Origin of the sequence: Parasphingopyxis sp., assembly GCF_052168275.1 — a bacterium.
Lineage (GTDB): Bacteria > Pseudomonadota > Alphaproteobacteria > Sphingomonadales > Sphingomonadaceae > Parasphingopyxis.
On record NZ_JBQLZM010000143.1, the window covers coordinates 1 to 44,820 of the forward strand.

Here is a 44,820-nt window from a genome sequence, read left to right on the forward strand (position 1 = left end):
GGCGACGACCAGCTCGGCGGGCTCGCCGCGGACTTCGGCGATCTGCCGGGCGGCCAGATGCTCGGCGCGGTTCGAGATCAGGCCGTTGGCGGCGATATAGGCGAGCACGATGGCGCAGGCGGCGATCGCCGGCCGCCGCCAGTTGGCCCGCCCCCGCCGTTCCCGGCGCAGCGACAGCCACAGGGCGGTCCCGAGCGCCGCCCAGACCCAGACATCGATGATGAACAGCGTGTCGCCATAGACCCATCGGCCGGAAAAGGGCTCGAGCAGGCGGATGCCGTAATTGTTCAGATAATCGAGCGCCGGATGGCTGAGCGTTCCGATATAGGCGAGCGCCAGCAGCCAGCCCTTATGGATCGGCAGGCGTTTCTCCGGCCGCTTGCCGCGCCGCGCCTGCCACCGGTCGAAGGCGATCATGATACCGGTGAGCAGGATCGGCAGAATCAGCATCGCCAGCGGCCCGTGCGTAATCCCGCGCCGGATCGCCAGATGCTGATGGCCGCCGAGCAGCGTCGCGACGGCGTCGATGTCGGGAATGTTGGCGGCGATGACGAGCGTCGCCATGCCGAGGCCGGTCTTCTTCTTGAGGCCCATCTGGCCGAGGACCGCCCCGGCCAGGCTATGGGTCAGATTGTCCATCGGGGACTAAAGGTCCGGCCCGTCCTCACCCACCGACCAGGTCTGGCCGTGCTCGATCAGCGCCTGGAGATCGGCCTTCTTGCCTTCCGATACCCGCTTCTTCTGCTCGGTCAGCACCTGGTTGAAGGTCGGGCGCGGATCGTCATAGACGACGCCCAGCGCCATCGGATATTCGCCGAACGGCATCTCGACGAGCATATAGGCGAGCGTGTGGTTGGTCTGGTCGTGGCGCAGCACGCCGGCGGCCTGCCAGTCGCCGTCGACGACATCGACGACGATCGGTTTCAGATGCTCGGGATGCTCGCGGTCGATCGCCAGGCCCTTGGTGCCGTTGGCGAACAGCAGCGGCTCGCCATGTTCGAGCCAGATCTGCGTCTCGGCGGCGGTCTTCTTGTTCGTGAAGTCCTCGAACACGTCTTCGTTGTAGACGATGCAGTTCTGGAAGATTTCGACGAACGCCGTGCCCTTGTGCGCATAGGCGGCCTTGAAGGCGTCGGTCAGCTTCTTGTTGACGTCGATCCCGCGGGCGACGAAGCGCGCGCCCGAGCCGAGCGCGAAGGCGCAGGGATTGACCGGCCGGTCGACCGAGCCGAACGGCGTCGACGGGCTCGTCGTGCCGGTGCGCGAGGTCGGCGAGTACTGCCCCTTGGTCAGGCCGTAAATCTCGTTGTTGAAGAGCAGCACCTGGCAGTCGACATTGCGGCGCAGCAGGTGGAGCATGTGATTGCCGCCGATCGACAGGCCGTCGCCGTCGCCGGTCACCAGCCAGACGTCGAGCTCGGGATTGGCGAGCTTGACGCCGGTCGCGATCGTCGGCGCGCGGCCGTGGATCGTGTGGAAGCCGTAGGTTTCCATATAATAGGGAAAGCGCGACGAGCAGCCGATGCCGGAGACGAACACGGTGTTGGCCGGATCGGCGCCGAGTTCGGGCATGGTCCGCTGCACGGCCTTGAGGATCGCATAGTCGCCGCAACCCGGGCACCAGCGCACTTCCTGATCGGTTTCCCAATCCTTGAGCGTCGTCTCGACGGGGGTCATGTCGTTCATTCTGCTATCCTTCGGTCCGGGCGCAGAGATAAGGGCACGCCCTGTTCAAACTGCCGTCACCCTGAACTTGTTTCAGGGTCCACCGTTCCATCAGCACCGTCTTCGCAGCAGGAAGAGTGGATGCTGAAACAAGTTCAGCATGACGATCTTGGCTTGAGCCGGCTTTGATTGCCCGAACATCCATCGCTGTCCTCAACTGCTCCACAGGAAATAGACGATCGCCAGAACGACGACCAGCATGACCACCAGCGGGGCTACGCTTTTGGGTTTCTCATCCACCGAGATGCTCCTCGATCGCCGCCTCGATCTCGGCGATGCGGAACGGCTGGCCCGACACCTTGTTCAGCGGCCGGGCGTCGACCAGATACTGGTCGCGCAGCACGGTCTTGAGCTGGCCCTTGTTCATTTCGGGGACCAGGATCTTGTCGTAGCTCTTGAGCAGCGCGCCCAGATTGCGGGGCAGCGGCCAGATATGGCGCAGATGGATCTGGGCGACGCTGCGTGCCCTGGAGCGGGCGCGGGCCACGGCCTGGTGGATCGGGCCGTAGGTCGATCCCCATCCGACCACGGCGAGCGTCTCGCCCGCCTCGCCGAGATCGACCTCCTGCTCCGGCACGTCGTCCGCGACGTTCAGGATCTTCTGCGCGCGCAGGTCGGTCATCTCCTGATGGTTCTCGGGCGAATAGTCGATATTGCCGCTGTGCGATCCCTTCTCGATCCCGCCGATCCGGTGCATCAGGCCCGGCGTGCCGGGTTTCACCCAGGGCCGGGCGAGCTTTTCGTCGCGGCTGTACGGGTTGAAATGCTCGCCCTCGCCCGGCGCATCGTCGTGGAAGGAAACCGGGAACGGCTCGAACGTATCGACATCCGGCATCTTCCACGGTTCCGCCGCATTGGCGATATAGCCGTCGGTCAGCAGCATCACCGGCGTCATGAAACGGGTGGCGATGCGGCACGCCTCGATCGCGCACTCGAACGCGTCGGACGGCGAGCGCACGGCGATCACCGGCATCGGCGCATCGCCGTTGCGGCCGTAGACCGCCTGGTAGAGATCGGACTGTTCGGTCTTGGTCGGGAGGCCGGTGGAGGGCCCGCCGCGCTGCGAATTGACGATGACGAGCGGCAGCTCGGTCATGATCGCGAGCCCCATCGCCTCGCCCTTCAGCGCGATGCCGGGGCCGGACGATGACGTCACGCCGAGCGACCCGGCATAGCTGGCGCCGATCGCGGCGCCGATCGCGGCGATCTCGTCCTCCGCCTGGAAGGTCGTCACGCCGAACTGCTTGAGCCGCGAAAGATGGTGGAGGATCGCCGAAGCCGGGGTGATCGGATAGCCGCCGAAGAACATCGGCAGCCCGGCGAGCTTCGCCCCCGCGAGCAGGCCGAGCGAAATCGCCTCGGCGCCGGTGATCGTGCGGTAGAGGCCCGGTTCGGCCGGCGCCGCATCGACATGGCGCGGCTGGAAGGCGTAGCCGAGCTCGGCGGTCTCGCCATAGGCGTGCCCGGCATTGAGCGCGGCGATATTGGCCTCGGCGATTTCGGGCTTTTTCGCGAATTTCGCGTTCAGCCAGTCGACGATCGGCTGGCGCTTGCGGTCGAACATCCAGAGCGCCAGGCCCAGCGTCCACATATTCTTGCAGCGCAGCGCTTCCTTGTTGCTGAGGCCGAACGGCTTCACCGCTTCCAGGGTCATTTCCGACATGTCGAGCGAGAGCAGCTGCCATTTGGCCAGCGACCCGTCCTCGAGCGGGTTTTCGTCGTAACCGGCCTTGGAGAGGTTGCGGTCGCCGAACGCGCCGCTGTCGGCGATGATCAGCCCGCCTTCGCGCAAATCGCCGACATTGGTCTTGAGCGCCGCCGGGTTCATCGCGACGAGCACGTCGGGCGCGTCGCCTGCCGTGCGGATCGCATGGCTGCCGAAATGGATCTGGAAGGCGGACACGCCGAACAGGGTGCCCTGCGGCGCCCGGATTTCCGCGGGAAAGTCGGGGAAGGTCGCGAGATCGTTGCCCGCCAGCGCCGTCGACAGGGTGAACTGCCCGCCGGTCAGCTGCATCCCGTCGCCGCTGTCGCCCGCGAAGCGGACGACGACCGAGGCCGCGTCCTCGGGAGCGTTGTGTTTGATCGGTTTCGCCGCGCTGGCCATCAGTTTACTCGCATTGTTCCTCGTCGGTCTTCCTATGCACAGCCGGGACGCGGAACAAAATAGAAAAAATCGATAGCGATTCAGCGATACTTCGCCGCTTCTCCGGCCGTTTCACCGGGCCGCCTCGTCGGCCAGCGCGAGGATCGTCCGCACATGCCGCGCCGCGACCTCGCCATGATCGTCGCCATAGCCGCCGCCCAGCACGCTGGCGAGCGGAACGCCGCGCCGTCGCGCTTCGGCCATCACATGGCGGTCGCGCGCCTCGAGGCCGGCATCGCTCAGACCCAGTCTGCCGAGCCGGTCGTCGCGATGCGGATCGACGCCCGCCTGGTACAGGATGATCTCGGGCCCGAACTGATCGAGAACCGCCGGCAGCGATTTTTCCAGCGCCGCCAGATAGCCATCGTCTCCCAGCCCATCCGGCAGGCCGATATCGAGCGAGGAGCGCGCCTTGCGGGCCGGGAAATTCTTCTCCGCATGGACCGACAGGGTGAAGATGTCGGGCCGTCCGGCCAGCAGCACGGCCGTCCCGTCGCCCTGGTGCACGTCGCAATCGAGGACGAGCACGCGGCGCGCGCGGCCTTCCGCGACCAGGCGGTTGGCCGCGACCGCCAGATCGTTGAGCACGCAATAGCCGGCCCCGGTATCGGGCAGGGCATGGTGGCTGCCGCCCGCGCCGTTCGCCGCATAGCCATGTTCGAGCGCGAGGCAGGCGGCGAGCCATGTCCCGCCCTGGGCGAGCAGCGAGCGTTCGCGGATGGCGGGCGTCACCGCGAAGCCGATCCGCCGTTCCTTCGCCTGCGGCACCGCCGCGGCCATCACCTCGTCGACATAATCGGCGTCGTGCACGGCCTCGATCCATCGGCGCGGCATCGGCTCGGGCGCATGGACGGCGGCGGCCCGCCCGCTGTCGGCGAGCGCGTCCCGGACCAGCCCGTATTTGTTGAACCGGAAGGCGCTGCCCTTCGGCGCGGGCGCGACATAGCCGGGATGATGGACGAAATGCAGCATCGGAAATGCATATAGGCGCTTCGTCGCCGACGGACTATGACCGGCGCTCCATGCACCGGCCCCTCGCCTCCCACGACCCGCGCGCCATCTGGTCGATCGCCATTCCCGCCATGGCGACCAATGTCGCGACGGCGCTGATCGGGATCGCCGATATCTGGATCATCGGCCAGCTCGGCGATGCCGGGGCGCAGGGCGCGGTGGAGCTCGGCGCGCGGCTGCTGATGAGCCTGCTCGTCGTGTTCAACTTCCTCAAGACCGCGACGACGGGGCTCACCGCCCAGGCCGCCGGGCAGCGCAACGAGCAGGAGAAGATGGCCGCGCTGCTGCGGGCATCGGTCATCGCGCTGGCGATCGGCCTGATCCTGCTCGCGACCAAGCCGCTGACCGTGCCGCTCGGCCTCGACCTGCTCGAGGCGGGCGACGAGGTGCGGGCGGACGCGGCGCTCTATATCGACATCCGCTTCTGGGCGGCGCCGGCCTGGCTGCTCAACGCGGCGCTGGTCGGCTGGCTGATCGGGCTGCGGCGCGTGCGGACCGTCCTCGTCGTCGAGGTGGCGGTGAACCTGATCCATGTCGGGCTCGGCGTGCTGTTCGTGCTGGTCTGGGACATGGGCGTTGCGGGGATCGCCTATGCGACGCTGATCTCGGAAACCGGCAAGCTCGCCATGCTGCTCGTCGCCCTGCTGCCCAGCGCCCGGTTTTCGGCCTTCGCCGCGGCGGCGCGCCGGCCCGACCTGTGGGAGGCCGGTCGGATGGGCGCGCTGTTCCGCGTCAACCGCGACCTGTTCCTGCGCACCCTGCTGCTGACCGCGGCGATCCTGCTCGTGACCCGCCAGGGCGCGATCCAGGGCACGACGATCCTCGCCGCCAACGCCATCCTCTTCCAGATGTTCATGCTGACCGCGCTGCTGCTCGACGGGTTCGAGAATGCCGCGCAGGTGCTCTGCGGCGAGACGATCGGCGCGCGGGACCGGGACGGGTTCGACAAGACGGTGCGGCGGATCATGCTGCGCGGCATCGGAACCGCGCTGATCGTCACCGCCTTTTTCGCCGTCGCGTCCGGCCCGTTGGTGGCCAGCTTCTCGACCGATCCGGCGGTCGTCGGGACCGTGCTGCGCTACGATATCTGGCTGCTCGCCCTGCCGCTCGCCGGCGTCGCCTCCTTCGTCATGGACGGGGTGTTCGTCGGCGCGACCTGGACGCGGGCGATGCTCGGCACGATGGCCGCCGCCTTCATCGCCTATGGCGCGATGCTCTGGCTGACGACGCCGCTCGGCAATCACGGCCTCTGGCTGAGCTTCACCGTGTTCCTGCTGATCCGCGCGGCCGGCCAGTTCCTGCTGACCCCGCGACTTGCCGCCCGCACGTTTGCGCCTATAACGGCCGAAAAATAGACGACATCCGGAGATACCCGATGGCCCCAACGACACCCTATGTCCGCCCCGACGTGCAGATGATGCTCGACCTGCTGAAGGCGCAGGAAGGCCCGAAGACGCACGAAACCGATCCCGCGACCGCCCGCGCGCTGATGGACATGGTCTTCACCATGGCCGAACGCCCGGCCGGCGAACTGGCGGTCAAGCGCGATTTCACGCTGCCCGGCCCGGCCGGCGACATCCCCGCCCGGCTCTACGACCCGCGCGAGAGCCGCGAGCCCGGCCCGGTCGTGGTCTTCTACCATGGCGGCGGGTTCGTGATCGGCAATCTCGAAACCCATGACGGGCTGTGCGCCGAAACCGCGCGGACGCTGGACCTGCCGGTGGTGTCGGTCGACTATCGCCTCGCGCCCGAAGCGCCCTTCCCCGCCGCGCCCGACGACTGTGTCGCCGCCGCGCGCTGGATTGCGACGAGCCCGGACGAGTTGGGCCTCGACGTCACCGGGCTGATCCCGGCCGGCGACAGCGCGGGCGGCAATCTTGCCGCGGTGACCTCGCTCGCACTGCGCGACGAACCGGCGGACGTTCCCGTCATCGCGCAATGGCTGATCTATCCGGCGACCGACATGAGCGCCGGCGGCGGCTCGATGGACGATTTCGCCGAAGGCTTCCTGCTCGAAGCGGCGACGATGGAATGGTTCGGCAATCATTATGCCGGCGACGAGACGGACTGGCGGCTCAATCCGGTGCTCAAGGAGACGGCGGGACTGCCGCCGACCGTACTGGTGACCGCGGGTCTCGATCCCCTGCGCGACCAGGGCCGCGAATATGCGGGCAAGCTGATCGCCGGCGGCGTCCACACCGTCTATCGCGAGGCGAGCGGCAATATCCACGGTTTCGCGAACCTCAGGAAGATCATCCCCTCGGCGCATGACGATGTCGTCGCCTGTCTCGACGCGCTCAAGCTGATTCTCGCCGAAGTCGGGGCCGAGGCCACGCCGGAACAGGCCGCCGCCGCCGAATGAGCAAGGGCGAAGGCCTGCCGTACCGGCCCTGCGCCGGAGTGATGCTGCTGAACAGGGACAGGCGGGTTTTCGTCGGCCAGCGGACCGATCATCGCGAGCATGAATGGAGCGGCGCGTGGCAGATGCCGCAGGGCGGGATTGACCCCGGAGAGGCGCCGGAAGAGGCCGCCTTTCGCGAACTCGAGGAGGAAACCGGCATCGCGAGCGCCAAGGCGACGCTCGTCGCGCAGGCCTCGCGGGAACTGATCTACGACCTGCCCGAGGAACTGATCGGCAAGGTCTGGAAGGGCAAATATCGCGGCCAGCGGCAAAGCTGGTTCCTGATGCGCTTCGAGGGCGCGGATTCCGACGTCAATATCGAGACCGCGCACCAGGAATTCCGCGCCTGGAAATGGGCCGAACCCGCCGAACTGCCGGGCCTGATCGTGCCGTTCAAAAGGCAGCTTTACAAAGAGCTTCTGGCCGAATTTTCAGACTATTTGTGAGATCGCCTGCGGCTCTGGATTGCTTCGTCGCTCCGCTCCTCGCAATGACGATGCAAACTGGACCGGTTACTCGCCCTTCACCTTGCGCCGATAGGCGTGGAGCAGCGGCTCGGTATAGCCGCTGGGCTGCGCGGCGCCTTCGAACACCAGCGCGCGGGCGGCCTGGAAGGCGATGCTGTCCGGGTTCCCGGTCATCGCCACATAGGCCGGGTCGCCGACATTCTGCGCGTCGACCTTGGCCGCCATGCGGGAGAGCGCTGCATCGACCTCCTCGGTGCTGCACACGCCATGGTGGAGCCAGTTGGCCATGTGCTGCGAGCTGATCCGCAGGGTCGCGCGGTCCTCCATCAGGCCGACATCGTGGATATCGGGCACCTTGGAGCAGCCGACGCCCTGGTCGATCCAGCGCACGACATAACCGAGAATGCCCTGCGCATTGTTGTCGAGCTCCTCGCGGATTTCGTCCGGCGACCAGTTGGTGCCGTCAGCCAGCGGAATGGTGAGGAGTTTTTCCAGCGGCGGGATCGGCTCGTCGGCCAGCTCCTTCTGCCGTTCGAACACGTCGACGCGATGATAGTGGAGCGCATGCAGGGTCGCGCCGGTCGGGCTCGGCACCCAGGCGGTGTTCGCGCCGCTCTGCGGATGGCCGATCTTGGCCTCCATCATGTCCGCCATCAGGTCGGGCGCGGGCCACATGCCCTTGCCGATCTGCGCCTTGCCGGAAAAGCCGGCGGCGAGCCCGATGCGGACGTTGCGCGCCTCATAGGCCTGAAGCCAGTCCGCCTCCTTGATCGCCGCCTTGCGCATCATCGCGCCGGCCCGCATCGAGGTGTGGATCTCGTCCCCGGTGCGGTCGAGGAACCCCGTGTTGATGAAGACGATCCGGTCCTTCACGGCATGGATACAGGCGGCGAGATTGGCGGACGTCCGGCGCTCCTCGTCCATCACGCCGACTTTCAGCGTGTGCCGGTCGAGCCCCAGCATGTCCTCGATCGCGTCGAACAGCCGGTCGGTGAAGGCGCATTCCTCGGGCCCGTGCATCTTGGGCTTCACGATATAGACCGAGCCGGCGCGGCTGTTGCGGTATCGCCCCAGCCCTTTGAGGTCGTGCATCGCGATCAGGCTGGTCATGATCCCGTCGAGAATGCCCTCGGGCGCTTCCGATCCGTCCGGCAGCAGCACCGCCGGATTGGTCATCAGATGTCCGACATTGCGGACGAACAGCAGGCTGCGACCGGGCAAAACAAGTTCATCCGTTAGTCCTGAGCCTGTCGAAGCCCGTTTCTCCGCCGATAGACGTCCTTCGACGGGCTCAGGACTAACGGGCGTGTATCGCCGGTCTTCCGCGAGCGCGCGCGTCATCGTCCGGCCGCCCTTGTCGAACTCCGCCTCGAGATCGCCGCGCATCAGGCCGAGCCAGTGGCGATAGGCGAGCACCTTGTCCTCGGCGTCGACGGCCGCGACCGAATCCTCGAGATCGACGATCGTCGTCAGCGCCGCCTCGACGATGACATCGGCGATACCGGCGGGGTCGGTCTTCCCGATCGGATGATCGCGGTCGATCACGATTTCGAGGTGCAGGCCGTTGTGGCGGAACAGCATCGATTCGCCGTCCGTTCCGACGAGCTGGGCCGGGTCCTGCAGATCGGGCGCGCCGCCCGCATAGTCGGTCCAACTGCCGCCAGCCAGCGGCAGGAATTCGTCGAGCAGGTTGCGCGCCGCCGCGATCACCTGCGCGCCCCGTTCGGCGTCGTAACCGCCCGGCTTCGGGCTGCCGGGCAGCACGTCGGTGCCGTACAGCGCGTCGTACAGGCTGCCCCAGCGCGCATTGGCGGCGTTCAGGAGGAAGCGGTCGTTGAGCACCGGTACGACGAGCTGCGGCCCGGCGATCCGCGCGACCTCGTCGTCGACATTCTTGGTGCCGATGGTGAAGGGACCGGGTTCCGGGACGAGATAGCCGATCTCGGTCAGGAAGGCGCGATATTCGCCCATGGCGATGGGCTGGCCCTTGCGCGCCTCGTGCCACGCGTCGATTCGCGATTGCAGCTGCTCGCGTTTTTCGAGCAGCGCGCGGTTTTCGGGCGCGAAATCGCGATAGATCGCCGCAGTGCCGGCCCAGAAATCGTCGGCCGCGATGGCGAGCCCGTCCAGCGCCTCGGTTTCGACGAAGCGGGCGAGACGCGAATCCACGCGCAGGCCCGCGCGTTCGACATGGTCAGACATGGATACTCCCTGTTCGCACGGCGGTTCGCCGTTATTCAACAAGATCCGGGGAGGAGCGAGTGGGCGTATGCCGTGTCGGGATTGGGGATGCAAGGTGGTGACGCACGGCCCGTCCCGGCCTAAGGCGGTCGCGATGACACAGATGACGAAAGACGAACGCGACGCCCTCGACCGCGCGGCGGCAGAGCCCATGCTCGACCAGACCGAGCGCTGGGCGAAGATCAACAGCGGCTCGGCCAATCTGGGCGGACTGGCGCGCGTCGCGGGCGAGCTTGCCGATGCCTTTGCGGCGCTCCCCGGCGATCTCGAACTGGCCGATCCGGTAGCCGGCGAGATCGTCCGGCCCGACGGGTCGGTGGTCGCGCGCGAGACGGGCCAGAATTTGCACGTGACGGTCCGCCCGGAGGCGCCGGTGCAGGTGCTTCTCACCGGCCATATGGACACGGTGTTCGGCGAGACCCATCCGTTCCAGGACCTGACCTGGCTCGACGACAACACGCTGAACGGCCCGGGCGTCACCGACATGAAGGGCTGTATCGCTCTGATGCTCTCGGCGCTGAAGGCTGTGGAAGTGTCGCCGCTGGCCGAACGGATCGGCTATGAGGTCGTCATCAATTCGGACGAGGAGATCGGCTCGCCGGGCTCGGCGGCGCTGCTCGCGCGGGCGGCGAAGGGCAAGCTCGCCGCGCTGACCTACGAACCCGCGCTGCCCGACGGCACCTTGGCCGGCGCGCGCGGCGGCAGTGGCAACTGGTCGATCGTCATCACCGGGAAAAGCGCCCATGCCGGCCGCAACCCCGAAGAGGGGCGCAGCGCGCTGCTCGCCGCGGCGGAACTCGCGCTGAAGCTCGAAGCGGGGATCGGGCCGGGGCTCAAGGTCAATCCTGCGAAGATCGAGGGCGGCGGCGCGAACAATGTCGTGCCCGATCACGCCGTGCTGCGCCTCAACATGCGGCCCGAGACGCTGGAGGATCAGGAACGCGCGCAGACGCTGCTCGACGAAGCGATCGCCGAAATCGGCGCGCGGCGCGAGGTTGCCATCCATGTCCATGGCGGCTTCGGCCGCCCGCCCAAGCCGATCGATCCGGAGGCCGAGAAGCTGTTCGGGCTCGTCCGGGAATGCGGCGCCGATCTCGGCCTCGCAATCGCCTGGAAATCGACGGGCGGGGTATGCGACGGCAACAATATCGCGGCCTGCGGGGTGCCCGTCGTCGACACGATGGGGGTGCGCGGCGGCGCGATCCATTCGCCGGACGAGTTTCTGATTGTCGATAGCCTGCCGGAACGGGCCCAGCTTTCCACGCTGGTGCTGCTCCGGCTCGCCCAGAGGGGAAGATTATGAGTTTCGTTGTCCGGGCCGCGCGCCGCGACGATGTCGACCAGCTGTACGAAATGGCCAAGCTGACCGGGGGCGGATTCACCAACCTGCCGCCCGACCGCGCGGCGCTCAACGAGAAGCTCGCCCGGTCCGAAGAGGCGTTCGCCAAGACCGGGGGCGAATCGGCCAACGACCTGTTCCTGCTCGCGCTCGAAAACACCGAAACCGGACAGGTGCGCGGCACGGCGCAGATCTTCGCGGCGGTCGGCAAGCGCTGGCCCTTCTACAGCTATCGGATCAACACCTATACGCAGCACAGCCAGGAGCTCGACCGGACCTTCACCTCGAAAATCCTGTCGCTGACGACGGATTATGAAGGCGCGTCGGAGGTCGGCGGGCTGTTCCTCCATCCGGGCGAGCGCGCCGGCGGGCTCGGCATGCTGCTCGCGCGCAGCCGATACCTGTTCATCGCGATGCATCGCGAACGGTTCGGGGAGAAGGTGATCGCCGAGCTGCGCGGCGTGATCGACGAGGCGGGCGGATCGGCCTTCTGGGACGCGCTGGCGGGCAAGTTCTTCGGCATGTCCTTCCAGGAAGCCGACGAGTTCAACGCGCGCAACGGCCACCAGTTCATCGCCGACCTGATGCCCAAACATCCGATCTATCTGAACATGCTGCCCGAAAGCGCGCGCTCGGTAATCGGCGTGCCGCATCCGTCGGGACGCGCGGCGATGCGGATGCTCGAAAAGGAAGGCTTCCGCTACAATAACTATATCGACATCTTCGACGGCGGCCCGACGATGGAAGCCGATATCGACCGGGTGAAGAGCGTCGCGGAATCGCGCGCGGCGACGATCGCGGCGGTCGACGGCGGCGACGCGACCCAGTCGCTGGCCGCCACCGGCACGCTCGAGACGTTCCGCTGCTGCTATGCCGCCATCGTGATGCGCGGCGACCAGGAGGTGGAGATCGACGCGCAGGCGGCGAAGATGCTGAACGCCGATACCGGCGCCGCGATCCGCTACGTGCCGCGATAGGGGACCGGCGTCATGGCTTTGGCAGAGATCAATTTCGACGGCATCATCGGTCCGTCGCACAATTATGCGGGGCTCAGCCTCGGCAACCTCGCCTCGGCGAAAAATGCCGGGCGGATCTCGGAGCCGCGGGCGGCCGCGCTGCAGGGCATCGAGAAGATGCGCGCCAATATCCGGCTCGGACTGGCGCAAGGCGCGTTCCTCCCGCAGCGGCGGCCCGACACCGCCTGGCTCGAACGCCTGGGCACCGACGCCGCCCGTGCCGGCCCGGCGCTGCTCGCCAACGCCATGTCCGCCTCCTCGATGTGGACCGCCAATGCGGCGACCGTATCGCCCGCGCCCGACACCGGCGACGGCCGTTGCCACCTGACGTCGGCGAACCTCGTGACGATGCCGCACCGCAGCCATGAATGGCCGGAAACCATGGCGCAGCTTCGGACCGCCTTTGCGGACGCAGCGCATTTCGCCATTCACGACCCGGTGCCCGCGCCGTTCGGCGACGAGGGCGCGGCGAATTTCATGCGGCTCGCCTCGTGCCATGCCGAGCCCGGTATCGAGATCTTCGTCTATGGCGAGAGCGGCGGCCCCTTTCCCGCCCGCCAGCATGTCGAAGCCTCCAAGGCGGTCGCGCGCAAGCACCGGCTCGATCCCGACCGGACGCTGTTCGTCGAACAGTCGCCCGCCGCGATCGCCGCCGGCGCCTTCCACAACGACGTCGTCGCCGTCGCCAACGAGACCGTCCTGTTCTGCCACGAACAGGCCTTCACCGAGCCCGCCAAGTTCCATGACGGGCTGCGCGCGCTGATGCCGGACGTCGTCATCGTCGAGGTGCCCGCGGACCGGGTGTCGCTTCGGGAGGCGATCAAGACCTATCTGTTCAACGCCCAGCTCGTGACGCTGCCCGAGGGCGGGATGGCGCTGATCCTCCCGACGGAATCCCGCGAAAGCGAAGCCGTCTGGACCTGGCTGGAAGAGATGGTCGCGGGCAACGGGCCGATCCGCAAGCTGATCCCCGTCGATGTGCGCCAGTCGATGGCGAATGGCGGCGGACCGGCCTGCCTGCGCCTGCGCGTCCTCGCCGATCCGGGCACTGTCGATCCGCGTTTCCTGATGGACGAACCCAAGCTCGACGCTATCGCCGAGGTGATCGCGGCGGAATGGCCGGAGGCGATCGACGGCGGCGCGTTGAACGACCCCGCCCTGTGGGACCGGATCGCGAGCGCGCGAAAGGCGCTGTACGAGACGCTGTCCCTGACCGAACTGATCTGAACGCCATTGTCGGATTAACTTACAGTTTACCATATTCCTTAAAGACGGAATCCCGGATTTCCGGGATTGGCACGGCAATTGCTTAACACTTTCCCATGTGGAATCGCGTTGCCCGGCTGTTCGTCATCAAGACCCGTTTCGAAGCCTATCTGATCATCTACGCGCTCGCGGTCGGCGCGACGGCCCGCGGCCAGCTCTACATGATCCAGTATAAGGGACCAGCCGGCATCGTACTGGCGCTGTGCTGTACGGGCGCGGTATTTCTGGGCGGCGCGAAGATATTGGACGCGACGCCGAAAAAGCCCGGCCGCCAGCGTGTGCGCAAGCTTGTCGAACGCTGGCACGGCCAGCGCTGAATTCAGCGCCGCAGTTCCGCCATCAGCGAGAACAGCCCGACGATATCGGGCGCCGACCTGTCGCCGCGATATTCGCGATAGAGCGTGTCGACATTGACCGCGATCCGCTCGGCATCGATCCAGCTCGCATAATCGCCGAGCGCGATGTCGTGCGCCGCGTCGCGGACCGAAAGGCCGGCGTCGAACCGTCGGCGCGCCTCGCGATCGATGAAGCGCAGATATTCCTGCACCTTCCGCACGTCCGCCTTGTCGGCGATCGGCCCGTGGCCGGGAACGATCGCCTCGACGTCCATCGCGAGGATCCGGTCGCAGGCGGCGATCCAGTTGCCGACCGGTCCCGCCCACATGATCGGCGTGCCGTCGATGAACAGGATGTCGCCGGTATAGACGATCCGGTCGTCGGGCAGATGGACGAGTACGTCGCCCGCCGTATGCGCCGGCCCGACCTCGATCAGCGACACCCGCTTGTCGCCGACCGTCAGGCCGAGCTCGCCGGAAAAGGTTTTCGTCGGCGCGCGCTCGGCGACGTTCGCGAAATCGAAATCGCCGAATATGTCGAGCAGGTACCGGCCGGTCGGGCCGAGGCCCGGCGCCGCGGTCATCATCGTGTGGAGCATCGCCGCATCGACCTCCGCCATTTCCCTGGCGCTGGCATCGGAGGCGATGATCTCGGCATGGCGGCACAGCCCGTTGCCATGGGTATGGTCGCCATTGGCATGGGTGTTGACCACGGTGCCGATATCGTCGCCGGACAGGCCGGTCGCGTCGGCCATCGCGCCCAGCATCTCGGCGGTCAGCGTGGCGTCGAACAGCGTGTCGACGAGCAGCGACTGGTCGCCGTCGACGATCAGGCCCGAGTTCGACCAGCCCCACCCGCCGTCCGGCTGCAGCCAGGCCCAGTTTCCCGAACCCAGATCGTGGAGACCGCGACGATAGGACCAGTGCGAAGATGCCGTCATGTCCACGCCTCATTAACCGTTTTCGGATAGCGGTACAGGCTCGATGCTAGATGTTGCGCGGCTGCAATCAAGCCACTAGGCCGCACCAGCAACGGGTTTTGGCTCAGGGGGCCCTTTTATGCGGCGAGGAATTATTTTGGCCGGAGGGTCGGGAACCCGTCTCCACCCGTTAACCACGTCCATCTCGAAACAGCTGCTGCCGATCTACGACAAGCCGATGATCTATTATCCGCTGTGCACGCTGATGCTGGCGGGCATACGCGAAATCCTGGTCATCACCACGCCCCGGGACCGCGATCAGTTCGAACGGCTGCTCGGCGACGGGAGCCAGTGGGGAATCTCGCTGTCCTATGCGGTCCAGCCCAAGCCGGAAGGTCTGGCGCAAGCCTTTCTGATCGGCGAGGAGTTCATCGATCATCAGCCATCGGCGCTGGTCCTCGGCGACAACATCTTCTTCGGCGGCGGGCTCGAAAGCCTGTTGCGCTCGGCCGCGGCGCGCGACGAAGGCGCGACCGTGTTCAGCTATGCGGTGAACGATCCGAGCGCCTATGGCGTGATTTCCTTCGACGCGGACGGCCGGGCCGAAACCATCGAGGAAAAACCGGCGCAGCCGAAGTCGCACTATGCGGTCACCGGGCTGTATTTCTACGACGGACGGGCGAGCGAATTCTCCCGTTCGCTCAAGCCCTCGCCGCGCGGCGAGCTCGAAATCACCGACCTCAACCGGGTCTATCTGGAAAATCAGGACCTTTATGTCGAAACCATGGGCCGCGGCTATGCGTGGCTCGACACCGGGACCCAGGCCGCGCTGACCGATGCCAGCCAGTTCGTCCGCATCATCGAAGACCGGCAGGGGATGAAGATTTCCTGTCCGGAGGAAATCGCCTGGCGCAAGCGGTTCATCACCACCGAACAGTTGCGCGATCTCGGCCGCGCGCTCGATAAGAGCGGCTATGGCGACTATCTGCTCCGGATCGCGGACGAGGCCGGATGATGCATATCGCTGCGACCGAGATCGCCGATGTGAAATTCGTCGAGCCCAAGGTATTCGGGGACGATCGCGGCTTCTTCATGGAAACGTGGCGCGAGGATGTGTTCGCGGAAGCGGGAATTGCGGGGCCCTGGGTCCAGGACAATCACAGCCGATCCGCCCGGCACGTCCTGCGCGGCATCCACTATCAGATCCGGCAGCCGCAGGGAAAACTGGTCCGCGCCACGCGCGGGCGGATCTACGACGTCGCCGTCGACCTGCGGCGCTCGTCGCCGACGTTCGGGCGGTGGATCGGCCGCGAGCTGAGCGAAGACAACAAGGCCATGATCTGGGTGCCGCCGGGCTTCGGGCACGGCTTCCTCGCACTGTCGGAGGGAGCCGAGATCCAGTATAAATGCACCGCCTATTACGCCCCGGAACATGACCGGACGATCCGCTGGGACGATCCCGACATCGCGATCGACTGGCCGCTCCCGGACGGCCAGGATCCGGTCCTGTCCGAGAAGGACGCGGCGGGCCGCCCACTGTCAGCCGCCGATCTGTTCGAATGAAAGCGCTGATTTTCGGCGCGAACGGTCAGCTGGGTCGGGCGCTCCGCCTGACGCGGCCGGCCGCATGGGACGTGACGGGGCTGACCCGGCGGGAGGTCGACATCACCGATGCCGATGCCGTCGACCGTTCGATCGCGGCGACCCATCCCGACATCGTCGTCAATACGGCGGCCTATAACGCCGTCGACGATGCCGAAGGCGCGGCCGAAACGGCCTTCCGGATCAACGGCGAAGCGCCGGGCGGGATCGCCCGGTCATGCGCGCGTCACGGCGCCCGGCTGATCCATATTTCGACCGATTATGTCTTCGACGGCGCCGGGGACACGCCGTTCGCACCGGATTCCGCACCCGATCCGCTCAGTGTGTACGGCCGCTCGAAACGGGCCGGAGAAATCGCCGTTTTGGACCAATCCGACGGCCTGGTTCTGCGCACATCGTGGCTGTATGCCGGCTATGGGCGGAATTTCCTGACGACCATGCTGCGGCTGATGAAAGAGCGCGACGAGCTGGGTGTCGTCGCCGACCAGACCGGAACGCCGACACATGCCGAAAGCCTCGCACGCGCGATCTGGGCGCTGGCAGGGGCCGAGGCGTCCGGGATCCACCACTTCACCGATCGCGGACAGACGACCTGGCACGGCTTTGCAACGGCGATCGAGGAGCGGGCGCGCCGGGCGGGAGTGATCGACGGGTGCCGCATCGTGCCGATCACCACCGCCGACTATGCGGCCGCCGCCGCCCGGCCGCCGTTCAGCCTGCTCGATTGCCGGCAGACCTGGGCGATCACCGGCGAACCGCGCGCCTGGGACACGGAGCTCGATATCGCCCTGGACATATGGAAGGCTTTTCGATGAGTGTGATACTGGTCACCGGCGGCGCGGGCTTTATCGGCGCCAATTTCGTCCGGCACTGGCGGGCCACCCACCCGGCCGACGCGGTCGTCGTTCTCGATGCGCTGACCTATGCCGGCAACCGCGAAAGCCTGGACGGGATCGACGGCGTGGAGCTGGTCGAGGGAGATATCCGGGATTTCGACCTGGCGCGAAAGCTGCTCGCCGAACGGGAGATCGACCGCCTCGTGCATTTTGCCGCCGAGAGCCATGTCGACCGGTCGATCCACGGTCCCGACATCTTCATCGAGACCAATGTGCTCGGCACGCTCAGCCTGCTCAAGGCGGCCAAGGCGGTCTGGCTCGACACCGGCAGCGGCCGGCCGCATCGCTTCCACCATGTGTCGACCGACGAAGTCTATGGCACGCTCGGTCCCGACGATCCCGGTTTCAGCGAAACGACGCCCTATGCGCCCAACTCGCCCTATTCGGCGTCCAAGGCGAGTTCCGACCACATCGTCCGCGCCTATCACGAGACCTACGGACTGGACGTCACGACATCGAACTGCTCGAACAATTACGGGCCGTTCCAATATCCCGAAAAGCTGATCCCGCTGTTCCTGATCAACGCGCTGCACGGCAAGGCGCTGCCGATCTACGGCGACGGAATGCAACGGCGGGACTGGCTGCACGTCGGCGATCATTGCCGCGCGATCCAGGCGGTCGTCGAGGACGGCAAGAGCGGCGAGGTGTACAATGTCGGCGGCGGCGCCGAACTGCCCAATCTCGAGCTGATCGACCGCATCTGCGCGACCGTCGACCGGCTGTTCGAAACCGATCCCGGCCTCGCCGAACGCTTTCCCGAAGCGCCCGCCGCCAGGGGCCGCCCCAGCGATTCGCTCAAATCGCATGTCGAGGACCGGCTCGGGCACGACCGGCGCTACGCGATCGACGACAGCAAGATCGCCGCCGAGCTCGGCTGCCGCCCGGTCAGGAGCATCGACGAGGGGCTGGAGGAAACCGTCCGCTGGTATCTCGCCAACGAAGCCTGGTGGCGCGCCGTGATGGCGCGGCAGGCGGCGGAATAGGGAGAATGGCGCGCCCGGAAGGATTCGAACCTCCGACCCCCTGATTCGTAGTCAGGTACTCTATCCAGCTGAGCTACGGGCGCGCGGGAACGCGCCATGTAGTCGGACTGGCAAACGGGCGCAACCCCGTTGCGGGCAAAAGCCGCACCGCCTAGAGCGAAACCATGATCATGCGCAGCCCGCTTCCCCTCGCCATCCTGCTCCTCGCCGCCTGTGCCGGCCCGGAAGGCGAGGCTCCGTCTCTCGCGCCCCGGCCGATCGAGGGCATATTGGACGAGCCGGTCCGCGCGATTGCGCCGGTCCCCTCGGCAAGCGACGCGGCGCTCGCCGCCGAGATCGACGCGCTCGTGCGCGACGCCGAATCCGGGGACCGCGCCTTTGCCGAAGCCTATCCGGCGGCGCAGGCCGCGGTCGCCGCCGCGGCCGGCAGCGGGATCGAGAGCGAGGCGTGGATCGAGGCGCAGCTCGCCGTGTCCGCGCTCGATTCGACGCGCACCGGAACGACGCGCGCGCTCGGATCGCTCGACGCGATTCTCGCCGAACAGGCGACGACCGGCGAACCGGCAGAAACCGAACGGCTGCTCGCGGCGCGCGAACGCGTCGCGACGCTCTACGAAGGACAGGTCGGCCGCTACGAGGCGCTGAACGGCCGGCTGAGGACCCAGTAGCTCAGGAGTCCGCCACCGCGCCGGCATGGAGCGGCGCGAGCTGCGCATAATGCATCGTGCCGAGATTGTTGATCGCCTGCTGCTGCTCGGTCAGGTCGCGCATCTTCTTGGCCGGGCGCCCGCCCCACATCTCGCCGGCCTTGATGATCTTGCCCGGGGTCAGCATCCCGCCCGCCGCGATCATCCCGCCGCTTTCGATTTCGCAGCCGTCCATGACGATCGCGCCGAGGCCGACAAAGCTCTTGTCGTGCAGTTTGGTGCCGTGGATCATCGCCATATGGCCGATCAGCACGTCGTTTCCGATGATCGTCGGCGTTCCCGGATGTTCGGGCCCGTGATCGCCGTCGCAATGGACGACCGTTCCGTCCTGGATGTTCGATCGCTCGCCCACTTCGATATAGTTCACATCGGCGCGCAGCACGCAATTGTACCAGATGCTCGATCCCGCCCCGATCCGCACATCGCCGATCAGCCGGCAGCCGGGCGCGACGAACGCCGTCTCGTGGATCTGCGGCGTCTTGCCGTTGAACGGGATGATGCTGACATCTTTCATGCTTTGGCTTCCCCTTGTTCGAATTCCCTGCGTTTCGCCGCCCATCGCCCGCGGTCGATGCGATAGACGATGCCGTGCCCGAGTTCGGGACCCCATTCGTCGTACCAGTGATCGAGGTCCGTGCGGCGTTCCATGCCGAGCCGTTCCATCAGGCGCCAGGAGCCTTCGTTGCCCCGGACGGTAAAGGCGGTCACGAAATCGGGATCGAAGGCGTCGAACGCATGGTTCATGCTCGCGACCGCCGCTTCCCGGGCATAGCCCTTCCCCCAGGCATCCTCGCGCAACCGCCATCCGATCTCGACCGTGCCGGGATCGGGCAGCACGCCGTCGTCATCCACCTTCTTGAGCCCGCAAAAGCCGAGCAGTTCCCCGTCTTCCTTCCGCTCGACCGCCCAGAAGGTGTGGCCATGGTCGCGCTGCCAGCGGATCAGCTTGTCGATCATCTCGTCGGTCTTCGCGCGCGTCTGCACGCCGAGCAGGTAGCGCATGACATTGGGCCGCGAATTGACGTGGGCATACATCGGCTCGCGGTCCGCATCGCGCCAATCGCGCAGGATCAGGCGTTCGGTTTCGATGATCGCGGTCAAGCCGGACGCTCCATCGCATAGACGACATGGCGATTGATCGGGCTATCCGGATCGAGCTTGGGATGATCGAAATCGAGCTCGGGCCGATGCGTCAGCCCAAGCTTTTCCATAAGATTCCGGCTCGGCGCGTTGATCGTGGCCGTCATCGAAACGATGCGCGGTACGTTACTCTCGGCCCAGATCCAGCCCATGCACGCCGAGGCGGCCTCGAAAGCCAAACCACGACGCCAATAGGGCCTGGCGACGCGCCAACCAATTTCGAGATCGCCTTCTATCGGACATTCGAAGTTCACGAACTGGAATCCGGCGAAGCCGATAAACGTGCCGTCCTCCTTATGCTCCAATGCGAACAGGCCCAGGCCATGCTCGTCGAAATGCGTGGCGATGCGGCCTGCCGCCGCATCGCTTTCCTCGCGGCTCTGCACGCCGGGGAAGTAGCGCATGACTTCGGGGTCGGCGTTCATCGCCGCAAAGGGCTCGCAATCCGCATCGCGCCATTCGCGCAGGATCAGGCGGTCGGTCTCGATGATCATCGAGGCTGATTATACGGGAACGGCTCGACTACCAACCCCGTCATTGCGAGGAGCCGAACGGCGACGCGGCAATCCAGAGCCATGCACGCTATCGCTAGCTGCTCTGGATTGCTTCGTCGCCCCGAAACGAGTTCGGGCCTCCTCGCAATGACGGCGATGGCGAAATTCAGTCGACCATCAACCGCGCCGCGTGAAGCGCATGATAGGTGAGGACGCCGGACGCCCCTGCCCGCTTGAACGCCAGCAGCGTTTCGAGCACCAGCGCGTCGCGGTCTCCCGCCCCGGCGGCAGCCGCGGCCTCGATCATCGCATATTCGCCCGACACCTGGTACGCGAAGACCGGCACCTCGAACCGTTCCTTCACCCGGCGGACGATATCGAGATAGGCGAGCCCCGGCTTCACCATCACGCTGTCCGCACCCTCGGCGATGTCCAGCGCGACCTCGCGCAGCGCCTCGTCCCCGTTCGCCGGGTCCATCTGATAGGTCTTCTTGTCGCCTTTCAGCAGCCCGCCGCTGCCGACCGCGTCGCGGAACGGTCCGTAAAAGGCGCTCGCATATTTGGCGGCATAGGCCATGATCTGGACGGTGGTGTGCGCATCGTCCTCCAGCGCCTCGCGGATCGCGCCGACCCGGCCGTCCATCATGTCGGACGGCGCGATGATGTCCGCCCCGGCGCGCGCCTGGTTCAGCGCCTGTTCGACGAGCACCGACACCGTATCGTCGTTGCGGACATAGCCGGAATCGCCGACCAGCCCGTCCTGGCCGTGCGAGGTGTACGGATCGAGCGCGACATCGGTGAGGATGCCGATATCCGCGCCGAGCGCGTCCTTGATCTCGCCGATCGCGCGGCACATCAGATTGTCGGGATTGAGCGCCTCCGCGCCGTCGTCCGAACGCAGCTCGGGCGGCGTGTTCGGGAACAGCGCGACGCACGGGATGCCGGCGTCGGCGGCCTCGCGCGCCCGGTCTGCGATCCGGTCGACCGGCCAGCGCGACACGCCGGGCATCGTCGCGATCGGCTGTTCCTCCTCGCCATCGGTGACGAAGAGCGGCCAGATCAGGTCCGACGGATGGAGCCGGTTCTCGGCGAACATCGCGCGCGACCAGGCCGTGGCGCGGGTGCGGCGCAGGCGGAGGGCGGGATAGGCGGCGTGTGACATGGGGAGCGGTTTAGCGGGGAAGACGGAAAGGGACAAATCCTCATCCGTCATTGCGAGGAGCCCCGAACCCGGTTCGGGGCGACGAAGCAATCCAGAGCAGCTAGCGACATTGCCCAGTGGCTCTGGATTGCTTCGCTACGCTCGCAATGACGGGCGACGCTCAACCGTAAACGGCGATCTCGACCCTGAGTCCGTCCGGATCCTTGAAGAAGACGGCGTGGTCGTCGTCGAAATGCTGGATGTCGGGAACCTCGAACCCGGCGTCCGCCATGCCAAACCGCACAGCCTCCAGCGCCTCGATGTCCGGCGCAGTGAAACCGAGATGGTTGAGCCCGGCCCCGAACCGTTCATAGGGCCGCGTGTCGGGTTGCGCCTCCCGCAGATCGACCGCGAGCCCCTCGCCATTCGCCCAGATATGGTCGCGCTGCCTGGTGAAGCCGATCAGCCCGAGCAGCGCGTCGTACCAGCGCGTACTCGCCGCGATATCGCGGGCGAGAATGACGATGTGATCGAGCTTCACGGGCCGCCTAACCGAGCCGCTCGAGCGCCGCCCTCAGCCGGTCGGCCTCGGCCGTCTTCTCGGCATGGTCGGCGCGCGCCTTCTCGACCGCCTCGGGCTTCGCCTTTTCGACGAATTGGGGATTGGAGAGCCGCTTGTCGAGCGAACCGGCCTCCTTCTCGGCGGCTTCGAGCGATTTGGTCAGGCGCGCCTTCTCGGCGTCGAGATCGATCACGCCCTCGAGCGGGATGATATAGGTCGCTTCGTCGACCGGGATCTGCGCCGCGCTACCTCCGGGCGCCGGCTCGGCACTTACGGATTCGATACGCCCGACGCGCGCCAGCGCCGGCCCCTGTCGCGCAAGGCGCTCCAGCGTCTGCTCCGACGCGTCGCGGACGTGCATCGTCAGCTTCGCACCCGGCGGAATATTGAGTTCCGAGCGCGCCGTGCGGGTATCGCCGATCAGCCGTATCAGCCAGTCGATCTCCTTCACCGCCTCTTCGTCCATCGCACGCGCATCGGCGACCGGCCATTTCGCCGTGATCAGCGGATAGCCGTCGCGAGCGCCCATCTTGCTCCACAGCTCTTCGGTGACGAAAGGCATGAAGGGGTGGAGCATGACGAGGATCTGGTCGAGAACCCAGCCCACGACCGATTTGGTCTCGTCGTCGATCTGGCCTCGTTCGTCGTCGCTCACGACAGGCTTGATCAGTTCCAGATACCAGTCGCAGAAGCGGTCCCAGGTGAAATGGTAGATGGTGTTGGCCGCGCCGTCGAAGCGCAGGTCGGCCAGCGCGAGGTCGAGCTTCTGGATCGTCTGGATCGTCTCGGCGATAATCCAGCGATTCACCGGTTTCTCCGCTTCGGGCGCCTCGAGCGTCGCGCTCGCGCCGATGCCGTTGGCCTGGCAGAAGCGCGCGGCGTTCCAGAGCTTGGTCGCGAAGTTGCGATAGCCCTCGACGCGCTTCTCATCCATTTTGATGTCGCGGCCCTGGCTTTCCATCGCCGCCATGAAGAAGCGCAGCGCGTCCGCGCCATACTGGTCGATCAGCCCGAGCGGATCGACGGTATTGCCCTTGGACTTGGACATTTTCTGCCCGTCCGCCGCGCGGACCAGACCGTGGAGATAGAGGGTCTTCCAGGGCGCTTCGCCCATGAAGTGCATCCCCTGCATCAGCATCCGCGCATCCCAGAAGAACAGGATATCGAAGCCCGAGATCAGCACGTCGTTGGGATAATGGCGGGCGAGCTCGGTTCCGGGCTTCGCGCTTGTTTTTCCCGTTAGCCCTGAGCTTGTCGAAGGGCGACTATCGGCAGAGAGACGTGCTTCGACAGGCTCAGCACTAACGGTTTCGTTGTCGGTCGCATCCTCGGGCCAACCAATGGTCGCGAAGGGCCAGAGCGCGGAGGAAAACCAAGTGTCGAGGACGTCAGGATCCTGCCAAATGCCAAGACGCGCACTTACGAAACCGTCGCGCGCCTCACTATGGCTGTCGACAAACTCCAACTTGAAGCCGTTTTCCATCTCCAGATCGAGTCCGGCATCGGAGTAACGCTTTTTCGCTTGCTCCATCGCCTCTTCTGCGCTGTTTGCCACGAAGACTTCTGGTTTGGCAGACCAAGTTCGTTCGACAATATTTTCGAGATTCGGAAGCTCTTCGATCCAATCCAGAGGCTCACCTTCTTGATGATCGTCGGCGTATCCGATTGGAGGCCCATACCACGCCGGAATCCGGTGGCCCCACCAAAGCTGGCGCGAGACGCACCACGGCCGGATATTCTCCATCCAGTTGAAGAAGGTCTTCTCCCAGCTCTTTGGGACGATATTGACCTTGCCCTCGCGCACCGCCTTGATCGGCGCCTGCGCCAGCGTTTCGGCATCGACATACCATTGGTCGGTGAGCATCGGCTCGATGACGACGCCGCCGCGATCGCCGAAGGGCTGCTGGAGGACCTTGTCCTCGACCTTGATCATCAGCCCTTCGTCGTCGATGTCGGCAACGACGCGGACGCGGGCGTCGTAGCGATCGAGCCCGCGATATTCGTCTGGTACGAGGTTGAGCGCATCGATCTCGGCGGCGCTCGCTTCGGCGCCCTTGGCGATCTCGACCGCGCGGGCGGCGGCTTGCGCATAGGGCGCGCCGTCGGTCCGCATCGCCGCCACTTCGTCCATCAGCCGATACATCGGGATGCCGGCGCGCTGCGCGACCTCATAGTCGTTCTCGTCATGCGCACCGGTAATCTTGACCGCGCCCGAGCCGAATTCCCGATCGGGATACTCATCGGTGATAATCGGGATCAGCCGGCGATGCTCCTTGGGGCCGACCGGGATTTCGCAGAGCTTGCCGACGATCGGCGCATAGCGGGCATCATCGGGATGGACGGCCACGGCACCGTCGCCGAGCATCGTTTCGGGGCGCGTCGTGGCGATCGAGATATAGTCGCGCTCCTCTTCAAACACGACGTTGCCGTCAGCGTCGCGCTCGACATAAGTGTAGGTTTCGCCGCCCCCGAGCGGATATTTGAAGTGCCACATGTGACCCCGCACCTCGCGCGCCTCGACCTCGAGGTCGGAAATCGCCGTGCGCAGCGCCGGGTCCCAGTTTACGAGCCTTTTGTCGCGATAGATCAGGCCGTCATTGTAGAGATCGACGAACACCTTGGTGACGGCTTTCGTGAAGCCCTCGTCCATCGTGAAGCGTTCGTTCGCCCAGTCCATCGAGCAGCCGAGGCGGCGAAGCTGACGCGTGATCTGGCCACCCGACTGCGCCTTCCATTCCCAGACATGCTCGACAAAGGCCTCACGCGGCATCTCGGTGCGCTTGACGCCCTGGCTGGCGAGATTGCGCTCGACGACCATCTGCGTCGCGATCCCGGCATGGTCGGTGCCGACGACCCAGAGCGCGTCCTTGCCCAGCAGCCGCTGGTGGCGGACGAGAATGTCCTGTAGCGTATTGTCGAGCGCATGGCCGATATGGAGGCTGCCCGTCACATTGGGCGGCGGGTTGACGATCGTGAAGGGTTCGGCCCCGTCCCGCTCGGGGCGGAACAGGCCCTGCTCCTCCCAATGGGCATACCAGCGCGCCTCGATGGCCGCGGGATCGAAATGTTTGGGTAGTTCGCTCATGGCGACCAGCCGTTAGCAAGGCGCATCGCGCCGCGCCACAGGCTTTTCGCCGCGTCAGTCCTTGCCGAGCGCGTTGCGGATATGTTCGTCCAGCTCTTCCATCAGGAACGGCTTCAGCACGACGTCATATTTGCCGAGGCTGTCGATCGTGATCCGGTGATGCGGAAAGCCGCTGATCAGGATCGTTTTGAGGCCGGCCATCTCCTTGGCGAATTCGGCGACGTCCGCGCCGCCCAGCTCGCCGGGCATGACGACGTCGGCGATCACGATATCGATATCCGGATTGGTCGCCAGCACATCAAGCGCGGACGTGACGTCCGACTTGGCGATGACCGAATAGCCGCACTCCTCGAGCATCTCGCGCGTCACCTCGGCGACATCGGGCTGATCGTCGACGAGCAGGACGGTTACCGGCTCATCGGTGCGGTTCGGCTGTTCCGAGCCGGCGAGTTTCTGGAGGAGTTTCGAAAATGCCATGACCGTCCAACGGCTCGGACGGCCGGGGGTTCCGCGCCTGTCCGGACAAAGAATCGGCACCGTTAACGCTTGCCGCCGCCTCGCTCGCTCCCGCGCCGACGCATTGCGAAATTCGATACGGATATCAGCGCGGTAAGCAGGGCACGGCGGCTTCCGGTCCGTTACGCCGCACGGTTTCCGGGAGATGGACAAAAAGGGTTTACGGCGCGTTTACGCTTTCGGTCGGCCTATTTGCCGGCCAGCGCGGCGCGGATCCGGGCGCCCAGCTCTTCCATCCGGAACGGCTTGAGAATGACGTCGAACCGGTCGAACTGGTCGCTCGGGATCGCCTTGTCCGCATATCCGGTGACGAGCACGGCCTTGAGCCCCATCTCTTCCTGCACGCGCTTGGCGAGGTCCGCGCCGTTGAGCGAACCGGGCATCACGATATCGGTGAGCAGCAGGTCGATATCGTCGCGCTGATCGAGCAGATCGAGCGCTTTCTGGGCGTTGCTGGCGTACACGACGGTATAGCCCAGCTCTTCGAGCATGGCCTGGGCCACTTCGGCGACTTCCTCCTGGTCTTCCACGAACAGGATCGTTGCGCTGCCTTGCTGGTTTCCGTCGTCTGTCACAATCACCCCTTTCGACAGTTACTAATGAATATCTGGTTAGCGTTTTGGTTCCCTCGGCACGCGGGCGGATTACTCGGCCTGTGCGGCGTCAGGACCGGTCCATCGCGCTACCCATTCATAAACCGCGCGGTGCCATTGGAGGCTGTTGCGCGGCGAATTGACCCAGTGATTCTCGTCCGGGAAGACGAGCAATCGGGACGGAATGCCCTGGCGCTGCAGGGCGGTGAAGGCGGCCAGGCTCTGGCTGTAGGGGATGCGGAAATCCCGCTCGCCATGGATTACCAGCATCGGGGTTCGCCAGTTTTCGACATGGTGGACCGGGTTCCAGCGCTCATAGGCCTCTTCCCGCTCATAATAGGGGCCGCCGAAATCCCATTCGGGAAACCACAGCTCCTCGGTCGCATAGTAGAAGGGCCGCAGGTCGAACAGGCCGGCATGGTTGACCAGACAGTCGAACCGCTCGGGCCAGTTGCCGGCGATCCAGTTCATCATATAGCCGCCATAGGAGGCGCCGAGCGCGCATACGCGATCGCCGTCCATCCACCCGTTCGCTTCCAGCACAGCGTCTAGGCCGAGCTGCAGATCGCGCAGCGGCTTGCCGCCCCAGTCATTGTTGATGCTGTCGGTAAAGGCCTGGCCGTAGCCGGTGCTGCCGTGGAAATCGATCGTCACGACCGCATAGCCCTGCGCCGCCATCGCGGCCGGGTTCCAGCGATAGGACCAGCTGTCGCTGAACGAGCCCTGCGGTCCGCCATGGACGAACAGCGCGACCGGCACCCGCGCGCCGTCGGCAAGGTCCGCCGGCCGGAATATCTGGCCGTACACGGTCTCGCCTTCCGCGCCCTCGAAGGAGAAGCTCTCGCGCGCCGGCATGGCGATTTCGGACAGCCGGGCACCGTTGACATTGGTCACCTGGCGCATCGACCCGTCGGCATCGATCCGGAACAGGTCGGACGGCGCGAGCGCCGTCGTCATCGAAACCAGCAGCGAACCGTCCGGCTGCGGCGCGACCGATCCGATGCTGCCGGCATCCGAAATGCGCTCGATCGCTCCTTCGGCTAGCGCGTAGCGGAACACCGGCGTATCGAGCCCGTCCTGCGCCACCAGATAGAGCGACTGGAGATCGGTCGACCAGGCGATGCCGGCGACGCTCCGGTCCCAGTTCTGCGTCAGCGCGCGCGTTTCGCCGGTGATCAGGTCGCGCAGGTGGAGAACCGTCCGGTCGCTTTCATAGCCGGGCCGTTCCATCGCGACATAGGCGAGATAGCGGCCGTCGGGCGACGGGGTCGGCAGCGAATCGAGCGCGGCATTGTCGCCGGTCAGCAGTTCGGGTCCGCTCGAACCGTCGGCGGAGACCCGGTAGATGTCGAGATCGGTCGAGCGCGGCTCGGTCGGCCCGCCCTCGCGGAGCGTGAAGAAGAGCGAAGCGCCGGACGGATGCCAGGCGATTTCCTCGCCGCCGCCGAACGGCCGACTCGGCACGTTGCCGTTCAGCGGCCGCGACACGACCACGCCGTCGCCCGAAATCGCGCCGTCGGCCATCGGGAAAGTCACGAGCCGCGACTGGGTCCCGTCGTTCCAGCTGCCCCAGTGCCGGACGAAAATCTCGTCATAGGAGCGCCCGCTGCCCGCATCGTCCGCGGCTTCCGCGTCGGGGCAGCTGACCGCTTCGCATTCCGGCGCCTCGTCGAACCAGATCGCGATCCGCTCGCCGCCCGGCGCGATGCTGAACCCGGCGATATCGGCCTCGACATCGGTGACCTGCACCGCATCGCCCTCGCCCAGCGGCGCGCGCCAGACCTGGCTCGAACCGCCGGCGTCGGACAGATAGAAGATCGACTGGCCGTCGGCGGAAAAGACCGGCGCGCTCTCGTCGGCATCCGCCGAGGGACGCCACCGCTCGGGCACCGAGCCCGGTTCGCTGAGGTCGAGCAGCCAGAGATCGCCGCGCCGCGCGTCCTCCTCGAGATCGGTCTCGCTTTGCGCATAGACGAGCAGGCCGCCGTCGACCGTCACGCTGCTGCCGCCGAGGCGGTTGAACTGGACGAGGTCTTCAGGCGCCAAGGGGCGCGCGCTGGCAGTTGCGGACAAGGCGGCGATAGCCCCGATCAGGCCATATCGGACGATTGTGTTCATGATCGAGCTTGATAGCGCGCCGACCGGCTTGCGCAAGCCGACTTACCCCCGATGGGCGGCAATCCTGGCGATTTCCCGCGCGACCATCTCCTTGACCATCGCCGGGAGGTTTTCGTCCAGCCATTCCCGGAGCATCGGACGCAGCATCTCGCGCACCAGTCCTTCCAGCGGATGGGCGGAATCGGTGTTGCCGCCCTGGTTCGCCGGATTGGCGATCGCCGAGAGCGCCGCGAGCGCCGCCTGGCTGGCCGCGACCGTATCGTCGGACATGATCGGATCGGCCGCTTCGTCGGCCGGCTCGGGCTGTTCCACCTGTTCGGTCAGTTCGAGCACATCGTCGGACGCGGCCGGTTCGGCGGGCTTGGGACGTTCGCGCCGGGAGCGCGCATCGGGCCCGGAAACGGCGGTTTCGCCGTCTTCCGCGATGATCTTTTTGATGGAAGCGAGAATTTCTTCCATCGTCGGTTCATGGTTAACGTCGCCCATCCGCGCGACATGCCTCAATTTTCGGGATTTGTCACCACGCGTTGGGGATTATCGACCGTGCGTGTCGATTGAGTCACAGGGCGCGGATCGTCGTTCCAGTCGAACCACTGATCGTCGACGCGCTCGTAATTGACGTTCGGGTCGTACAGCGCGCCCCCGTCCAGCCCCAGATCCTGCGCTTCGGCCTTGCCCATGGCGGCCAGCAGGTTGAAGCCCGCGACATAGGCGTTGCGCCGCGCGGTCACCAGATCGACCTGGCTGTTCAGCAGTTCCTGTTCGGCGTTAAGAATGTCCAATATCGTCCTCAAACCGACGGAATTTTCCGCGCGGACGCCTTCCAGCGCGAGCGCATTGGCATCGACCGCCGTTTCGGTCGCGTCGATCACCTGCAAGGTCGCCCGGTAGCGCGAGAAGGCGGCGCGGACATCGGCCACGACGGCGCGCTCGGTGGCGATCACCGTTTCCATCGCCTGCGTGCGTTGCGCCTGGGCCCGGCGAACCTGGGCCGCCGGCCGCCCGCCCTGATAGATGGGCAGGGTCGCGCGGACGCCGACGGTCGCGGTGGTCTCCTCCTGCACGAACTGGTTGCCGAGCGGCCCGCCCAGCGTATCGAGGAAGTTATTGTAATTGCCGCGCGCAAAGGCTTCGAGCGTCGGCAGCCGCGATCCGCGGGCCGCCGCGATGTCGCGGCGCGCCGCCTCGGCGTTGCGCTGGGCCGAAAGCAGGTCCGGATTGTGGACGATCGCGATATCCTCGGCGGCATCCGGCGTCGCAGGCAGTTCGGGCAAGGGCGGCGGCGGCTCGAGTTCCTCGGGCCATTCGCCGACAAGGCGCAGATAATTTTCTTCCGCCGCGGCGAGTTCGGCCTGCGCGGTGTCCAGATTGGCGCGCGCCGTCGAGAGGCGCGCCTCGGCCTGGGCGACGTCGGTGCGGGTGAGATCGCCGATTTCGAAACGGTCGCTGGTCGCCTGCAGGTTCGTGTCGAGGACGCGCACCTGGTTCGAGTTGAGTTCGACGATATTCCGGTTGCTGATCACGTCGAGATAGGCGGCGACGACGTTGGTAAAGAGATTGGCCTCGGTCGAGCGCAGATCGGCCTGCCCCGCCTCGACCCGTTCGCGGGCCGCGCGGATGCGGTTGCGCACCGTGCCGCCCTGGTAGATCGGGAGGGTCACGTCCGCCTGCGCGCCCGTGTTCCGGGCAGGTGCGGTAAAGCTGTTCGCCGAGGTCCGCACATTCTCGTTGTAGAAGCCGGTCACGGAAACCGACGGCCGGCCGTCGGCGAGCGTCAGCGGCACATTCTCGTCATTGGCCCGCTGCCCGGCCCGCGCCGCGTTCAGCGTCGGGTTGGTCTGATAGGCTTCCAGCAGCGCGCCGCGCAACGTTTCGGCCGAAGCCGGCGCCGCCAGCATGAGGGCGGCCGCTGCTGCGGCGCCGGTCAGAAATATGTTCGCTCTGGGCGCCATGCTCACCTTCCTAAAATACGAATTCTGCCGGGCGTTCGAAGCCCGGAAGCGAGGCCGACTGGGCGTCGACAAAGGCCGTCGTCCCGAAGGCGTCGCCCTGCTTGCGGCCATAGACGAGCCGCGTGACGCCCTCCTCGATCATCCCCGCCGCGAGCCGGCCGCCATCGGCAAGCTGGTCGACCAGCGCCGCAGGCAGCGATTCGATCGCGCCGTCGACGACGATCGCGTCATAGGGCGCGCGCCCGGCCCAGCCTTCGGCCAGCGGCCCGCGCGCGCTTTCGACATTGGGATATCCGGCCAGCGCCTTCGCGCCATGCGCCGCCAGCGCGTCTTCCTCTTCGAGCGCAACCACCGATTTCGCCAGTTCGGCGCACAGTGCCGCGGTATATCCGCCCGCCGATCCGACGACGAGCACATGATCTTCTGGCGTGAGCGCGAGTTCCGTCAGCAGGCGCCCGGTCGCCATCGGCAGGTTCATCCGCCGGCCCCCGCCGAGCGGCAGCAGCATCTCGGCATAGGCCAGCGAGGCCTTGTCTTCGGGCACGAATTGCTCGCGCGGCACGGCCGCCATCGCGCGCACGACGCGCGGATCGTCGACCGCGGTCGTCCGCAGCTGGCTTTCCACCATCGCCAGGCGCATCGCTTCGAAATCGTGACTCATGGGCAGTGACCTTGTCGATATCGTGTCGTCGTTCGCCGCTGTCTTATATGAGCAATACAGCTGCGTCAACGCTGCCTTCTATCGGCAATAGCGGGGAAGGCCAAGCGCCCTCTCTCCGGCTTTCGACGAAAGCACGGCGAAGCTTGACAGATTGCCGCGGCTTGCCCATTTGCCCGCCCTTCGAAACGTTTCCGCGGGGCCCGATGGCGGAGTGGTGACGCAGCGGATTGCAAATCCGTGTACGCCGGTTCGATTCCGGCTCGGGCCTCCACTTTCTCGGAAACGCTATTCCGCAGAATTCAGCGCTTTGCGGGCGGCAGCGGGAAGAAGCCGCTGGTGCGGCGGATATAGTCCTCATATTCGGGCTTCGACCGCTTGAGCCGGCGTTCGAGCAGCGCCGCGCCGCTCCATTTGACGAGCAGATAGGTCATCAGCGCCGGGCCGACGATGCTGGCGAGGCCGAGCGTGGTTTCGGCGGCGATCAGATAGAGGCCCCACCAGACGCAGCTGTCGCCGAAATAGTTGGGATGGCGGGTATAGCGCCACAGCCCCCCGTCCATCACGCCGCCCGTCCCCCGCGCCTTGAAGCGCGCGAGCTGCCAGTCGCCGACCGTTTCGAACAGGATGCCGACGATCGCGAGCGCGGCGCCGATCCATCCGATCAGTCCGACCGCGGCCGGTTCGGCCGGGATAGAGCCGAGCTGGATCGGCAGCGACACGATCAGCAGCAGCAGGCCCTGGAGTAGGAACACGTTGCGCAGGCTGAACCAGTGCGGCGAATCGGTGCGCGAGAGCATCGCGACATAGCGTTTGTCCGCGCCCTCCCGCCGCCAGCGGAAGAAAAGATACAGGGCGAGGCGCAGGCCCCAGACCGCCGTCAGGCCGAGGATGAGCAGCCGCCGCTCCTCCGAACCGCCCCCGGTCAGCAGATAGGTGACGACCGCGATGACGACGAAGCTGAAACCCCAGAAGGAATCGATGAAGCTCACATCCTTGATCGCCACGCTGAGCAGCCAGAGCAGCAGCATCAGCGCGAAGATGACGGCGGCGTTGGCCGCGAAGAGCGATAATATGGCGTCCATGGATTGCGTCCCCTTCTTTTCCGGTCCCGCTGGCCGGGCTTCTATTCTCCGGTCATGGAGATGACAGCGGCGCCCGGCGCGTCCGCGTAGAGCGCCTCGATCGCCTCGGGCCGGTTATGCTTGGCCAGCGCCTGGTTGACCGTGCCCTTGTCCGAAATCTCGTGCGCCTCGGCGTTCGGCTGGTCGGCCAGGAAGGCGAAGCGGACGACCCGGCCGCTCGATCCCGATGCGGCCTGGTTATGGGCCGCGAGCCCTTCGCGCACCGCCGCGAGGACGCCATCGTCGCAGAGCAGTTGCTCGAGCGGCGCCTGGGGATCGGCCGCTACAGACCGCAATCCGGCCTCGCTGGGCCAGGCGAGGATGCCGACATAATCGCGATTCTCGCCGCAGACGAGCAGATCGCCGACCAGCGGCGCGAGATGCCTGAGCAGGTCCATCCGCATATTGCCCGCCGACACCCAGGTGCCGGTCGCCAGCTTGAATTCCTCGGCAAGCCTACCGGCAAAGGCGAGGCCCTTTTCCGGCGCGTCTGGATCGTGGAAGCGCGCCGTGTCGCCGATCTTGTAGAAGCCCTCTTCGTCGCGGATGTTGGCGTTCAGCTCGTCCTCGCCGAGATAGCCGGGCGTGACCATCGGTCCCTTCATCCGCAGCTCGTACCGATCGCCGATCGGCACCATCTTGACCGACAGCCCGGGCATCGGCAGCCCGATCCCGACCCGGTCGCTCTCGAAATAGATCGACATCGCGCCCGACGTCGTCTCTGTCGCGCCATAGCCGGTGGTCAGCATGATCCGGTGACCGACCGTATCGACGGCGAGCCGCTGGAGGCGGTCGTACACCGGCTGGGGCAGACCCGCGCCGCCGTACAGGACGAGGCGCAGCTTCCGGAAGAACGTCTCCGCCAGATCGCGATCCCGTTCGAGCGCGTCGACGAGCATCGCATAGCCGGCCGGGACGTTGGTGAAATAGGTGAGCTCGACATCGCGCAGGTTGCGGATCGTCGCGTCGAACAGGCCGGGCACGGGCTTGCCTTCGTCGATATGGAAAGTGCCGCCGAAGATCGCCGCGGCCATCGAGGAGAAGGCACCCGAGACATGGCTCCAGGGAAGCCATTCGAGCAGCACATCGTCCCAGCCCGCCGCCTTGCCGAGCGCCTGCCAGCCCTGGAACAGGTTGGCGACGATCATGCCGTGGGTCTGGATCACCGCCTTCGAGCGGCCCGTCGATCCCGAGGTCAGCATATAGGCGCCGACGGTATCGGCGGTCAGCGCGTCGATCGACGCGGCGACGGCGTCGGTCGGTGCGGTGCCGGTCACGGCGGCATAGTCGGCGCCATCGGCATCGGGTTCGCGGCTGATCACCGGCACGCCCTCGGGCAGCACCGCGCGCAGGGCGGCGACGTGCGCGGCCGTTTCGCCGAACGCCACGGTCGGCTGCACCGTGGCGACGACATGGCGGAGGCGCTGGTAATCGCCCTTCGCGCCGAGCAGCGCATAGGCCTCGCTGACCGGCGTGACCGGGACCCCGGCTCCCATCGACCCGTAGCGGATCACGGCATGCGCGATCGAATTGCCCGACACGATCAGCATCGCGCCGCCGCCGGCGAGATCCCGGTCGATCAGCCATTGCGTCAGGCCGTCGGCCGCGCGCTTCACGTCGCCGAAGGTCGCGGTCCGCCAGTCGCCGCTGTCGGGATCGCGTTCCCGCAGATGCGGTTTGCCGGGCGTGGCCGCCGCCTGGCGCGCCAGGCCGGTCGGCACGTTGGGCACGCCGATCTCGAGCGGCTGCGCGGGCGTCATGACGATCGTGCCGTCGTCGCGCCGCTCGATATCGAGGTCGACCGGCGGGAAATCCACGTGCCTGAACGGCGCGTCAGACACCTGCATATTGATCCTCTTCCCGTTTAGTGAGTATTACTGTGCAACCCTATGCGAGTTGCCGTTTCGGCGCAATGATGTTTAGGGGTCCAGGATAGAACGAGCCGCGACGCGGCCATGAGAGGAATGCCGTGACCGCCAAGATGACGCCCGAAGAGCGCAGCCGCCTGTACCGCGAGCGCGGCTGGTGGCAGGGGATTTCCGTCGATGCGCTGCTGCGCGACGCCGTGGCCGCGCGCGGCGGCGAGGAGGCGCTGATCGATCCGCCGAATCGGCCGGACCTGACCGGCACCGAGCCGGCGCGCCTCACCTTCGCGGACATCGATGCCCGCGTCGACGGCTTCTGCCGGGCCTTCGCCGCACTCGGGCTGAAGCCCGGCGACGTGATCGTCACCCAGCTGCCCAATATCGTCGAGGGCGTGATCGCCTTTCTCGCCTGCGCGCGGTTCGGCACGATATTGAGCCCCGCCGCGATGGCTTATCGCCGCCATGAACTGGGCAAGATCGTCGGCCAGGTCGATCCGCGGCTGATCCTGACCGTCGAGCGCTTTCACGGCTTCGATCATCGCGCCGAGATCGCCGGGATGCTAGACGCCGAGGGGCGCGCCATCCCCGTTCTCGCCCTCGGTTCGGGCGGCGCAGACAGCGACCGGTCGTTCGAATGGCACGAAGCCCGGGCGGGCGGGGCGGAAACGCCGCGCCGCGATGCCGAGGCCTCCGAAATCCTCACCATCTGCTGGACGTCGGGCACCGAGGCGGACCCCAAGGGCGTGCCGCGCCATCACGATCACTGGACGGTCAATGGCGAGGCGATGATCGAGGCGGCCGACCTCCGCTCCGGCGACGCGATCCTCAACCCCTTCCCGCTGATCAATATCGCCGCGATCGGCGGGATGGTGATCCCCTGGCTCATGGTGCAGGGCAAGCTGGTCCAGCACCACCCTTTCGATCTGCCGGTTTTCCTGCGCCAGATGGCCGGAGAAAAGATCAATTACACGGTGGCGCCGCCGGCGATCCTCAACATGCTGCTCAAGCAGGAGCAGCTGCTCGAGACGATCGACCTCTCCAACCTGCGCTGCATGGGCTCGGGCTCCGCGCCGCTCGCCGTCTGGATGGTCGAGGGCTGGCAGGAACGCGGCGTTCCGGTGATGAACGTGTTCGGATCGAACGAGGGCTGCTCGCTCTTCTCGACCCATGCCGAAATGCCCGATCCGCACCTGCGCGCCTCCTATTTCCCGCGCTTCGGCGCGAAGGGCGTCGAGTGGAAGAGCGCCTTTCCCAACAAGATCCGCACCCGGCTCGTCGATCCCGATACCGAGGCAGAAATCACCGAAGCCGGTCAAGCCGGAGAGCTGCGGATCGACGGCGCGATGACCTTCGACGGCTATTGGAAGGCCGAAGAGCTCAACGCCCGCGCGTTCGACGACCAGGGCTATTTCCGCACCGGCGACCTGTTCGAGATCGCGCCGGACGATGCGCGTTTCTACCAGTTCGTCGGCCGCTCGAAGGAAGTGATCATCCGCGGCGGCGTCAACATCTCCCCGGCCGAGCTGGACGGGCTGATCGAGAGCCATCCCAAGGTCCGCGAGGCCGCCTGCGCCGCCTATCCCGACGAGCGGCTCGGCGAGAAGATCTGCGCCATCGTCGCGCTGGCCGACGGCGAGACGCTCGAGCTCGAGGAGCTGACCGCGCATCTCAGGGACGTCGGAATCTCGGTCTACAAGCTGCCCGAAAAGCTGCGGACGGTCGAATCGCTGCCCCGCAATCCGCTCGGCAAGGTGCTGCGCCGGGAGCTTTCCGGCGTCGCGGCCTCGTGAAGGCGGGGCGGCGACAACCGCCGCTTGACAGCCGCGTCCCTTTCGGCCTTTATGGCTTGCATAAATAAACCTACTGGGGAGTGATGCCATGCCTTCGAAGCTCAAGCTGGTCGCCGCCGGAGTCCTGATCGCCGGCCTTGCCGCCTGCCAGCCCGCCGCGAGCGAGGACGCCAATACCGCCACCGAGGAAGGAGCATCGCAAATGGGAGACGAAGCCAAGATCGCCGTCGTGCGCGACATGGTCGACGCCTGGAACACGCGGGACTGGGACCGGGTCGTCAACCTGTTCGCCGAAGACGGGTCGCTGCATTCGATGATGGTCGAACCTATCGTCGGGCGCGAGGCGATCGGCGCCCGGATCGGCCATCTTGGCGAAGGCCTCGAGACGATCACGCTCAACCTGCGCAATATCGGCGTGATCGACGGCACCGTATTCGTCGAACGCGTCGACGAGTTCGTCTATAACGGCCATGAAGGCTCGGTTCCCGTGGTCGGCGTGATCGAGATCGGCGAGGACGGGCTGATCACCGAATGGCGCGAATATTACGACCGCGCCGAACTGCTCGAAGCGATGGGCCTTGCGGAGGATTTCGACCAGGCCGGCCGCGAATAGGTGGCCGCGACGCTGGCCAGCTCGCCGGCTGACGGCCAGACCGGCGACTATCCGAGACCGCTGGTCGCCTGGGCGATCGTCGCCGCGCTCTTCATCGCCTATATCTTCTCGTTCATCGACCGGATGATCATCGGCCTGCTGGTCGAACCGATCAAGGCCGATCTCGGGCTGACCGATACCGAAATCAGCCTGTTGCAGGGGCTGGCCTTCGCGCTGTTCTACACGATCGCCGGCATCCCGATCGGGCGGCTGATCGACCGGGCTGGGCGGATGAAGATCGTCGCCGCCGGGATTACGCTCTGGAGCCTGATGACGGCGGCCTGCGCGTCGGTGACCAGTTTCTGGCAGTTTTTCCTCTACCGGATGGGCGTCGGCGTCGGCGAAGCGACGCTGTCTCCCGCCGCCTATTCGATCATTTCGGACAGTTTTCCGCGCAACCGGCTCGGCCTCGCCATGGGCGTGTACGGGCTCGGCTCGGCGGTCGGCGCCGGCGCCGCCTTCCTGATCGGCGCGGCGGTCATCACGCTGGTCGCCGCGTCGGGCGATATCGACGTGCCGCTGCTCGGACAGCTGCGGGCCTGGCAGGTGGCCTTTCTCGCCGTCGGGCTGCCCGGCGTGCTTGTCGCGCTGCTGTTTCTCGTGCTCCCCGAACCCGCGCGTCTCGATGCGGCGGGCGGCATCCAGACCGAAGCCCAGCCCGCTGTGCCGGTCGGCGAAGTCCTCGCCTTCATGCGCAGCGAGCGCGCCCTGCTGATCAGCCTGTTGCTGGCGGTCGGCTTCGTCAATTTCGCCGTGCTGGCGGCGGTGTCCTGGCTCCCGGCGATGCTGATGCGCGCCTATGGCGTCGAGTTGACGACGGCCGGCTATATGGCGGGCACGGCGCTTATCGTCGGCGGCCTGATCGGCCTGATCGGCGGCGGCTGTCTCACCGACCGGATCGGCGGCGGAACGCCCCCCGGACGCGTGAAGCTGTGCGCGGTCGCGATAGCCATCGGCACGGTCGGCGCGGTCGCCTTCCCGCTCGCACCGAGCCCGCTGCTGGCCTCGGTGCTGTTCGCGCTCTTCTTTACCGCCGCGGCGGTAACGGTCGGCGCGGCGCCGGCCGTCATCCAGCAGACGACCCCCAACCGGATGCGCGCGACGATCTCGGCCGCCTATATCTTCGTCGTCAACATCATCGGCCTGGCCTTCGGCCCGACCGGCGCGGCGGTCGTCGGCGACACCTTCTTCCCGGAAGGCGACGGCATCCGCTACGCGCTGGCGATCGTCTGCCCTCTCGCCTATCTGCTCGCCTTCGCCCTCTTCCTCTGGGCCGTTCGCGCGGTGAACCGCAGCTGGGACCGGATCCAGGTCAAGGGCGGCGCGGGATGAACGCCGAGGTGTTCATCTACGACGCGGTGCGGACGCCGCGCGGCAAGGGCAAGATGGGGGCGCCGCTTTCCGCGCTCGCGCCGCAGGAACTCGTCCGCCAGCTGGTCGACGCGCTGCGCGAGCGCCATGGCGAAGCGGCGATCGCCGGGGCCGAACGCCTGGTGCTGAGCTGCGTCGGGCAGACCGGCGACCAGGGCGGCCATATCGCGATGGTCGGCAAGCTGCATGCGGGCCTTGCCGACGCCACCATCGCGCTGACGATCAACAATTTCTGTTCGGGCGGGCTGAGCGCGGTCGCGCTCGCGGCCGCGACGGTCCGCGCCGGCGATGCCGGACTGGTGCTCGCGGGCGGCGTGGAAATGATGTCGCGCGTCCCCTTTCTCGCGGACCAGGCGCCCTATTATGCCGATCCCGCGCTGTCCGAACAGCTGCGCTACGTCCCGGTCGCGCTGTCGGCCGATTATCTGGCGCACCGGTTCGACGTGACGCGCGAGGAACTCGACGTCGCCACGATCAATTCGCACCGCCGCGCCAGGGCGGCCTGGGACGCCGGGCGCTACGACCGGTCGGTCGTCGCCATGCGCGACGAGGCCGGCAAGGTGCTGCTCGACCCCGACGAGACGATCCGCGACACGATGACGATGGAGGGCCTGGGCGCGCTCCCGCCGGCCTTCGTCGAAACGGGGGCCGCCGGCGTCGACGCGATGATCGACCGCGCGAAACCCGGCACGGGGCCGATCGATCATCGCCATTCAATCGCCAATTGCCCGCCGATCGCGGACGGCGCCGGGCTGGTGCTTGTCGGCTCGGCCGCAGCGGGCACCGCGCTCGGCCTGGCGCCGCTGGCGAAGATCGAGGCCTGTGTCGAGGCCGCGGGCGACCCGATCGACCAGCTGACCTCGGGCGAGGCGGCGATGGACAGGCTGCTCGCGAAGACCGGGCGGACGCTCGCCGATCTCGATCTCGTCGAATATATGGAGGCCTTCGCCGTCGTGCCGTCGCTCTTTTACCGCCGCGCGGACGTCGATCCGGAGATCGTCAACGTGAATGGCGGGCATCTCGCCATGGGCCATCCGATGGGCGCGACCGGCGCGATCCTGACCGCGACCCTCGTCGAGGAGATGGCCCGGCGCGACGCGGCACAGGGCCTTGTCGTCACCCATGGCGGCTCGGGCGTGGGCACCGCCGCGCTGCTGACCCGGGCCTAGCAATATCGGGTTTCGATCCGGTTTCGAGCGACTTGCGAATTGGGACTCGGCAAAGAAGCGCCCGGGATGCTAGGGTCCGCCAATGGGAATGCAGAAGTTGATCCGCACCTGCTCGGTTTGGCGTGCGCTTGAAGTAGTTGGCGATACATCGACCCTGCTGATCCTCGAGGCGAGCTGGCTCGGCGCGCGGCGCTTCGACGACTTCCGGACCCGCAACGGCCTGCTCAAGGCACTGTTAAGCAACCGACTCAAGCGGCTCGTGTCGCTCGGCCTGCTCGAGAAGCGGCTCTATTGCGAAAGCCCGCCTCGCCACGAATATATCATGACCAAGAAGGGCGGCGATCTCTACTGGGTCTCGCTGATGCTGCTGCGCTGGGAAAAGCTCTGGGGCAACCGCGAGGGCAAGATCGAGGTCGAGCTGACCCACAAGACCTGCGGCAACGAGTTCACCCCGACCCCGGTCTGCAACCATTGCCGCGAGGAAATCCACGCCTATGACGTCGACTGGCGCGAGGGCCCGGGGGTCGGCTGGATGACGCCGGTCTACAGCCGCCGCCGCCAGCTGCGCGATCAGGACGCCCAACCCACCTCGCTGCTCGACGAAGCGGCCAAGCTGATGGGCGACCGCTGGGCGAGCCTGATCCTGCGCTCGGTCTTCACCGGCCTCAACCGCTATGACGAGATCCGCGGCGACACGGCGATCGCGACGAACATCCTGTCCGAGCGGCTGTCCTGGCTGATCGAGCGCGGCGTGCTGAAGCAGAAGCAGTACAGCAAGAACCCGCCGCGCTTCGAATATCATCTGACCCGCAAGGGCATGGACTATTATCCCGCGCTGCTCTTCCTCCTCCAATGGGGCGACAAATATTTCGTCTCGCCCGAAGGACCGCCGCTGATCCTGATCCACAAATTGTGCGGCCAGGACCTGAAGCCGGTCGTCGCCTGTTCGGAGTGCAAGGAGGACATCGAGCCGCGCGGCGTCGACTTCATCGTGATCGAACGGGCCGGCGAGACCGAGCGGCGCGAAAAGGTCGGCTGACCCACGGCGAAAAAGCCGTTTCTCCCATCATATCGCTTTCATTATCATACCGACTTGGATAGAGTTGCGGCATGGAGAGTGAAATCGCCAGCGAGACGGGGCCCGTCGTCGTCGTTACCGGCGCCGGCAAAGGGCTCGGTGCCGCTTTTGCAAGGCGCTGGGGAGAACGCGGCGGGCGCGTCGTCGTCAACAATCGCGCGCACCCGGGCGTGCCCTCGACGGCCGAAACCGTGGCGCAGGAGATCCGCGCCGCAGGCGGCCGGGCGGTTGCCGAAACCGGCGATGTGAGCGCCGATGGCGCCGCCGAGGCGATCGTCGGGACGGCGATCGACAGTTTCGGCGGGCTCGACGCGCTGATCCTCAATGCCGGGATCGCCGGGGATGCCGCGCGGTTCGTCGACAGCGATCCGGCGGCCTTTCACGCGGTGATGGCGATCAACTTTCACGCCAATGTCGCGCTGGTGAAGGCCGCCCTGCCCCATCTGCTGGAATCCGCCGCCGGGCGGATCCTGTTCGTCTCGTCGACGGCCGGATTGTACGGCGTCCACGGCCGCGCAGCCTATGCGGCGTCTAAGGGCGCGCTCAACGGCTTCGCCCTGTCGCTCGCCGACGAACTCCGCCGCGCCGCGATCGGCGTGAACATCCTGATGCCCTATGCCGCGACCAACATGACCGGCGGCGTCCTCACGCCGGAACTCGAGCGGCTGATGGCGCCCGATACGGTGGCGGACGCCGCCTGCTGGCTGACATCGCCGGATTGCACGGCGACGGGAGAAATGTGGGTCGCCGGCGCGGGCTTCGCACGGCAGGCGACGGTCCGGGAAGCCGCGACGCTGGCGGCGCATCCGAGCGAAGCGGAGCGGGACGCGCCGGCCCAGTTCCCCGACGGCCAGGCGGCCTTCCAGGATTTCCTCTCGGCCGTGACCGAACGGATGAACGCATCCGAAAAGGCCGAAGCGCTGTGACCTACAGGGTGATCCAATGGGCGACGGGCGCGATGGGCAAGACCTGCCTGCGCGCCATCATCGACCACCCGGATCTCGAACTGGCCGGGCTCTACGTCTATGGCGACAAGAAGGCCGGGCGCGACGCGGGCGACATCGCCTATCGCGACGCAACCGGCGTCATCGCGACGCGCGATATCGACGACATCCTCGCGACCGATGCCGATATCGTGATCCACGCGGCGCGATTGCAGCCGCCCTACGACCATCATGACGGCGACATCCTCCGCCTGCTCGAATCGGGCAAGAATGTCGTCAGCATCAACGGCAACAGCTTTCCCGCCTATTGGCCCGAGGACCGGCGGCGGCGCTTCGAAGACGCCTGCGCCAGGGGCGGCACGAGTTTCGGCGGGGCCGGACTCAATCCCGGTTTCGCGGCCGAACGGCTGCTGGCGACGGCGCTCGAAATGACGCTGGCGCCGCAGAGCGCGACGCTCAGCGAAATCGTCATCACCAGCGAGGTGAAGAGCACCGAATATGTGTTCGACATCCTCGGCTTCGGATCGATGCCCGGCGATGTCGACCCGAACAGCCCGGACTGGGTCCCGGCGCAGACGCTCAACGCCATGTTTTCCGAAACCGTCGCGGCGATGGCCGACCGGCTCGGCGTCGCGCCCGACGCGATCGTCACCGATCACGGGATGCGCCCGGCGCGCGCCGACATGGAAATCGCCGCGGGCACGATCCCCAAGGGCGGCGCCTGCCATTTCGACTGGCGCTGGAAGGCGCTGAAGGACGGCGCGCCCATCGCCACCGTCCACATCATCTGGGCGATGGACAAAAGCTATATCGCCGAAGACGAACCGCTCTGGCGGCTGTCGATCGACGGCACCCCGAGGATCGACCTCGCGATCGAACTCGCGCCGCCCGAACGGCGGGACGGGCGGACATCGGCCGAACAGCTCGGCGTCGCGGCGACGGTGATCAACGCGATCCCGCGCATCGTCGACGCGCCGCCCGGCCTGGTCGCGGCGACCGGCGCTCCGGTCGCGCCGCTCGCCCGGAAAGAACGGACACGCATGGAAGAGGAGGCCTGAGCCCATGAGCGAAAAGATCGACGTGCTCAAATCGGTGATCAAGCATTGGAGCGAACGGCAGGATATCGACGCCGTACTCGAACATCTCTCCGACGATCTGGTCTGGCATTTCTCCGCGGTCACCCAGCCCCCGGTTTACGGCAAGGCCGGCGCGCGGCAGTTTCTCGAGGGGTTCAAGACGCGCGTCAAGAATCCGCGCTGGCGCATCTTCCGCATCGCCGAGACCGAGGACGCGCTGTTCGTCGAGGGCGTCGACGAGTTCGAGACGCCGGACGGCACGACCGTCACCATCCCCTATATGGGAATCCTCGATTTCGACGGCGACCGGATCGTCGGGTGGCGCGACTATTTCGATCGCGGGATCGCCGATGCCGGCGTCGCCGGCAAAGGGCTGCCCGATCATTGCGCCGGTCTCGTCGACCGCACCGCCCTGCCCGGCCTCGGCGCGCCCGAAGAGGCGGCCGCATGAGCGGGCGCGACCCCGAGCTCCAGGCGCTGCTCGACAAGCAGGCGATCCAGGAAGTGCTGACCCGCTACACGCGCGGCGCGGATCGCGGCGACGCCGACCTGATCGAGGCCGCCTATCATCCCGACGCGATCGAGGATCATGGCGGCACCTTCCAGGGCCCGGCGAGCGACTATGTCGCGATGCTGCGCAAGATCCTGCCGACCGCGCCGCGCATGACGCACATGATCACCAATATCCTGATCGAGCTCGACGGCGACCGGGCGCTGTCCGAATGCTACATGCTGACCTTCTCGCGCCGCGAAACCGGCGACGACGGCTTCGACAGCCTGACCATGGCGCGCGCGATCGACCGGTTCGAGAAACGCGACGGAAAATGGGCGATCGCGCATCGCCGGATATCCTGGGAGTGGAATACCGAGTTCGATATCAAGGAAAGCTGGGGCCGCGGAATGATCGCGCCCGATCCGTCGCAGCTCGTGCGCGGCGGCAAGAAGCCCGACGATATCCTGTACGAGATCAGGGAGGAAATGCATGCGGATCGAGGGTAGCGTCGCGATCGTCACCGGCGGCAACCGGGGCATCGGCGAAGGCTTTGTCGAGGAACTGCTCGAACAGGGCGCGTGCAAGGTCTATGTCGGCGCGCGCAACCCGGCGGCCGTGGAGGAGATGGCGGCCTGGCCCGACGACCGGCTGGTCGCCGTCGAACTCGACGTCACCAAACCCGACCAGGTCGCGGCCGCGGCGGAGCAGTGCCAGGACGTCACCATCGTCGTGAACAATGCCGGCGCCTTCCAGATGCAGACCCTGATGGGCGCGCCCGATCTCTCCGACGCGCGCCAGGAGATGGAGACCAATTATTTCGGGATGCTCTCGATGTGCCGCGCCTTCGCGCCGGTGATCGAGAAGAATGGCGGCGGCGCGATCGCCAACGTGCTTTCGGCCGGCGGGATCGTCGCGGTGCCCGGCATGGGCGGCTACAGCCCGTCCAAATTCGCCGGGCGCGCGGCAAGCACCTGCCTGCGCGCCGAACTCGCGCCGCGCGGCATCCATGTCGCCGCGCTGATCGTCGGCTCGGTCGACACGCGCATGGCCGCCCATGTCGATCGCGAAAAATCGCGGCCGCGCGATATCGGCAAGGCCGGATTGCTCGCGATCAAACACGGCATCGACGAACATGATACCGATCCGCATGCGATCGAAGTCCGCGCCTTTCTCGGGCGCGATCCGCACACGCTCGCCCGGTCGATGGCGGCGCCGTTCAACAGGGAAGACAAAGCGCAAGAAGGACCAAGATGATGGAAGCGAAAATCGTCAACCGGATCGAGCCGACGCTCGAGGATCAGGGTCATCCCTATGTCGGCGGCGCCTGGACGCCCAATTACGAGGAATATGACGCGACCGACCTCGAATCGGTCGGCGCGATCCCGACCGACATTTCGGGCGTTTATGTCCGCAACACCGAAAACCCGATCCACACGCCGATCGGCGTCTATCACCCGTTCGACGGCGACGGGATGCTGCACTCGATCCACATCACCGGCGGCAAGGCGAGCTATCACAACCGCTTCGTCCGGACCAAGGGGTTCCATGCCGAGCAGGAAGCCGGCCGCTCGCTCTGGGCGGGTATCGCCGAGCATCCGAGCCGGTCCGAACGGCCGGGCTGGGGCGCCCAGGGATCGCTCAAGGATTCGTCCTCGACCGATGTCGTCATCCATGCCGGCAATGTCGTCTCGACCTTCTACCAGTGCGGCGAACCCTATCTGCTCGATCCGGTAACGCTGGAAGACAGGGGCATCGCGGCCTGGGGGCCGGACGAAGGCATTTCCGCCCACCCCAAGGTCGATCTGAATACCGGCGAGCTGCTGTTCTTCAATTATTCGAAGAAGGCGCCCTACATGCATTACGGCATCGTCGACCGGAACAACGAACTCACCCACTACGTCCCGATCCCGTTGCCCGGGCCGCGCCTCCCGCACGACATGGCCT

The 44,820-nt window shown here is 66.4% G+C and carries 43 protein-coding genes and 2 tRNA genes; 24 read left to right on the top strand and 21 right to left on the bottom strand.

Features of this window, described 5'->3' with window-relative positions:
• From ACTS1X_RS13095 to ACTS1X_RS13110, 4 genes are all read right to left on the bottom strand, one after another.
• Window positions 1-639 (bottom strand): metal-dependent hydrolase (locus ACTS1X_RS13095; protein ID WP_442614850.1); only part of this gene is annotated, 639 nt, incomplete at its 3' end.
• Between the two features lie 6 nt (window positions 640-645).
• Entirely contained in the window at window positions 646-1,686 is a 1,041-nt protein-coding gene (locus ACTS1X_RS13100) for a 2-oxoacid:ferredoxin oxidoreductase subunit beta (protein WP_442614851.1), read from the bottom strand.
• Window positions 1,687-1,957: 271 nt separating this feature from the next.
• On the bottom strand, window positions 1,958-3,832 hold the full coding sequence (locus ACTS1X_RS13105) for a 2-oxoacid:acceptor oxidoreductase subunit alpha (RefSeq protein ID WP_442614852.1): 1,875 nt from the start codon (window positions 3,830-3,832) through the stop codon (window positions 1,958-1,960).
• Window positions 3,833-3,943: 111 nt separating this feature from the next.
• Window positions 3,944-4,843, bottom strand: coding sequence for a histone deacetylase family protein (locus tag ACTS1X_RS13110; RefSeq protein WP_442614853.1), 900 nt, complete (start codon window positions 4,841-4,843; stop codon window positions 3,944-3,946).
• Between the two features lie 50 nt (window positions 4,844-4,893).
• On the opposite strand from ACTS1X_RS13110, the gene ACTS1X_RS13115 reads away from it, so the two are divergent.
• The 3 genes from ACTS1X_RS13115 to ACTS1X_RS13125 are packed head-to-tail and all read left to right on the top strand — an operon-like array spanning window position 4,894 to window position 7,729.
• A complete protein-coding gene (locus ACTS1X_RS13115) occupies window positions 4,894-6,237 on the top strand; it encodes an MATE family efflux transporter (protein WP_442614854.1) in 1,344 nt (447 codons plus the stop codon).
• Window positions 6,238-6,257: 20 nt separating this feature from the next.
• Entirely contained in the window at window positions 6,258-7,244 is a 987-nt protein-coding gene (locus ACTS1X_RS13120) for an alpha/beta hydrolase (RefSeq protein ID WP_442614855.1), read from the top strand.
• Entirely contained in the window at window positions 7,241-7,729 is a 489-nt protein-coding gene (locus tag ACTS1X_RS13125; RefSeq protein WP_442614856.1) for an RNA pyrophosphohydrolase, read from the top strand. The genes ACTS1X_RS13120 and ACTS1X_RS13125 overlap by 4 nt, the downstream gene beginning before the upstream one ends.
• 66 nt (window positions 7,730-7,795) lie before the next feature.
• On the opposite strand, the gene ACTS1X_RS13130 is transcribed toward ACTS1X_RS13125, so the two are convergent.
• Entirely contained in the window at window positions 7,796-9,952 is a 2,157-nt protein-coding gene (locus ACTS1X_RS13130; RefSeq protein ID WP_442614857.1) for a malate synthase G, read from the bottom strand.
• Window positions 9,953-10,085: 133 nt separating this feature from the next.
• Here ACTS1X_RS13130 and ACTS1X_RS13135 point away from each other — a divergent pair, with 133 nt between their 5' ends.
• The 4 genes from ACTS1X_RS13135 to ACTS1X_RS13150 all read left to right on the top strand — a co-directional run bounded on the left by ACTS1X_RS13135 (window position 10,086) and on the right by ACTS1X_RS13150 (window position 13,929).
• Window positions 10,086-11,294, top strand: a complete 1,209-nt coding sequence (locus tag ACTS1X_RS13135; protein WP_442614858.1) for a hydrolase — start codon at window positions 10,086-10,088, stop codon at window positions 11,292-11,294.
• Window positions 11,291-12,307 (top strand): arginine N-succinyltransferase, encoded by a 1,017-nt coding sequence (locus ACTS1X_RS13140; RefSeq protein ID WP_442614859.1) that lies wholly within the window; start codon window positions 11,291-11,293, stop codon window positions 12,305-12,307. The genes ACTS1X_RS13135 and ACTS1X_RS13140 overlap by 4 nt, the downstream gene beginning before the upstream one ends.
• A gap of 12 nt (window positions 12,308-12,319) precedes the next feature.
• Window positions 12,320-13,573, top strand: coding sequence for an N-succinylarginine dihydrolase (locus ACTS1X_RS13145; RefSeq protein ID WP_442614860.1), 1,254 nt, complete (start codon window positions 12,320-12,322; stop codon window positions 13,571-13,573).
• Between the two features lie 95 nt (window positions 13,574-13,668).
• Window positions 13,669-13,929, top strand: a complete 261-nt coding sequence (locus tag ACTS1X_RS13150) for a hypothetical protein (RefSeq protein ID WP_442614861.1) — start codon at window positions 13,669-13,671, stop codon at window positions 13,927-13,929.
• Window positions 13,930-13,931: 2 nt separating this feature from the next.
• Here the strand turns inward: ACTS1X_RS13150 and ACTS1X_RS13155 are convergent, their stop codons facing one another.
• Entirely contained in the window at window positions 13,932-14,888 is a 957-nt protein-coding gene (locus tag ACTS1X_RS13155) for an MBL fold metallo-hydrolase (RefSeq protein ID WP_442614862.1), read from the bottom strand.
• Between the two features lie 118 nt (window positions 14,889-15,006).
• Between ACTS1X_RS13155 and rfbA the strand changes: the two genes are divergently transcribed.
• Genes rfbA through rfbB form a run of 4 tightly spaced genes read left to right on the top strand, consistent with a single transcriptional unit; the run spans window position 15,007 to window position 18,348 of the window.
• Window positions 15,007-15,882, top strand: a complete 876-nt coding sequence (gene rfbA / locus ACTS1X_RS13160; RefSeq protein ID WP_442614863.1) for a glucose-1-phosphate thymidylyltransferase RfbA — start codon at window positions 15,007-15,009, stop codon at window positions 15,880-15,882.
• Window positions 15,879-16,430 (top strand): dTDP-4-dehydrorhamnose 3,5-epimerase, encoded by a 552-nt coding sequence (gene rfbC, locus ACTS1X_RS13165; RefSeq protein WP_442614864.1) that lies wholly within the window; start codon window positions 15,879-15,881, stop codon window positions 16,428-16,430. Before rfbA ends, rfbC begins: the two co-directional genes overlap by 4 nt.
• Window positions 16,427-17,284, top strand: coding sequence for a dTDP-4-dehydrorhamnose reductase (gene rfbD / locus ACTS1X_RS13170; RefSeq protein WP_442614865.1), 858 nt, complete (start codon window positions 16,427-16,429; stop codon window positions 17,282-17,284). Before rfbC ends, rfbD begins: the two co-directional genes overlap by 4 nt.
• A complete protein-coding gene (gene rfbB, locus ACTS1X_RS13175; RefSeq protein ID WP_442614866.1) occupies window positions 17,281-18,348 on the top strand; it encodes a dTDP-glucose 4,6-dehydratase in 1,068 nt (355 codons plus the stop codon). Before rfbD ends, rfbB begins: the two co-directional genes overlap by 4 nt.
• Window positions 18,349-18,354: 6 nt before the next feature.
• On the opposite strand, the gene ACTS1X_RS13180 is transcribed toward rfbB, so the two are convergent.
• Window positions 18,355-18,431 (bottom strand) — tRNA-Arg (locus tag ACTS1X_RS13180).
• Between the two features lie 81 nt (window positions 18,432-18,512).
• Between ACTS1X_RS13180 and ACTS1X_RS13185 the strand changes: the two genes are divergently transcribed.
• Complete coding sequence (locus ACTS1X_RS13185; RefSeq protein ID WP_442614867.1) at window positions 18,513-19,016, top strand: hypothetical protein; 504 nt, start codon at window positions 18,513-18,515, stop codon at window positions 19,014-19,016.
• Between the two features lies 1 nt (window position 19,017).
• Here the strand turns inward: ACTS1X_RS13185 and ACTS1X_RS13190 are convergent, their stop codons facing one another.
• The 12 genes from ACTS1X_RS13190 to ACTS1X_RS13245 all read right to left on the bottom strand — a co-directional run bounded on the left by ACTS1X_RS13190 (window position 19,018) and on the right by ACTS1X_RS13245 (window position 31,317).
• Entirely contained in the window at window positions 19,018-19,569 is a 552-nt protein-coding gene (locus ACTS1X_RS13190) for a gamma carbonic anhydrase family protein (protein ID WP_442614868.1), read from the bottom strand.
• On the bottom strand, window positions 19,566-20,156 hold the full coding sequence (locus ACTS1X_RS13195; protein WP_442614869.1) for a GNAT family N-acetyltransferase: 591 nt from the start codon (window positions 20,154-20,156) through the stop codon (window positions 19,566-19,568). The genes ACTS1X_RS13190 and ACTS1X_RS13195 overlap by 4 nt, the downstream gene beginning before the upstream one ends.
• Entirely contained in the window at window positions 20,153-20,689 is a 537-nt protein-coding gene (locus ACTS1X_RS13200; protein ID WP_442614870.1) for a GNAT family N-acetyltransferase, read from the bottom strand. The genes ACTS1X_RS13195 and ACTS1X_RS13200 overlap by 4 nt, the downstream gene beginning before the upstream one ends.
• Window positions 20,690-20,855: 166 nt before the next feature.
• Complete coding sequence (hemB, locus tag ACTS1X_RS13205; RefSeq protein WP_442614871.1) at window positions 20,856-21,851, bottom strand: porphobilinogen synthase; 996 nt, start codon at window positions 21,849-21,851, stop codon at window positions 20,856-20,858.
• Window positions 21,852-22,011: 160 nt separating this feature from the next.
• Window positions 22,012-22,371: a VOC family protein gene (locus ACTS1X_RS13210; protein ID WP_442614872.1), complete on the bottom strand. Its 360-nt coding sequence runs from the start codon at window positions 22,369-22,371 to the stop codon at window positions 22,012-22,014.
• A 7-nt stretch (window positions 22,372-22,378) separates the two neighbouring features.
• A complete protein-coding gene (locus ACTS1X_RS13215) occupies window positions 22,379-25,477 on the bottom strand; it encodes a valine--tRNA ligase (RefSeq protein ID WP_442614873.1) in 3,099 nt (1,032 codons plus the stop codon).
• Between the two features lie 54 nt (window positions 25,478-25,531).
• Window positions 25,532-25,954 carry a response regulator gene (locus ACTS1X_RS13220; RefSeq protein ID WP_442614874.1) on the bottom strand — a complete coding sequence of 141 codons (423 nt, stop codon included), beginning with the start codon at window positions 25,952-25,954 and terminating at the stop codon, window positions 25,532-25,534.
• Between the two features lie 227 nt (window positions 25,955-26,181).
• Complete coding sequence (locus ACTS1X_RS13225; RefSeq protein WP_442614875.1) at window positions 26,182-26,568, bottom strand: response regulator; 387 nt, start codon at window positions 26,566-26,568, stop codon at window positions 26,182-26,184.
• A gap of 69 nt (window positions 26,569-26,637) precedes the next feature.
• Complete coding sequence (locus ACTS1X_RS13230; protein ID WP_442614876.1) at window positions 26,638-28,704, bottom strand: dipeptidyl-peptidase 5; 2,067 nt, start codon at window positions 28,702-28,704, stop codon at window positions 26,638-26,640.
• Between the two features lie 42 nt (window positions 28,705-28,746).
• Window positions 28,747-29,190: a DUF2497 domain-containing protein gene (locus ACTS1X_RS13235; protein WP_442614877.1), complete on the bottom strand. Its 444-nt coding sequence runs from the start codon at window positions 29,188-29,190 to the stop codon at window positions 28,747-28,749.
• 14 nt (window positions 29,191-29,204) lie between these two features.
• A complete protein-coding gene (locus tag ACTS1X_RS13240; protein WP_442614878.1) occupies window positions 29,205-30,656 on the bottom strand; it encodes a TolC family outer membrane protein in 1,452 nt (483 codons plus the stop codon).
• Between the two features lie 10 nt (window positions 30,657-30,666).
• Window positions 30,667-31,317: a protein-L-isoaspartate O-methyltransferase family protein gene (locus ACTS1X_RS13245; RefSeq protein WP_442614879.1), complete on the bottom strand. Its 651-nt coding sequence runs from the start codon at window positions 31,315-31,317 to the stop codon at window positions 30,667-30,669.
• Between the two features lie 197 nt (window positions 31,318-31,514).
• On the opposite strand from ACTS1X_RS13245, the gene ACTS1X_RS13250 reads away from it, so the two are divergent.
• Window positions 31,515-31,588 (top strand) — tRNA-Cys (locus ACTS1X_RS13250).
• Window positions 31,589-31,616: 28 nt separating this feature from the next.
• On the opposite strand, the gene ACTS1X_RS13255 is transcribed toward ACTS1X_RS13250, so the two are convergent.
• On the bottom strand, window positions 31,617-32,399 hold the full coding sequence (locus tag ACTS1X_RS13255; protein WP_442614880.1) for a DUF1295 domain-containing protein: 783 nt from the start codon (window positions 32,397-32,399) through the stop codon (window positions 31,617-31,619).
• Window positions 32,400-32,440: 41 nt separating this feature from the next.
• Window positions 32,441-34,285 (bottom strand): AMP-binding protein, encoded by a 1,845-nt coding sequence (locus ACTS1X_RS13260; RefSeq protein WP_442614881.1) that lies wholly within the window; start codon window positions 34,283-34,285, stop codon window positions 32,441-32,443.
• Window positions 34,286-34,407: 122 nt separating this feature from the next.
• On the opposite strand from ACTS1X_RS13260, the gene ACTS1X_RS13265 reads away from it, so the two are divergent.
• From ACTS1X_RS13265 to ACTS1X_RS13315, 11 genes are all read left to right on the top strand, one after another.
• Entirely contained in the window at window positions 34,408-36,093 is a 1,686-nt protein-coding gene (locus ACTS1X_RS13265; protein ID WP_442614882.1) for a class I adenylate-forming enzyme family protein, read from the top strand.
• A gap of 88 nt (window positions 36,094-36,181) precedes the next feature.
• Window positions 36,182-36,706 (top strand): nuclear transport factor 2 family protein, encoded by a 525-nt coding sequence (locus tag ACTS1X_RS13270; protein ID WP_442614883.1) that lies wholly within the window; start codon window positions 36,182-36,184, stop codon window positions 36,704-36,706.
• A complete protein-coding gene (locus ACTS1X_RS13275; RefSeq protein ID WP_442614884.1) occupies window positions 36,707-38,077 on the top strand; it encodes an MFS transporter in 1,371 nt (456 codons plus the stop codon).
• Window positions 38,074-39,285, top strand: coding sequence for an acetyl-CoA C-acyltransferase (locus tag ACTS1X_RS13280; protein WP_442614885.1), 1,212 nt, complete (start codon window positions 38,074-38,076; stop codon window positions 39,283-39,285). The genes ACTS1X_RS13275 and ACTS1X_RS13280 overlap by 4 nt, the downstream gene beginning before the upstream one ends.
• An 88-nt stretch (window positions 39,286-39,373) precedes the next feature.
• Window positions 39,374-40,324: a winged helix-turn-helix transcriptional regulator gene (locus tag ACTS1X_RS13285; protein WP_442614886.1), complete on the top strand. Its 951-nt coding sequence runs from the start codon at window positions 39,374-39,376 to the stop codon at window positions 40,322-40,324.
• A gap of 71 nt (window positions 40,325-40,395) precedes the next feature.
• Complete coding sequence (locus tag ACTS1X_RS13290; protein WP_442614887.1) at window positions 40,396-41,289, top strand: SDR family NAD(P)-dependent oxidoreductase; 894 nt, start codon at window positions 40,396-40,398, stop codon at window positions 41,287-41,289.
• Window positions 41,286-42,365 carry an NAD(P)H-dependent amine dehydrogenase family protein gene (locus ACTS1X_RS13295; RefSeq protein WP_442614888.1) on the top strand — a complete coding sequence of 360 codons (1,080 nt, stop codon included), beginning with the start codon at window positions 41,286-41,288 and terminating at the stop codon, window positions 42,363-42,365. Before ACTS1X_RS13290 ends, ACTS1X_RS13295 begins: the two co-directional genes overlap by 4 nt.
• 4 nt (window positions 42,366-42,369) lie before the next feature.
• Window positions 42,370-42,834: a nuclear transport factor 2 family protein gene (locus ACTS1X_RS13300; protein WP_442614889.1), complete on the top strand. Its 465-nt coding sequence runs from the start codon at window positions 42,370-42,372 to the stop codon at window positions 42,832-42,834.
• Window positions 42,831-43,382: a nuclear transport factor 2 family protein gene (locus tag ACTS1X_RS13305; RefSeq protein WP_442614890.1), complete on the top strand. Its 552-nt coding sequence runs from the start codon at window positions 42,831-42,833 to the stop codon at window positions 43,380-43,382. Before ACTS1X_RS13300 ends, ACTS1X_RS13305 begins: the two co-directional genes overlap by 4 nt.
• Window positions 43,366-44,130, top strand: coding sequence for an SDR family oxidoreductase (locus ACTS1X_RS13310; RefSeq protein ID WP_442614891.1), 765 nt, complete (start codon window positions 43,366-43,368; stop codon window positions 44,128-44,130). Before ACTS1X_RS13305 ends, ACTS1X_RS13310 begins: the two co-directional genes overlap by 17 nt.
• Window positions 44,127-44,820 (top strand): carotenoid oxygenase family protein (locus ACTS1X_RS13315; protein WP_442614892.1); only part of this gene is annotated, 694 nt, incomplete at its 3' end. The genes ACTS1X_RS13310 and ACTS1X_RS13315, both read left to right, overlap by 4 nt.

Excerpts from the sequence above, each read along its gene's own strand:
- ACTS1X_RS13150 (WP_442614861.1), top strand. The coding sequence starts at position 13,669 with ATGTGGAATCGCGTTGCCCGGCTGTTCGTCATCAAGACCCGTTTCGAA.
- hemB (WP_442614871.1), bottom strand. The coding sequence starts at position 21,851 with ATGTCACACGCCGCCTATCCCGCCCTCCGCCTGCGCCGCACCCGCGCC.
- ACTS1X_RS13230 (WP_442614876.1), bottom strand. The coding sequence starts at position 28,704 with ATGAACACAATCGTCCGATATGGCCTGATCGGGGCTATCGCCGCCTTG.
- ACTS1X_RS13130 (WP_442614857.1), bottom strand. The coding sequence starts at position 9,952 with ATGTCTGACCATGTCGAACGCGCGGGCCTGCGCGTGGATTCGCGTCTC.
- ACTS1X_RS13245 (WP_442614879.1), bottom strand. The coding sequence starts at position 31,317 with ATGAGTCACGATTTCGAAGCGATGCGCCTGGCGATGGTGGAAAGCCAG.
- ACTS1X_RS13190 (WP_442614868.1), bottom strand. The coding sequence starts at position 19,569 with ATGAAAGATGTCAGCATCATCCCGTTCAACGGCAAGACGCCGCAGATC.
- ACTS1X_RS13290 (WP_442614887.1), top strand. The coding sequence starts at position 40,396 with ATGGAGAGTGAAATCGCCAGCGAGACGGGGCCCGTCGTCGTCGTTACC.
- ACTS1X_RS13185 (WP_442614867.1), top strand. The coding sequence starts at position 18,513 with ATGATCATGCGCAGCCCGCTTCCCCTCGCCATCCTGCTCCTCGCCGCC.
- ACTS1X_RS13155 (WP_442614862.1), bottom strand. The coding sequence starts at position 14,888 with ATGACGGCATCTTCGCACTGGTCCTATCGTCGCGGTCTCCACGATCTG.
- ACTS1X_RS13100 (WP_442614851.1), bottom strand. The coding sequence starts at position 1,686 with ATGAACGACATGACCCCCGTCGAGACGACGCTCAAGGATTGGGAAACC.
- ACTS1X_RS13300 (WP_442614889.1), top strand. The coding sequence starts at position 42,370 with ATGAGCGAAAAGATCGACGTGCTCAAATCGGTGATCAAGCATTGGAGC.
- ACTS1X_RS13125 (WP_442614856.1), top strand. The coding sequence starts at position 7,241 with ATGAGCAAGGGCGAAGGCCTGCCGTACCGGCCCTGCGCCGGAGTGATG.
- ACTS1X_RS13285 (WP_442614886.1), top strand. The coding sequence starts at position 39,374 with ATGCAGAAGTTGATCCGCACCTGCTCGGTTTGGCGTGCGCTTGAAGTA.
- ACTS1X_RS13255 (WP_442614880.1), bottom strand. The coding sequence starts at position 32,399 with ATGGACGCCATATTATCGCTCTTCGCGGCCAACGCCGCCGTCATCTTC.
- ACTS1X_RS13280 (WP_442614885.1), top strand. The coding sequence starts at position 38,074 with ATGAACGCCGAGGTGTTCATCTACGACGCGGTGCGGACGCCGCGCGGC.
- ACTS1X_RS13305 (WP_442614890.1), top strand. The coding sequence starts at position 42,831 with ATGAGCGGGCGCGACCCCGAGCTCCAGGCGCTGCTCGACAAGCAGGCG.
- ACTS1X_RS13115 (WP_442614854.1), top strand. The coding sequence starts at position 4,894 with ATGCACCGGCCCCTCGCCTCCCACGACCCGCGCGCCATCTGGTCGATC.
- ACTS1X_RS13240 (WP_442614878.1), bottom strand. The coding sequence starts at position 30,656 with ATGGCGCCCAGAGCGAACATATTTCTGACCGGCGCCGCAGCAGCGGCC.
- ACTS1X_RS13110 (WP_442614853.1), bottom strand. The coding sequence starts at position 4,843 with ATGCTGCATTTCGTCCATCATCCCGGCTATGTCGCGCCCGCGCCGAAG.
- ACTS1X_RS13220 (WP_442614874.1), bottom strand. The coding sequence starts at position 25,954 with ATGGCATTTTCGAAACTCCTCCAGAAACTCGCCGGCTCGGAACAGCCG.
- rfbA (WP_442614863.1), top strand. The coding sequence starts at position 15,007 with ATGCGGCGAGGAATTATTTTGGCCGGAGGGTCGGGAACCCGTCTCCAC.
- ACTS1X_RS13215 (WP_442614873.1), bottom strand. The coding sequence starts at position 25,477 with ATGAGCGAACTACCCAAACATTTCGATCCCGCGGCCATCGAGGCGCGC.
- rfbC (WP_442614864.1), top strand. The coding sequence starts at position 15,879 with ATGATGCATATCGCTGCGACCGAGATCGCCGATGTGAAATTCGTCGAG.
- ACTS1X_RS13260 (WP_442614881.1), bottom strand. The coding sequence starts at position 34,285 with ATGCAGGTGTCTGACGCGCCGTTCAGGCACGTGGATTTCCCGCCGGTC.
- ACTS1X_RS13140 (WP_442614859.1), top strand. The coding sequence starts at position 11,291 with ATGAGTTTCGTTGTCCGGGCCGCGCGCCGCGACGATGTCGACCAGCTG.
- rfbB (WP_442614866.1), top strand. The coding sequence starts at position 17,281 with ATGAGTGTGATACTGGTCACCGGCGGCGCGGGCTTTATCGGCGCCAAT.
- rfbD (WP_442614865.1), top strand. The coding sequence starts at position 16,427 with ATGAAAGCGCTGATTTTCGGCGCGAACGGTCAGCTGGGTCGGGCGCTC.
- ACTS1X_RS13135 (WP_442614858.1), top strand. The coding sequence starts at position 10,086 with ATGACACAGATGACGAAAGACGAACGCGACGCCCTCGACCGCGCGGCG.
- ACTS1X_RS13270 (WP_442614883.1), top strand. The coding sequence starts at position 36,182 with ATGCCTTCGAAGCTCAAGCTGGTCGCCGCCGGAGTCCTGATCGCCGGC.
- ACTS1X_RS13310 (WP_442614891.1), top strand. The coding sequence starts at position 43,366 with ATGCGGATCGAGGGTAGCGTCGCGATCGTCACCGGCGGCAACCGGGGC.
- ACTS1X_RS13145 (WP_442614860.1), top strand. The coding sequence starts at position 12,320 with ATGGCTTTGGCAGAGATCAATTTCGACGGCATCATCGGTCCGTCGCAC.
- ACTS1X_RS13120 (WP_442614855.1), top strand. The coding sequence starts at position 6,258 with ATGGCCCCAACGACACCCTATGTCCGCCCCGACGTGCAGATGATGCTC.
- ACTS1X_RS13235 (WP_442614877.1), bottom strand. The coding sequence starts at position 29,190 with ATGGGCGACGTTAACCATGAACCGACGATGGAAGAAATTCTCGCTTCC.
- ACTS1X_RS13105 (WP_442614852.1), bottom strand. The coding sequence starts at position 3,832 with ATGGCCAGCGCGGCGAAACCGATCAAACACAACGCTCCCGAGGACGCG.
- ACTS1X_RS13200 (WP_442614870.1), bottom strand. The coding sequence starts at position 20,689 with ATGATCATCGAGACCGACCGCCTGATCCTGCGCGAATGGCGCGATGCG.